Below are 57,671 nucleotides of genomic sequence, written 5' to 3'. Positions count from 1 at the left end.
CAGAGCGTACCGAGCACAGCCCAGCTGGCCGCTGCAACCCCAAGACTGACGGTCGCAAAATGCGCAGCCAGTTCGGGTGCGGACACCCCCCAGTAGGTATCGAGATGCGGCGCACCAATCAGATGTGGCAGCAACAGCAAGGCTGCTCCGCCGAGAATCATCGGCAGACCGCGCCCAAAGGCGATCAGGGCAAGCCCGGCGGCAGAAGCGATGATGGTGCCCGACCACCAGATCTGACGTGGCATAACTTCGGGCGCGATGGTGCCCGGAAGCTCTGGCGGCAGCCCCATGGCCGGAGCCAGTTGCACAGCCGTAAAGCCAGCCAGTCCCCACAAGAGTCCTGACTTGGGCGTCACCGCCACACCGCGCAGCGCGGCATAAGCCATCAACGCCACAAGGATCAGACCATAGGCGGTGAAGCTTACAAAGTTGAATGCCACTGTCATCAGGTGACGGCCCCATTCACCACCCAGTCCCGGTGCGCCCGCTTCAGATTGTGGCGACCCGTCTACCGGGAAATGGATCCGTGCGCCCGTCTCGTAAAGCTCTCCTTCAAGCACAAGCGGGATGACAAAATAGAATTGGAGTGCCGACGCGATAATCCCCGTCAGCACCCCAGCCAGCATTGCGCTGGACGCCAAATTTTTAATCATCTGTCAGACTGGCGAACGCTCAGTGGCAGGGGAATGCCATGGCGTGGCGCGAGTCGTGAGCAGCATCATGCAGCACGGTGGCCTGCGCGAAACCGGCAGCGAAAAGAAGGCCGGCGCCTGCCAGGAATACAACCGCGATGGCTGCAAATGGGCTGGTTTCGCGGGCGATTGCTTTGGTTTGGGTCGTCATGTTTTATTACTCCTTTCCCGTCATCCCCGACGGGTTGTTCAAAGTTGGCACATGGCAGGTCTCCTGGCTTGCGGGTCAAAGCATCTCGTCACCTTCCCGACCATCCGGTCAGTGGCATATCAACGAACGCTCTCCGCTCACAGTCGCGGGGGCGGCTGTCGGTTTGGGCCCCGGTTTGGGTCTCCCGCACGACATTCCCTATTCTCCCCAAGCGCTTTGCGCCCTTCACGGGGAACCATATTCACCCGTTTTGCCGCGATGATGCGGGTTTCGTCAAGAAAGAAAGCGACAGGCAAGGCTCTTCAAACGTCATAAAATTCTATTCCCTACGCGCATAAATCCAATATCTTGTGGATAACTCGCCCTGACCGCCCACATTTCGGGTGGATGTGTTGACAGACCCAATTTGGAATCGAACACTCATTTCACAGGAGAATCAATTAAGAGGCAGGCCGCTTGCGGTTTTCGAAACTTCGTCTGAATGGCTTTAAAAGCTTTGTCGACCCAACCGATCTGGTGATTTCGGATGGGCTGACAGGTGTTGTCGGGCCAAACGGATGCGGGAAATCGAACCTCTTGGAAGCGCTTCGCTGGGTGATGGGTGAAAATCGCCCGACCGCCATGCGCGGTGGCGGGATGGAAGATGTGATCTTTGCGGGTGCAGCCACACGCCCCACCCGCAACTTTGCCGAAGTTTCCCTGCTTTTGGACAACTCCGAACGGCTCGCCCCATCCGGGTTCAACGACAGCGACAATCTCGAGATTGTGCGCCGGATCACCCGCGATGCTGGGTCGGCCTATAAGGTCAATACCAAAGATGTGCGCGCCCGCGATGTACAGATGCTGTTTGCGGATGCGTCTACCGGTGCGCATTCCCCGGCCCTTGTGCGGCAGGGGCAGATCTCCGAGCTGATCAACGCCAAACCGAAAGCGCGCCGTCGCATTCTGGAAGAGGCCGCCGGGATTTCCGGTCTGTATCAGCGTCGGCACGAAGCCGAGTTGAAGCTTAGAGGCACAGAAACCAACCTTTCCCGAGTCGATGATGTCATTGAACAGCTCGCCTCGCAGCTCGCCCAACTGGCACGGCAGGCGCGTCAAGCGCAGCGCTATCGCACCATCGGAGATGACCTGCGCCGCGCCGAAGGGTTGCTGTTGTATCGCCGCTGGAAAGAGGCGGATCTGGCCCGCGCCGAGGCGGAAGAGATTCTAACCCAGCGGGTAAAACAAGCTGGTCAGGCGGAACTGCTCGCCCGCAAGGCCACCAAGGACCGGGAAGAGGCAGAAGCCTCTCTCCCGGCCCTGCGCGAAGAAGAGGCCGTGGCGGCCGCAATCCTGCAACGCCTGACGGTCAGCCGCGACCAGCTCTCTGATCAGGTGGCGCAGGCGTTGGAACGGATCCAGCTTTTGACCGGGCGGATTGAGCAGCTGGGCAAAGACATTGACCGCGAGGCGGGGCTGAACCGCGATGCGGGCGAAACGATCGAACGACTGGAATGGGAACAGGAGCAACTGCTCAAGGCATCAGGCGGTCATGACGACATGCTGAATGAGGCGAGTGATCAGGCCCGTGAAAGCGCCGCAATTCTTCAAGAACGTGAAGGGGATCTTTCGCAACTGACCGAAGACGTGGCCCGGCTTGCTGCCCGCCACCATTCGGCGCATCGCCTGCTGGAAGACAACCAGAAAACACTCGAGAAAAGCGAAGGGGAAGCTGCGCGCGCGCAAGAAGCTGTGACGCAGGCACAAGAAGCTGTGGAACGTGCCGCGGAAGATTTCGAACTGGCAGAAGCCGCCGCCGAAGCCGCTGCTGAGACCGCAGAAGAAGCGGACGCCGCTCTGGCCGCCGCTGATGAAGCCCGCAACGAAGCCCAGTCCCGCGAAGCGGACGCGCGCGCCGCTCGGTCCTCTGCCGATGGCGAGGTGAATGCACTCCATGCTGAGGTCACGGCCTTGTCCCGTCTGGTGGAACGGGATGCTGCCGAAGGCGAACAAGTGCTCGATCAGTTGCGGGTGCAATCAGGCTATGAAAAAGCATTGGGCGCGGCGCTGGCCGATGATTTGCGTGCCCCGGAAGTTGAGGCGGACATCCCGTCAGGCTGGGCCACCCTGCCCGCCTATGCCCAGGCACACCCCTTGCCAGATGGGGTTAACGCCCTGTCAAACTATGTGACGGTGCCGCCGGTTCTAGCGCGACGCATTGGGCAAATTGGTATTTGCGAACCAGATCAGGCACCGCGACTGCAAGAGGCGCTCAAGCCCGGCCAGCGGCTGGTCTCACTTGAGGGGGATCTGTGGCGTTGGGACGGGTTCCGAGCCGGGGCCGAAGATCAGCCCTCCACCGCAGCCCTGCGGCTGGAGCAACTCAATCGTCTGCAGCAGCTCAAACAGGATTTGGAAGAGGCCAATGCCCGCGCAGAGGGCGCACGCGCCGCCCATGACACCCTGAAAACCATGTTGGCGGACGCAGCTGAGGCCGACAAACGCGCTCGCGATGCCCGCCGGGATGCAGATCGCGCCATGTCTGACGCGGGGCGCGCTCTGTCTCGTGCAGAAGCGGATCGCAATATCGCCGAAGGCAAGCTGGAAAATATGGGGCTTGCCGTGCGCCGCCATGAGGAAGAAGCGCTGGGCGCGCGCACCCGGCTGAAAGAGGCCGAGGCTGCTGTGGCTGAACTGGGTGATCTCGACGCCGCCCGCGCCGGGGTGGAAGAGGTCAAGATGGCCATGGAAGCCGCCCGCATGACGATGATGGCCAAGCGCTCTGCCCATGATGAGCTGCGCCGCGAAGGCGAGGCGCGGCTCAAGCGCGGTCAGGAAATCACTAAGGAAATTTCGGGCTGGCGCCACCGTCTGGACACCGCAGAGCGTCGGATCGCCGAACTGGAAGAGCGCAAAGTGATGAGCGAGGAAGAGCTGGAGGAGGCACAGGCCGCCCCGGAAGAGCTTGCCATTCAGCGCGAAGAGCTGACCGAGCAGATCGAAGGCGCTGAAGAACGTCGCAAAGGTGCTGCCGACAAGTTGGCCGAGGCTGAAACCGCCGAACGCACGGCCACCCATACCGAACGCGATGCCGAAAGGTTGGCCGGTGAGGCGCGCGAACACCGCGCCGCCGCCGAAGCCCGCGCACAAGCTGCGCGCGAGTCTGTAAAACATGCCGCTGAACGCATTGAAGAAGAGATGGAGACCACACCTCAGGCGCTTTTGGAAAACCTCGATGCAGACCCCGAGAAAATGCCCTCATCCGAGCAGATCGAACATGACGTAAACCGACTGAAGCGCCAGCGGGATGCACTTGGGGCCGTGAACCTGCGCGCCGAAGAGGATGCTCGCGAGGTGCAGGAAGAGCATGATGCCTTGGTCAAGGAAAAGACCGATCTGGAAGAGGCCATCAAGAAGCTGCGCACAGGTATTGCCGGTTTGAACAAGGAAGGTCGGGAGCGGCTGCTCACCGCGTTTGAAGAGGTGAATGGAAGCTTTGCCACGCTCTTCACCCATCTCTTTGGCGGAGGAGAAGCCAAGCTTGTGCTGGTGGAAAGCGATGATCCGTTGGATGCGGGACTTGAGATCATGTGCCAGCCGCCGGGCAAGAAACTTTCGACCCTCAGCCTGTTGTCAGGCGGAGAACAGACCCTCACTGCAATTGCGCTGATCTTTGCCGTGTTCCTCGCCAACCCGGCCCCGATCTGTGTGCTCGACGAGGTGGACGCACCTTTGGATGACGCGAACGTAACACGGTTCTGCGACCTTCTGGATGAGATGACCCGCCGCACCGACACACGCTTCCTGACCATCACCCACCACGCAGTAACAATGAGTCGGATGGACCGCCTGTTTGGTGTGACCATGGCGGAGCAAGGCGTCAGCCAACTGGTCAGCGTTGACCTGAAGAAAGCCGAAGAACTCGTAGCCTGATCTTCTGAGCGGCTTTCCTATTTACCAAAGAACAACAAGTGGGGCACTGGCCATCGCTTTGGCCACCCGCAGTCGCGGATGGCCATTCAATTCGGATATCAACAGATTAGTTCGCAGGTTTGAACACCGCGAATTGTGGATCAACACAGGGGTCCCCCGGGAAGATCTCAGAGCAACCAGCGTTCATCGAGTTCAGCATTTCGCTTCTTATTTCCGGCTTCGGCTCCATATGGTCACGCAATACGGCATGCACTTCGGCCTTCATTGAATCAAGCAGACCCGGCCCAGCAACCGCTTCGATCGTATCTCCGACGGGCAGATGCCCTCGGAACTCGGCAGTGCCGTCCTCTCCGACAATCAGCCCATCGGCACGCAGCAGCGATAACTGGATCGATTTCCACGCCTCCATGTTCATCGGGGGCGTACCATCCTCGTTGAAGATAAAGCTGCCATCTGCATTAAGATTGAACACATCGTCTTCCCCGCACTCGTTGTCAGAGCACTTTTCGGGGTTGTTGAAAACCACCCACCACATCGTCACCACATGCCCGGGTTTAAGGTCACTGGTCTTCACTTTCATATAAACACCATGATCCATCCGGGTCAGCTCTGCGCTGGCTCCTTCCACTATCGAGAGGTCCGCAAATCTGTGCATTGTGGTTGATTGCATCATATTTTCCGCACTTAGCGGACCGGAAAGGCCAATCATCATGGCCGTGATTACGAGAGCATTCGGTAAAGATTTCATGTCAGTTCCTCCCTTTGAAAAACGGAGGTGCCTCGGGAATCCGTCAACAGCCCGACTCGACGACTTTAGCATAATTTTGGGATTATGTTAAATCACAACCCGACATTGATTCATGAAAACAGCTTTCTTGCGCCACTCCGAAGCCTTCCGACATCCGAACTTCAGCCCTGCAAATATCAGAGTTTCGAAAGCAACGCAGCCGTTGGCCAAGCATCCGCGGGAAAACCAAGACGGGCCTGCTCTTTTTGCACGGCGTCGCGGGTCTTCGCTCCAAGGATACCGTCAATTTTACCCACGTCATGCCCACGCGCAGACAGCTTTTTCTGCAAGGATTTCATCTGCGACCCGGACAAAGCCGGATCGGGCTTGCCTGCGTTATAGACAGGTGCCCCCTCGAGGCGCGTCGCAAAATAAGCGGCGGTCATCACGTAGGTGAAGCTCTTGTTCCACTCGAAATAGACGCGGAAGTTGGGATAAGCGATAAAGGCCGGCCCCTTGCGCCCCTGCGGCAAAAGGATTGATGCAGGCAGATTTGATGCAAGTTTTCCATTGCGCGGTTTCACCCCCATCTTGGACCACTTACCTGCCTTCAATTGCATCCCCAACCCGGTTTTTGACCAGTCAAAATTATTGGGCAATACCACTTCCTGGATCCATGGCTCACCCGCCCGCCAGCCCAGCTGACGCAGCATATTGGCCCCGGACAAAAGCGCGTCGGTGGGCGACCTGCGCAAATCGACCGTGCCATTTCCATCCCCATCAACACCTGCTTCGATGATATCGCCGGGCAACATCTGCACCATGCCGATCTCGCCCGCCCAAGCGCCTGTCGATGTTTTCGGATTGAAGCTTCCACGCTCAAATAGCTCAAGAGCGGCAAAGACCTGCGGCTGGAAAAGCTCTGGGCGGCGGCAATCATGGGACAGGGTGACGAGGGAATTCAGCGTATTGAAATTGCCCTGAAACGCGCCGTAATCGGTTTCAAACGCCCAGAACGCGGTCAGAACCCCACGGCTCACACCATAATCCCTCTCCATCCGGGCAAAGGTTTTGGCGTGCTTCTTCAGCTTTGACTGCCCCACCTGCATCCGGTTCTGGCTGATCAGCGCACGGGAGAAATCAAGGAATGATTTCTGGAATATCCCCTGCGCGCGGTCGGCCTTCAGCGTCGCACCATCTTGCCGGACGCTCGCAAAAAACGCATCCACAGTGGATTTGGCATGCCCCTTCGCCACAGCCTCTTTCTTCATCGCTTTCACAAAAGACGGAAAAGAACCACCACATTTGACCATCGCCTCAGCGGGCGCAGTCAGGACAAATGGAAGTGTCAGGGAAAAGGCGGCAGCGGTCAAAATACGTCGCATGAATACTCCATCGATAACTTGAACGCAGCCTAACGGTTTCGCGCTATCACACAAGCGCTAGCAGAACCGCCAAGCCAAACAGGACCAACCATGCCGACCAGAGCATGTCCACCGCCTGATCAACCTCTTTCGGGCCGATCTCCTGCGCGCCCTCTTCGTTCACCCAAGGAAACTCCCGCAACTCACCTTCATAGGAGCGTGGACCAGACAGGGCCACATCAAGACCGGCTGCCATTGCCGCCTCGGGCCAACCAGCATTGGGGGATCGATGCAGGGGTGCGTCCCGTCGGATCACATCCCATGCCGACCATTTGCGACGGGCAATCAGGAAAACCAAAGCAGATATCCGCGCCGGGATCCAATTCAGCACATCATCCAGTCGGGCGGCGAACTTGCCGAACTCTTCATGCTTGTCCGTGCGATATCCGATCATGCTGTCGGCGGTATTGACCAGTTTGTAGATCAGCAAACCAGGAAGACCCGCGACCACAAACCAGAAGATAGGCGCCACGACCCCATCCGAAAAGTTCTCTGCCGCGCTTTCGATCGCGCCGCGTGCGACGGCTGGGGGCTGCATCTCACTTGTGTCGCGCCCTACAATCATCGAAACCGCCTGACGGCCGTGGAACAGGGACTTACGCAAACCATCGCTAACGGCCTGTACGTGATCCGCCAGAGATTTTTGTGCAATCAGGATGGCCGCCAACAGCACTTCCCACAGCCCGCCCAACGGCAAGCGTGGGACAAGCACACCGATCATGCCGAAACCAAAGGCCAGAATGATTGTCACCAGGGCCCCCTTCAAAATCCTCGCTTCACCGTGATTGAAACTCTGATCCGCCCAACCGATCATACGCCCCATCAGAACCGCCGGGTGAGGTACACGCTTCCACACCCAGCCCGGCTCGCCAAGTAAAGCGTCAATCAGCATGGCCCAGACGAGTGTCACAATGCGGCCTCCAGCTGTGCCCAGCCGCCGGACGGTGGCAGACCCAACCGCAGCCAGGTTTTGGAATAGGGAAAGATCCGGCTCCAGACATGGCCACGCGCAAGCTTGTCCTGCCAAGCGGCTGCATCATCGACCTCGTAGAGGCGGAAAAGCGTGGTGCCGCCAATCAGCTTTGCCCCGTGATACATCATCGTCCCGTCCATCCGCGCGGTATCCACCGCAAGTCGTTGACGGGTGGCAGACGCCCAATTGAAATCCTCGAGTGCGCGTGCGCCGATTTCAAGCGCAGGGCCAGACACCTGCCAGGGACCAACCGCATCTCGCAGTTTCGCGATCAGATCGGGATCCCCGATGGCGAAGCCAAGTCGCAGCCCCGCCAATCCCCAGAACTTGCCAAAGCTTTTCAGGATCAACGTACCGGGTTCAACAGACCGCGTGATATGGCTCATATCGGGGATTACATCACAAAAGCTTTCATCCACCACGGTCAAAGGGCGGGTCCAGTCAGGGCCCAGCCAGAACCGCCCATCAGGGTTGTTGGGATGCACCAACACCTGTGCTTCCCCCCCTTCACCAAGCGCCCAGCCGTTTGCTTCAAACGCAGCCGCGTGTTCATTGTAGGTCGGTGTCGGGATCTCGGCCTGTCCAGTTGGCAGCATTGTCGGGATCCGCGCAATCAACGCGGATGCACCAGGCGCGGCCAGCACATCAGCGCCATCCGGCACATTCCAGAATTTCCGGGCAGCGGTTTCCAACCGGGTGAAGGCAGCTTTGTCCGGCAAAGCGGTCCAGGCTTCGGCGTCAATCTCGCCAAGCGGATAGGGGCGTGGGTTGATGCCGGTCGACAGGTCAATCCAATCCCCACGCTTGCCACCGTATTTGGCAATCGCAGCATCCAGCCCTCCGCCGTGATCTCGTTTCCCGATCATCACTCTTCCGGGATTGGATGGTGGCGCGTTACAAAGTGACCTTTCACGGCCTGCGGCCATTCGCGGTAAGGCACGGTGCCGTTGGCACTGTCCGCATGGCCCTTGGCATAGGCTACAATCCCCTCTGCCGCTTCTTCGGTTGGGTCAAATCGCCCGATTGTATAGGCCAACTTGCCATGCGCCTGGATCGACACGTTGCAACTGTTGTCGCATCCCATCAGGCAAGATACCCTGCGCACCCTGAGCTCAGTCCCCTCAGCAGCTTCTTCAACAAGGTCTGCAAGCACTTCTCCATCGGTCCGGCCACCTGATCTGGCCTCGCTCCAATCTTCAGTTTTGCAGGTGTCACACACTGTGATCCAACTTGTCATGCGCCTCTCCCTCAGATCGCCATTCATCGCGTTCGAAGCCTTGAAGCGGAATTTCCCCGGAAAAACAATCCCGCATTCTCTAAACCACCCAATTGTCGCCGGTTCGGAAGTAATATGCGACACTGTTTTCAGGGAATTGTTAGCGAAGCTGAATATATTGTGAAAAAAGGCGGCAGGGAGCTTCCATGCAAGTATTGATTGTAGAATCGAACCGGGAACTCGCCAGGGTCTGGACCCGTTCGCTGGAACGGCAAGGTGTAGATGTGTTGTCTGCGGATAGTGAAGACAGCGCAATTACATCGCTCGATTCAATGCCGGTAGATGTCATCGTCATGAATGTGCATCTGGTTGACGGAAATGCTCTGGCCGTCGCTGACTATGCCGCATACCGCGCCCCGAATGCTCGGGTGATCTTTGTCACCAATTCGAGCTTTTTCTCGGACGGATCCATTTTCAGCCATGTCGCTAATGCCCATGCCTGCGTCCCCGGGGAAACACCACCCGAGGATCTGGCCGCCTTGGTCGAATACCATGGCGCGCAAGCCGGCAATCCTGCGGAATAAACCCGTTTGCAAATGTAATTTGCCAAGATAGGGTCACGTCATGAGCAACAATGACCTGCGCCCAAAAGCGGTAGTTTTCGATATTGGAAACGTGCTGATCCGCTGGCATCCGGAAGATCACTTCGATCGTTGGTTCGGACGATCACGCCGGCGTGCGATGTTCGCTGCGGTGGACCCACACGAGATCAACCATCGCATGGATGCAGGAGAGGATTTTCACACTCTTGTCCAAGAGAAAGCAGCCAAACATCCTGAATACAAACATGAAATCGAGATGTGGCTTGACCGCTGGAAAGAGCTGGCAGGCCCCGCAATTGACCTTTCGGTTGCGACCCTCTTTGCCCTGAAACGCCGAGGTATGCCCGTATTCGCCTTATCAAATTTCGGCGTGACCTCCTTTGCTCTTTCTGAGCAGGAACATGCGTTTTTATCTGCCTTCGACAAGCGCTACATCTCGGGGCATCTAAAGACAGTAAAACCGGACCATCGGATCTACGAGATTTTGGAAGGGGACTGTGGCATTGCACCCGATCGCCTGCTGTTCACCGATGACCTTCCCGCAAATATCGCCACTGCAGACAAGCGCGGGTGGCAAACCCATCTGTTTGAAACTCCACGCCGCTGGGCTGATCACCTCATCGCGGCTGGACTGATCGAGGAACATGACCTGTGACCCCTCCCAAATCGCCCGACATCATCCCGTTTGAAGCCGATGACCTTCTGGATTGGCGCATGTTGACAGATGCTTTTCTGGAAGATCACAAGCGCCCGAAAGCCGAGATCGGAGATACGTTTCTGTACCGTCGCGACGACACCATGCTGACTCGTTCAGCCTGGATTGACGGTCTGGGAATTGCGGTCAAAACCGCCAATATCATGCCCGGAAATCCCGGGCGCGGAGAACCTCTGATCCATGGAGCGGTTAACCTTTATGACGATACAACCGGACTTCTGGACGCGATTGTTGATTTCCATCTGGTGACCAAATGGAAGACCGCAGGCGACTCGGTTCTGGGTGCTCGGTTGCTTGCCCGACCAGACAGTGAAGTGATCCTGATCTGTGGCGCAGGGACCGTCGGGCATTCGCTGCGCGAGGCCTATGGCGCAGTGTTTCCCAACGCCCGGTTCCTGATTTGGAACCGATCACCGGAAGGGGCCAAAACCTTTGCCGATCAACATGAAAAGACCGAGGCTGTTGCCACTCTGGAAGAGGGATATGCGCAAGCCGATATTGTCACCTCTGCGACCATGACCACCGACCCAATCCACATGGGGAAATGGGCGCGCCCCGGCCAGCACATTGATGTAATCGGCGCCTATCGCCCAGATATGCGTGAGGTGGATGACGAGATGCTGACCCGCGCGCACCTGTACATGGACAGCCGCGACACGGTGCTGGATCACATTGGCGAGTTCAAGGATCCGCTCGCGCGCGGCGTGATCTCTCGCGATGACGTGCAGGGTGATCTTTATGACGCGGACAAGGGCTTTTTCACCCGAGAACCTGACGACATTACGCTCTACAAAAACGGTGGCGGCGCGCATCTCGACCTGATGACCAGCCGCTATATCCTGAAGGCCTGGCAGGAAAGGTAGCAGCAGATGATCACGATCACGCAGGAACAAATTGATGCCTATCAGCGAGACGGGGTGGTGATGATCCCGGGCGCCTTGACCAATTGGGTTCAGGTGATGCGCGACGGGGTCGAGCGCAATATGTCCGAGCCGGGGGAATATGCCTCTGAAAATTCTGTGACCGAGGGGCGCTTTTTTGATGACTACGTGAACTGGACCCGCATTCCCGAATTTGAACGTATTATGCGTGACAGTCCGGTTGCTCAGATTGCCGCCAAACTCATGCAGTCTGCCACTGCGCAGTTTTTCCACGACCACGTACTGGTCAAGGAGCCGGGCACGCCAAAGCCCACCCCCTGGCATCAGGATGGGCCTTATTATTTCGTCGAAGGAGAGCAGACGGCGAGCTTCTGGCTGCCGCTTGATCCGGTGCGAGAAAATAGCCTGCGCTTCATTGCTGGAAGCCACAAATGGGACCGGATGGTTCGCCCGGTCAGCTGGGCGGATGACAGCGACTTTTACGACAACAAACAGGACTGGATCCCGGTGCCCGACCCCGATACCGACCCCGGCGACATGACGGTTTTGGAATGGGAGATGGAACCGGGAGATGCGGTGGTGTTTAACTTCCGCACAGCCCATGGCGCGCGGGGCAACCATGCGGGATCTCGGCGCCGCGCGCTTTCACTTCGCTGGATGGGGGATGATGCGCGCTATATCGAACGCCCGGGCCGCACTTCGCCACCGTTCCCCGCCCACAATATGACACAAGGCCAAAAGCTGCGCGAAGACTGGTTTCCGGTTGTTTGGAAAGACGGTGGCGCTTAATGAGCTGGCTGGCGCTCTTTCTTCTCTGGATGCTGGCCAACCTCATGCTGGCACCCTGGGTTTTTGAACGTGCGCGCAAAGAGATGGATCGAACCACCCGCCGGAAAGCTCCCGGTGGTTTTGTCAAACTCAGCCAAGGTATGACCCATTATCAATGGCACGGCCGGGGTCGGGGCCCGATCATCGTGATGGTGCATGGGCTGACAACACCCAGCTGGGTGTTTCAGGCCCTTATTCCCGGCCTGACCCTGATGGGATTTCGGGTGCTCACATATGATCTGTGTGGGCGCGGGTTTTCCGACCGCCCAACAGGGCAACAGGATGAAGCGTTTTTCCTTACCCAATTGGAAGAGCTTCTGGACGTGCTGGAAATCGATGATGAAATCTCGCTGTTTGGCTATTCCATGGGCGGGGCCATTGCCACGGCCTATTGCGCCAAACATCTACACCGCGTTGATCGCCTGATGCTGCTGGCCCCAGCTGGGATCATCTACCGCACTGGCCCCTTGCTGAAGATTTGCGCGCGTCTGGGCGTGCCGGGGGGCTGGCTGTGGGATATTCTGGGAGGGTGGGACATTCGCCGCGCAGCCCTTGCCGATCAGGATGCCTCGCAGATCCCGGACCTGCATGACCGGGTGACAGAAGAAACCCGCACCCGAGGCTATCTGCGATCAATTCTTTCATCCGAACGCCATATGCTGGCCCATACACAGGAAACCGAACATCGCGCCATTGCGGAAAGTTCAGTTGCCGTGATCTCGATCTGGGCAGAACGGGATACGCCAATCCCGCTGTCTGCAATGGGCAAGCTGACCGAATGGAACAGGACCTGCTACAAATACGAAATCAAGGGGGCAGGACATGGGTTGGGATATACCCACCCCGATGACGTCATCACCCCGTTGCAGGAGCACTTGCGCGAGGTCTGATCCACGAGAAAAGTACATGCTTGGTATCCTGAGAAATCGCACCTATCGCCACCTGTTCGGAGCACAGGTTGTTGCCCTTACCGGCACCGGTCTGGCCACGGTCGCGCTTGCTCTTTTGGCGTTTGAGCTGGCGGGGGATCAGGCGGCATTGGTGCTGGGCACCGCGCTCACGATCAAGATGATAGCCTATGTGCTGATCGCCCCGATGGCCGCAGCGCTTGCGGAACGGATCCCTCGCCGCCGGGTGCTGGTTGCACTGGATGTTATACGCGCAGCGGTTGCGGTTTTTTTGCCATTTGTGACCGAGGTCTGGCAGGTCTATCTGCTGATCTTCCTGCTGCAATCGGCCTCGGCCGGATTTACCCCGATGTTTCAGGCCACGATTCCCGATGTTCTTCCGAAAGACGAAGATTATACCAAGGCGCTGTCGCTTTCCCGCTTGGCGATGGATCTGGAAAGCCTGCTTTCCCCGCTGTTGGCGGCGCTGATTTTAGGCGTCACAGGGTTTGCCACGCTGTTCTGGGGCACATCCTTGGGTTTTCTCGCCTCTGCGGTTCTGGTGGTATCAGTGGTCTTGCCGACGCCGAAACCCACCACATCGTGCCCGATCTGGAAAAGAACTACTCGGGGTCTCACCCTTTACCTGAAAACACCACGCCTGCGCGGTCTTCTTGCGCTGTGCTGGGCCAGTTCTTCCACCGGGGCCATGGTCTTTGTGAATACCGTGCTTTTGGTGAAGTCAGAGTTGGGACTGGGGGATGCTGCAGTTGCACTGGCGCTCGGAAGCTTTGGGTTAGGCTCGATGGCGGCGGCCCTTCTCCTTCCACAGCTGATCCGGAAATGGGAGGACCGAAGCGTCATGATCACCGGCGCGACCATCGGCACAATAAGCCTTCTGGGATTTGGGCTGGCGACCAGCCTATTGCCGCTAACCCTTGGCCTTCTGATGGTGTTCTGGGTGGGGGTTGGCATTGGATTTTCCGCAATACTTACCCCCTCGGGCCGGGTCTTGTCGCGGTCCGCCCATGCCTTCGACCGCCCGGCGATATTTGCCGCCCATTTCACCCTGTCCCATGCCTGTTGGTTAATCGCCTATCCCCTGTCCGGGTTCTTGATGACGGAATTGGGCGGGGGAGCCACCTCATTTATTCTGGCAATTCTGGCGGGTCTTGGGGGTCTCACCGCCATGTATCTCTGGCCCCGCAACAGCTCTGACGCCATTGTGCATCACCATGACGACCTGCCACCTGATCACCCGCATCTGTCAGGTGAGGGGCCACACGCCCATGCCATCATCATTGATGACCTGCACCCGCATTTCCCAACACGCGGCTAGCCCTAAAAGCAACAAACCCCCGAAGCCGAGCTGCGGGGGTCGTCGTGGCGAGCGGTTGACAACCCACCCACCTATATCGATCAGATCTTAGAGAAGACCCTCACGTTGCGCTTTTTTCCGAGCCAGCTTGCGCTGACGGCGAATAGCTTCCGCTTTCTCACGGGCTTTCTTCTCGGAGGGCTTCTCGAAATGCTGCCGAAGCTTCATCTCGCGGAAGACACCTTCACGCTGAAGTTTCTTCTTCAGCGCACGAAGCGCCTGGTCTACGTTGTTATCGCGAACCGAAACCTGCATGTGGTTGTCACCACCTTTCTAAGTTAGTGTTTGCAGAATTGCAGGAACGGCCCCTTTAGCAGGGATAGTGAGTCGTGTCCAGTTCTTACCCCGCCCAGCGCGGCAATCTGGGTGCTTACCCCTCTGACACAGAACATGTATAGAGAGGGGACCGAAATCGCTGACCGGACCTGCCTCATGCTGACCAAAGACCAATTCCTCGATGCTGCCCTTGGCCACGTCCCGTTTGACGGCTGGTCCGAGGCCACAATGCGGGCCACTTCAGAAGATCTGGGCATGACGGAAGCAGAGGCATTGGCGCTGTTTCCGCGCGGCGCGCTGGATCTGGCGCTGGCTTACCATCGGGCCGGAGACGCAGAAATGGTGGCGCGCCTCAAATCCGCCGACCTGAATGAAATGCGCTTTCGCGATCTCATTGCGGCGGGGGTAAAGTTCCGGCTGGAGGTGGCTGATAAGGAGCTTGTGCGCAAAGGCATAGCCTTTTTCGCTCTGCCCCAGAATGCAGCTGATGGCACTGCGGCATTGTGGGACACCTGTGATGCGATCTGGAACACGCTGGGCGATAGCTCGCGCGACATCAACTGGTACACCAAACGCGCCACCCTATCCGCGGTCTATTCCTCGACCGTGCTGTTCTGGCTGGGCGACCATAGCGAAGGCCATGCCGCCACCTGGGCTTTTCTTGATCGCCGTATCGACAACGTGATGCAGTTTGAAAAAGTGAAGGCGCAGGCGCGGGAAAACAAACTGGTCAAGGCCTTCATGTCCGGGCCCGGCAAGATCTTCGAGACAATCAAGGCACCGGGATCAAGCGATATGCACCCCAACTATCCGGGCCGTTGGGCCCCCAACCCCACGCAAGATGGAGAGGCAGAATGAGCAAGATGATGCGCGCGGTGGAGATCTCGACACCGGGTGGACCAGAGGTCTTGAAGCTGATCGAGGCTCCGATCCCCAGCCCCGGCTATGGCGAGTTCCTGATCAAAGTCGCTTATGCAGGTGTGAACCGCCCCGACGCCATTCAGCGCGCAGGCAATTACGCCCCGCCCGCCAGCGCCTCCCCCCTGCCCGGGCTGGAAGCGTCAGGCGAAGTGGTCGCGCTGGGTGAAGGCGTGAACCAATGGAAGGTTGGGGATAAAGTCTGCGCTCTGCTGCCCGGTGGCGGCTATGCAGAATATGTCACCACCCCGGCCGCACATGCCCTAACCGTGCCAGACGGGATGGGGATGCGCGAAGCGGCCTGCCTGCCCGAAACATACTTCACCGTATGGTCCAATGTGTTCATGCGCGGCGGCCTGCAAGCAGGCGAACGGTTCCTTGTACATGGCGGCTCGTCCGGCATTGGCACTACCGCAATCCAATTGGCCAGCCATTTTGGCGCCCGCGTCTTCTCCACCGCTGGCAGCGACGAGAAATGCGCGGTCTGCACGGATCTCGGCGCGGAACGGGCCATCAACTATAAGGATGAGGATTTCGTCGAGGTGCTGAAAGGCGAAGGCGGAGCGAACCTGATCCTCGACATGGTCGGCGGCAACTATATCGCCCGCAACATCCGCACACTCGCCGTGGAAGGCCGCATGGTCCATATCGCCTTCCTCTCCGGCCCCAAGGCCGAGATCAACTTTGCCCAGATCATGGCCAAACGCCTGACCGTGACCGGCTCCACCCTGCGCCCGCAATCCGACCTCGCCAAAGCCAAGATCGCTGAAGAACTGGCCGAAAAGGTCTGGCCTTTACTCGATAAGGGTACTGTGAAACCGGTGATGGATCAGGTATTTCCTTTGGAAGACGCCGACGCCGCCCATGCGCGCATGGAGACAAGCCAGCACATAGGAAAGATTTGTCTGCAAGTCAGCTGATTGCAATCGGAAAGGCGCCCTTCGAGGCGCCTTTTAAGTTCAATCAAACATGTCAGGTCACTGCACCGCCATCCGATACAGATGCCAGGTGGCATGTCCCAGGATCGGCAGCACCACCACCAGCCCTAAAAGCAGCGGTACCGCACCCAGAACCAGCGTCGCCAAAACAATCGCGCCCCAGCGCAGCATCACACCAGGATTATCTTTCACCAGTTGGATTGAACACCCCACGGCAACTGCGACCCCAACGTGCCGATCAAGCAGCATCGGCACACTGATCACTGTGGTCGCAAGAGCAATCAACGCAAAGACAAAGCCAATCGCCGCCCCGACGAGGATCATTATCCAACCTGCACCTGTGGTGAACGTATCAACCGCAAATCCCATCAGACTTTCCGGAACGGCAGGACCCAAAGTGGCCAGATAAATCCCCCAGGCCGTCATCATCCAGACCAGAAACAGACCAATCAGATATAACCCAATCACAAGGATTCCACCGAAACTTGGCGCTCCAAAAACGCCAAACGCCTTGGCAAATGTGACATCTTCCCCCGCTTCACGCCGTCGGCTGATTTCATAAAGCCCCACAGCGGCCACTGGACCCAACAGGGCAAATCCCATCACCAGCGGAAACAGCAAAGGCACAAGTGCCATATTGAAGGCCATGCCAATCAAGATCAGTCCCACCACCGGATAGAAGATCACCAGCATCATCACCTCTGTGCGCGCGGCGCAGAAATCTTCATAACCTTTGCGAAGAGCCGTGTTCAAATCAGCATGATGCAACCGCCGGAGCTTAGGTGGCCCCTCCGCCCCACTCAAATGCTCCACCGAATCTGTAACGTGATTGCTTGCACCTGCCAGTTGCTGCGCGGCCCAGGACAGCGGGTTCCCGATTGTCTTGACCATTGGACGTCCTCCCGAAGTGATCAACCCCGGCCAGGTTCACAGACGACCAAATCTCATGACCGGAACCCGGCCCTTCTTATGAGTATACCACACCAAGCCCAAGCGTCGCACACACAATGGGTTGAGGCGAAAGTGAACCCTCATTACCCCCTCTTTTTTTTGCCAGAAATACCTCGGGGTGAGCGGTAGAACCGCGAGGGGCAGCGCCCCTGCCGAGCGCCGCGAGACCACGCCCAAGCTTGTCGACCGAAGGGAGAAAAGCTGCGGGAGAACACCCGTTACCGAACCGGTTCCAAAAGCGCTCGTGTTTGCGTGCAATCACGGCGCACATCCCACCCGCATTCACGTGGCTCCAGGTCCTTGGTCAAACACAATCGCGCCTCTTGTATTCGGTCTCTTTTGCAGGTGATGGTCAGCATATTCGCTTGCCAATCAGGGTTGGCCTGCAAAAACGCCTCTTCGATCACCTTCGCGGGAAGGCGTACGGGGCTCTCCAACTTGCGCAACACTTCGGGACGCTCAACCGCCTCAAAGGCGCGACGCACTGTGTCATAGTAATCGGCCGGTTCCAGCCCCGCACAGGTCCCGTGCTTTTTCCACTGATACCAGGCCGCCCCGCCATCGCCGAAAATATCCGCCTGCGCACGGGTCATGCTGCGCGACGGGGTCCGGAGATTGTGACGGCAATAGCTGGGCCAACCATCTTCGTATTGTGGCCAAAGCCCATGCACCACCCAGCCCAGATCACGCGATGGGTCGCATTGTTCGGATCCCCGTGCATCCCCCTCTATCGCACACCAGTTGGGTGACCAGCTCAGCGCCAGCACATAATAGTCGAAATCCCCGCTGCGCTCGCCTTCGGCGAACGCTCCAATCGCGCCTGCAATCCAGATCATCACCGCCACAAGTGCCTTTTGCATTTGCTCTTCCCTCTTTACACATTCTCACTTATATAGTGCGCAAGTTCCCCGACAACGAGAACCGGTCTGGAAAGTTCCCCGTAACGCCAGACAGCCCATCCAGGGCGCGGGTAAGCTGTATCTGGGACACAGAGTTTTTTAAGGAGAGTTCCAATGTCGAACAAACCGATCATGGCAAAAGCCACTGCCGTTTGGCTGGTGGACAACACGACAATCACCTTCAAACAGGTGGCTGATTTCTGCGGTCTGCACGAACTTGAAGTACAGGGTATCGCCGATGGCGACGTGGCCACTGGCGTCAAGGGGTTCGACCCGGTTGCCAACAACCAGCTCGACCAGTCGGAAATCGACAAGGCCGAAGCCAATCCGCTGCACAAGCTGAAGCTGAAGTTCTACGCCGCTGCCGTAGGTGAAGAGAAACGTCGCGGTCCGCGTTACACCCCGCTGTCGAAGCGTCAGGACCGTCCGAATTCGATCCTGTGGCTGGTGAAATTCCACCCGGAACTGTCGGATGGCCAGATCGCCAAACTGGTGGGCACCACCAAACCGACCATCCAGTCGATCCGCGAACGCACCCACTGGAATATCCAGAACATGGAACCGATCGACCCGGTTGCTCTCGGCCTGTGTAAACAGTCGGAACTGGACCTTGCCGTTCAAAAAGCCGCGAAATCGAAAGACGCCATGTCGGATGACGAGCGCCGCAAGCTGGTGTCGACCGAACAGAGCCTTGTCATGGATACTGAACCCAAGATGCCGACCGCCATCGAAGGGTTGGAAACCTTCTCGCTTTCAGAAGAGCCGAAGGAAGAGAAAGAAGAAGAGCTGCTTGACGCCGACAGCTTCTTCAACCTGCCATCCGGCGATGATGCGGATGATGACGACGACAAGTGATCCCAACTTGGATCCTGTGAAAACCCCGGTCTTGCACCGGGGTTTTTCTTTTCTGGGATGAGAGCAGGCAGCTTTGCCCACATCCGCGCATTTTTAAGACGATTTTCTCAAATCTGTTAAACCCCTGTTCACTCTCTACACGCCATTCTGCCCCCAAGACAGGGACGCAGAACGCGGAGAGCGAGAATGAAGATTGACGATATCCTGGCACAGGAACGGCGCGCCAGAATGGCGGCTGAACGGTTGTTGGCGCAGAAGCAGGCCGAATTGTCCGATGCCAATCGACAGCTATCCCTTCATGCCCGCAACCTGTCTGAAGAGATTGTCGAGACACGCGAAGAGGTCGAAGAGGCTCGGTCTGAAAACAGTTTGGTCAAAGCGGATCTGGAACGCGCGACCAAAGAGGTTGTGATCGCCAAAAGGCGCCTTTGGGACAGTCTGGAAACCATAGAAGACGGATTTGCGGTTTTTGACAGAAATGAATGCATGATCGCCGCCAATTCCGCCTATCTCAAACCCTTTGACGGGTTGGAATGCATCGCCCCCGGCATTACCTATATCGAGATCCTGCAAGCCGCGCTTGACGAAGGTGTGGTGGATACAGAAGGGCTGCGTCCGCTCGTCTGGCGTGATATGATGCTCGCCCGGTGGCGCGCGCCGATGATTGAACCACATACGCTGCGCCTATGGGATGGCACCTATGTCAAAATGGTGGATCGGCGATCCGAGGACGGGGATACGGTCAGCCTTGGTCTGGATATTACTGATACCATCAAATACGAAGCCAAGCTGAAGGATGCACGGTTCAAGGCCGAAGCCGCCAATCGCGCGAAATCCGCTTTTCTCGCCAATATGAGCCACGAGATCCGTACGCCGATGAACGGAGTTGTGGCCATTGCTGAACTGATGGCCGAGGGCGATCTGGATGAAGAGCAGAGGTTGTATGTCGATACGATCAAAAAGTCGGGCGAAGCATTGTTGACCATCATCAACGACGTTCTTGACTATTCCAAGGGCGAAGCCGCCAAACTGTCCCTGCATCCAGAGGAATTCGATCTTGAAAGCAAGATACATAACGTGGTCGCTTTGTTGCAGCCATCAGTGCAGGAAAAAGGTCTGGAGATGTCGATCGATTTCGACATTTTCATGCCAACCAAGATCAAAGGGGATCCGGTTCGAATAGGCCAGATCCTCACCAACCTCATCGGCAATGCGGTAAAATTTACCTCTCAGGGCTATGTGCTGATAAGGGTGCTTGGACTGCCGATGGGAGATGGCGGGCAACAGAAGATTCACATCACAGTGGAAGACAGCGGGATTGGCATCCCCGTCAACATGCAGGATCATATCTTTGGTGAATTCAACCAGGTCGAAGACGAACGCAACCGGAAATTCGACGGCACCGGCTTGGGGCTGGCGATTACCAAGCAATTGGTCGATCTCATGGGGGGTGAAATCTGGGTGGACAGCGAAGAGGGCAAAGGGGCCTGTTTCGGTCTGCATGTGACATTGCCAGTCGTGGAAGACGTGAACATCCCCAATCTGCCACTCGGGTTGGAAAAAGCTCTTTTGATCATGGAAGAGGGGTTGCATCAGTCGATCCTCGACAAAAGCCTGCGTGCGCTGGGGCTTGAGGTGACACATGTCACCGAACTACGTGATCTTCCGGGACCATTGGATCGTCAGCAGGTTGTGTTCATGCAAGAGAACCTGCCCAATCAAAAGGGCCGGGAAATTCTTGAAGCAATACGCCAGACCCAATGCCTTGCCCGAGTGGTTCTTTTAACCGTGCCCAATGCCGCGAGCATCATGAAAAGCGAATTCCAGGATGTGATTGATGAAACCTTGAACATGCCAATCCTGCGCCATGAATTGTTCCGCACCTTAGAAAGCGTGGATCTACGCCCCCACCAAGCACCATCTCAGAACATCATGAATGTTCTGCCACGGGACCAAAACGACGAAACAGCTCAGGCAATTGCAACCTTGGTTGCCGATCCAAGCACGCAGCCAACGCCGGATCCCAGCCCCACACTTGGCCCTGTTGAACCCGCTCAGGCATCGCTCACACAACGCGCCATGCGGGTGCTCGCGGCAGAGGACAATCGCACCAATCAGTTGGTGTTCTCCAAATTGGTCAAATCTCTGGATATTGATTTGAAATTTGCCAACAATGGCCGCGAAGCGGTGGAGTTGTTCGAGGAATTCGAGCCTGACCTCATATTCATGGATATTTCCATGCCGGATATGGATGGCAAGGAAGCAACCCGCCACATTCGCGCACTGGAAGACAGGCAGGGTTTGGAGCGCACAAAGATCGTTGCGCTGACAGCCCATGCGATGACCGGTGACGCCGAAGAAATCCTGTCACATGGGCTAGACAAACACCTCACCAAACCCTTGAAGAAACATGCGATTTTTGAGGAAATTTCTGCGTCTTGCCCAGAATGGCTGCGTCATCCAATTCCCGCTGAATGATCTTGGATTATGCTTCACTATCGCGAAGGAACACCAAGGTATCGCCCTCACTCATATCAGGTTGATGGCGATACCCCCCCAGGTCGAAACCGGTCAAATCTGCTGGGTCGGTCAACCGTTGCTCCATCACGTAGCGCGCCATGGATCCACGCGCCTTTTTGGCAAAGAATGATACGATTTTAGGGGTGCCGTTCTTCATTTCATAGAACATCGGCGTAATCACCCGCAGCCCCAACGCATCGCGGTTTGCTGCCGAGAAATACTCGACCGAGGCACAATTCACCAACGCCTGCACCCCGGTTTCATTGGCCCGTGCCACAAGCGCGCCAGCAATTCGGTCCCCCCAAAAGTGATAAAGGTTCTTACCCCGCGCATTGGCAAGGCGCGATCCCATCTCAAGCCGATGCGGCGCGATAATGTCTTGCGGACGCAACAGCCCGTAAAGTCCCGACAGAATGCAAAGGTGATCCTGCGCGTACCGCCGCGCGTCCTCATCCAATGTTGCGGCATCCAACCCGGCATAGGTATCACCGGCAAACATCTCAAGCGCCTGTTTCTCCCCTTTACCGGTTCCAAACTCGGCAAACCGATCGGCGTTCAACGCCCCGAGCTTGGGAGAGATGTGCATGAGTTTTTCAAGCTCCTGCCCCGACAGCTTGCCCGCCGTGCGGGCCAGCTCTGCCGCCTGGTCCAGAAAAACAGGCTGACTGCCGCCTTCCGCCTTAGGCGGGGTTTCATCCAGACGTTTCGCAGGTGAGACCACAACCAACATCACACTTCCTCCATCAATATCTCGATAAACCGCGGTCCAAACCGTTCGGCTTTGGCATCGGTCATGCCCTGAAGACGCGACATGTCGCCAACCGACATGGGTTTTCGTTCTGCGATCTGACGCAAAATGCCGGGCGTAACGGTCAGGTATTTCCCGGTTCCATCTTCACCGCGCAAAAGCTCGGTCGCAGCATCTTGCAACCGATCATAAAGGCCACCCGCGACCCGACCGGCCAATTTGCGTCGAACAGGGTGCAGGTCTGGTGAATCCCCGGCAATAACCGTGAGAAACGCATCCCCATAGGTGTCGAGTTTCTTTGCCCCGACCCCACCAATCCGCGCCATGTCATCTAATGTGGCAGGACGCTTTTCCGCCATTTCGATCAGGGTCCGATCGGTAAAAACCACATAGGCGGGCACCCGGGCGGCTTCGGCCAGTGCCCTTCTTTTGGCTTTAAGCGCCGAGAGCAGCGGCGCATCCTCTTCCGAAACCATCATCTTGGCCGCCGGTCGTCGGGTGGCCTTCAATGTATCCCGTCTGAGTTCCACCTGCTCTTCCCCACGCAGCACCGGATGGGCTTTCGGCGTGATCCTCAATGCGCCATGACGCTCGGGATCGGGGCGGACAAGATCCAAACCTAGGATTTGCCTGAAGATCGCCTGCCACATGCGCTTGTCATGCTCGCGTCCCACGCCAAAAGTGGGCAACGCGTCATGACCGCGTTCCCGCACACGCTCGGTCAAATTGCCCCGAAGGATGTCAATGAGGTGGCCCGAACCAAAGCTCTCATCCGTACGCAGCACAGCAGAGAGCGCTTTCATCACATCAACCGTTCCATCGAACAGCTCTGGTGGTCGGTCGCACAGGTCGCAATTGCCGCAGGGGTCGGAGGCTTCTCCGAAATACCCAAGAAGCTGCTGGCGACGGCACCCATGAGCTTCTGCCAATCCCAAAAGCGTGTTGAGCCGGCCGTGGTCGGCGCCCCGCCGTTCGGCAGGCGCAAGCCCCTCATCAATCTGTGAGCGGCGCAGGCGGATGTCGTCAGGGCCAAACAGGGTGAGCGTTTCGGCTGGCGCCCCATCGCGCCCGGCCCGCCCGATCTCCTGATAATAGGCCTCAATGGATTTTGGCAGATCCGCATGGGCCACCCAACGGATATCCGGTTTATCGATCCCCATGCCAAAGGCGATGGTGGCGACGACAATCAACCCGTCTTCCTGCTGAAAGCGCCGCTCGACCTCACGCCGGTCTTCGGCCTCCATCCCACCGTGATAGTGAACGGCCTCATGCCCTTCGTCGCGCAGAGCCTTGGCCAGCGTTTCGGTTCGGGCGCGGGTCGCGGCGTAGATGATGCCCGACCGACCGCGTCGTGCATCGGCAAAGCCCAAGATCTGTTTGCGCGGGCTGTCCTTCACCGCAAAAGCGAGGTGAATATTCGGTCGGTCAAAGCCGCGCAGGAAGGCACGTGGCGCCTGACCATCAAACAGCTTCGCCACAATCTCATCGCGGGTTTCTTCATCGGCCGTGGCGGTAAAGGCGGCAAGTGGCACGCCCAGCGCGCGCTTCAGATCGCCGATCCGCAGATAGTCCGGGCGGAAATCGTGACCCCATTGGCTGACACAATGCGCCTCGTCCACCGCGATGAGCGTGGTGTTTGCGCGTTTGAGGAGGTTCAATGTGCCACCGGACGCCAGCCGTTCCGGCGCCATGTAGAGGAGTTTCAGCCGCCCGTCAGAGAGCGCCGAAAACACCGCGTCGTTTTCCTCGTCGGTATTTGCGGAGGTGAGCGCGCCCGCCTCTACCCCTGCAGCCTGCAACCCACGCACCTGATCTCGCATCAGGGCAATGAGGGGTGAAATCACCACGGTCACACCGTCACGCACCAAGGCGGGCAGCTGAAAGCAAAGGGATTTCCCGCCGCCTGTGGGCATGATGGCAAGGGTGTTTTCCCCGGCCACCACAGCATCCACGATCTCGGCCTGACCGGGCCGAAAGCCATCAAATCCGAAAACGGATTTCAAAAGGTCCAAATCACGGGGCATATGGGCAGCTGCTCGTTTCTTATGGCGAACAAACTCTCATACCCCGGTCGTCAGGACAAGGTGGGAAAACGTGGAGGCTGCTTTACGTCAGTAAAAATTGGACACGTTGTTGATCAGGATGATCCTGACCGCCATCAATCCAATCAGCAGGACCAGCGGCGCAAGATCCAGCCCACCCATCGGTGGCAGGAAGCGGCGGATCTTGGAATAGATCGGGTCAAGCAAACGGTTAAGCCCGTACCAGATCTGGGCCACAAGCTGTTGGCGCAGATTGAGCACTTGGAAATTGATCAACCATGACATCACGATATGGGCGATGACAATGTACCAGACGATCGAAACGATCATCAACAGGATCTGGATCAGCGACAGCATGGGCGCTCCTTTCTTGGCCTTCATTCCATCTAGGGGGCCGGGGACAAAAGGGCAAGGGTGACGCTCGGTCTTGGTTGACGCATAGGGAAAGTCACGAAAGAACGACAAAAAAGGAGCGCGCGATGTATCCCTTTATCCGCATGGTGAAAGAGCTGGTTAAAAATGTCCGGGCAGAGCCCCTGCCAGTGACCGGTGTGCATGTCAGCCATCACCGCTGCTGGCCCTGGGATCTGGACCTCTGGCGCGAGTTAAACAACGGTCGCACCCTTACGCTTTACGATCTCGGGCGCATTCCACTGGCGGGGCGCACAGGGCTCAGCCGGGTTTTGCTCAGGAACCGATGGGGTCTGACCATGGCTGGCGCCAGCGTGCGCTACCGCAGGCGGATCAAGATGTTCGAACGGGTTGAGATGCAGTCGCGCCTGGTGGGTTGGGATGACCGGTTTTTCTATGTGGAGCAAAGCATGTGGAAGGGTGACGACTGTGCCAACCAGATCGTCTATCGCTCAGCCGTGACCGACCGCAATGGTATCGTGTCGACCAGCCGAGTGTGCGGGGCCCTTGGTCATGATGGTAATACCCCAGATTTACCGGATTGGGTGGCGGCATGGATCACAGCGGACAATCAACGTCCGTGGCCTCCGGAAAAACCTGTGCAAAAAGTTGCTCCGACACTGGTTCCTTCAGTTGAGGAAATGAATAAGCAATCTTGCCCCGGTGACACAAACCCTGTTTGATCGTCCCAACAAACAAGCGAACAGGGGCACGAGTATGGCAGAGATTACAGCGCGCAAGCGCATTTGGGGATGGTTCTGGTTCGATTGGGCCAGCCAGCCCTATAACACACTGATCCTGACATTTATCTTTGGCCCCTATGTCAAGTCGCTGATTGGTGACGGTGCAGAAGCGCAAGCCACCTGGGGGTTCACCGTTGGGTTTGCCGGGCTGTGTATCGCCCTTCTCGCCCCGATCCTTGGGGCCATCGCCGATACCAGTGGCAATCGTCTGCGCTGGATCTGGATATTCTCGCTGATGTATGTGGTCGGGTCCTTCGGCATCTGGTTTGCGGTTCCGGGTCTGGAAGACCTGCGATTTATCTTGTTGATGTTTGCCATCGGCCTGATCGGTATGGAATTTGCGACGATCTTCACAAACTCCATGCTGCCTGACCTTGGCACACGAGAAGAGATCGGTCGGATTTCCGGTAATGGCTGGGCCTTTGGCTATATCGGAGGGCTGCTGGCGCTGGTGATCATGCTGACGCTGTTTGCAGATCACCCCGAAGGGCGCACGCTGCTAGGCATCGAACCAATACTGGGGCTGGATCCGGCGACACACGAAGGCACACGCTTTGTCGGGCCGCTGACCGCACTGTGGTACATGGTATTCATGATCCCGTTTTTCCTGTGGGTGCGGGATCCGAAACACTCGGCTCCCGATCCGCAAGTGATCAAACATGCAATTGCTGACCTGGGGCGCACATTGCGCCACCTGCCAAAATCAAAAAGCCTGTTTGCCTATCTCGGCAGCTCAATGTTCTACCGCGATGCACTAAACGGGATGTATACCTTCGGCGGGATTTACGCTGCGGGTGTTTTGGGCTGGAGCGTGGTGAATGTGGGGATCTTTGGTATCGTCGCCATTATCACCGGTGCGCTCTTTGCTTGGCTGGGCGGCAAGGCGGATCACACTTTTGGCCCCAAACCGGTCATCACCTTCTGCATTATCGCTCTGACCTTGGTCGCGATCAGCGTTGTATTTGTGTCGCGCGAAAGCGTCTTCGGCATCAGCGTCAGCACTGAAAGCTCCTTGCCCGACATCTCATTTTACATCCTTGGAGCCGTAATCGGTGCAGCTGGCGGTGCGCTTCAATCAGCCAGCCGCACAATGATGGTGCGTCAGGCCAACCCCGATCGGATGACCGAAGCTTTTGGCCTCTACGCCCTTGCAGGTAAAGCCACCAGCTTCCTTGCTCCGTTCCTGATTGGGATCGTGACAGCAGTGACCGGAAGCCAGCAACTCGGCGTAACCCCGCTGATAGGCCTTTTCATAGTAGGGCTGGTCATGCTCTTCTGGGTTAAACCTGAAGGGGAGCATTGAGGAGGTACGAGAAATGAGCAGAAATTTTCGAGCCCTACCCGCCCTGATCCTTGGAGCAGCCTTGGCAGTTGGCACGCCTGCAACAGCGGAACGTCCCGCAAAAGAATTCTTCGGAGCCGCCAAGAAAGGTTCAGCCCAGCGGGCCGCCGCTTTCGGATCTTATGCAAAGGGATGTGTGGCAGGGGCTGTGCAATTGCCGCAGACTGGCAAAACCTGGCAAGCCATGCGCCTGTCGCGCAACCGCAATTGGGGCCACCCCGAGCTGATCGATTTCATTCAAGATCTGTCGCGCAAGGCCGCTCGGCAGAAAGGTTGGGAAGGGCTTTATGTGGGGGATCTTTCGCAACCTCGCGGAGGCCCAATGCTATCGGGGCACCGTTCGCACCAGATCGGATTGGACGCTGATATCTGGATGTTGCCACCTCAGCGTTTGAACCTGAGCGGTTCAGAGCGTGAAAGCCTGTCATCCATTTCAACCCGCCGCGCCGAAGGCGCCTATGTAAACGAAAACTGGACGCGCGCGCATCACAATATCCTCAAGGCTGCGGCCAAAGATTCCCGCGTGGCGCGGATTTTCGTCTTTCCCGGCGCAAAGGTTCAGATGTGTAACGATGAAAAAGGCAATCGGGCTTGGTTGCGAAAAATTCGTCCATGGTGGGGGCACCACTATCATTTCCATGTGCGCCTGAATTGCCCCAAGGGCGTGAAAGGTTGTGTTAATCAGGATCCGCCTCCCCCCGGAGACGGCTGTGCTGATGCGGTGAAGTGGGTGAATGACATTCTGGACCCGCCGCCGCCCCCGCCCAAACCCTCAAAACCGCGCAAACCTCGCGCTCCGATCACTCTTGCGGATCTTCCAAATCAATGCGGCTCCGTTCTATCTTCGCACTAGCATTTGCGCTTGTCCTGTTGACTGCCTTTGGCGAGGCTCAGACAGGGAACAATGCCACATATCAGCAGTCGTTCCGCTGGCGCGGGGACGGCCCGCAGTTTGGTGGGTTTTCGGGTCTTGAGGTCACACAGAATGGTCGCAATTTTACTGCGATCACGGACCGTGGTTTTTTCGTCAAAGGGCATATTATCCGCAATGAAGCGGGTCAGATCGAGCGGGTCATCGACACCGTACCCGCCGCATTGCTCACCGATCAGGGCAATCCGTTACCCCGGTTCTTTACCGACAGCGAAGGGCTGGCGATTGATGACCAAGGCAGGTATTTTATTAGTTTTGAAGCCCGGCATCGTGTGCAATCTTATGACACACTTGGTGAAGCCTCGCGCAATATGCCCAAACACGCGGACTTCAAGCGGATGCAGAACAACTCCTCTCTGGAGGCCATGGCTGTAGATGCAAAGGGAACGCTATATCTGATCCCCGAACGCAGCCGCAGCAAATCGCGATTTCCGATCTATCGGCTGAAACGCGGTTCCGAAAAATGGGATCGCAGCCAGAACATACCGCGCCGCGCCCCTTACCTTCCGGTCGGGGCGGATATTGGGCCAGATGGCAAATTGTATGTGCTTGAAAGGCACTTGGCAGGCATCCTTGGCTTCACCAGCCGGGTGCGCCGTTTTGATTTGGGTGAAAATGGACCAGAGAATGAAATAGAGCTGCTTCGCTCGGGCTTGGGCGTTCACGATAATCTGGAAGGCATCGCCGTATGGCAAGATGATCAGGGGCAGATTCGTCTGACCATGATTTCTGACGACAACTTCCAGTTTTTCCAGGTCACAGAGCTGGTGGAATATGTGGTGCCTGACGGGATCTGACCTCAGTACCCATCGGGAATTTTCAGAATAACTCTTGAATTGTTAACAAACTGCCGCTATTTCCGGTGCGCTTCTGTTCCAATGCGATCAGAAGGCCAAGTCGCCGCTACCTTGATAAAACGGATCAGAGACATGAAACGTATCCTTCCTGGCGTAATCGCCATGGCCGCCGTTGTGGTGGCCTCAAACATCCTCGTGCAATTCCTGTTGGGCAACTGGCTCACTTGGGGTGCCTTCACCTATCCTATTGCTTTCCTCGTCACCGATGTGATGAACCGCGTCTATGGCGCAGGACCCGCCCGCAAAGTTGTCTTTGTCGGCTTTGTTGTCGGTGTAATCTGCTCGTTCATCGGCACGCAGATCATGGGCGAGTACGGTCCGCTCGTGACCCTGCGCATCGCCATCGGCTCCGGCACGGCCTTCCTTGTGGCCCAACTGTTGGACGTGGCCATTTTCGACCGCCTTCGTGCCGGCCGCTGGTGGCGCGCACCGGTTGTGTCCACCCTTGTGGGCAGCTCGGTCGACACTGCGCTCTTTTTCACCATCGCCTTTTCGGGTGCCCTGACCTTCATCGAACCAGCCAATGATGTCAGCTGGGCCGGAGAGGTTTTGCCCTTGCTTGGTATGGGCTTTTTGGCACCCCTTTGGGTGTCTTTGGCCGTGGCTGATTGGATGGTCAAACTTGCGCTTGCGCTTGTTGCCTTGATCCCGTTCCGGGTGATGGTCACAAAACTTTCACCAAGTGTTGCGTAAAAAGTTTTGACAAATACAAAATATGTGGCACCATCCTAATATCGCTAACATTGAGAAAGGAGGTGTCCATGTCGAGAGATGCAATGGAGCGAGGTGCCGGGACATTTTAGGTCATGCACCTTCTGGGCAGCCTCAGAAGGTATCGTTGGCCAGGTTGACGGGCAGTTCCGACTAACCGGCCTCACCTCCGAAATCTCGAAGGGTCGTCCCACAGGCGGGCGACCCTTTTCTTTTGCTCTCACTCTTGTGGCCCTTGCAGTGAACGAGGGACAATAGTCCACGAACTAGAAAACTAGTTTTCTAGTTTTCTAGTTTTCTAGTTTTCTAGTTTTCTAGTTTTCTAGTTTTCTAGTTTTCTAGTTTTCTAGTTTTCTAGTTTTCTAGTTTTCTAGTTTTCTTCGAAATCCAATTTTCTGGTACACGTCAAGATACATCCCCTTCCATTTTGGATCCAATCCGCTAGGGTGCGCCCATGATCCGCGTAACCGATGATATCACTTTGCAAGACTGGGAATATACCGAGAGCTTTTCGCGCTCGTCAGGTCCGGGCGGGCAGAATGTAAACAAAGTGTCCACCGCTGTTGAACTGCGCTTTGAAGCCGCCCGCTGTCCTGCGCTCACCCAACCAGTGAAAAACCGCCTGAAACGAATCGCGGGGCGTAAATGGACGCAAGATGGCGCGCTGATCATTCGCGTTGAAGACACGCGCAGCCAGGCCCGCAACCGCGAGATTGCGGCCGAGCGACTGGCAGAAATGATCCGAAAAGCGCTTGTCGCGCCTAAGCGCCGCATCGCCACACGCCCCACCATGGGATCAAAGAAACGTCGACTCGATGCGAAAACACGGCGTGGGCAGGTCAAGGCCCTGCGCGGCCGCATTCAGGAGGATTAGATGCCAGATTCTGCCCAATCCACTGCCACAATCCTCGCCCGTCGCGAGCGACTGCTTGGCCCGAATATGACCACCTTTTATGATACTCCCGTACATCTTGTGAGGGGTGAAGGGGCCTGGGTTTGGGATGCTGACGGCAATCGCCTTCTGGATTGTTATAACAACGTACCGCATGTTGGGCATGCCCATCCGAAAGTGGTCGAGGCGATCACCAAACAGGCGCTCACGCTGAACACCCATACCCGGTATCTGCATGAAGGCATTCTGGATTACGCTGATCGCCTGACCGCCACAATGCGTCATGATCTGTCAGCCATGATCATGGTCTGTACGGGATCCGAGGCCAACGACATTGCCCTGCGCATGGCCCGTGCGCTCACTGGCAAAACCGGCATTATCGGCACCGACAACACCTATCATGGCAACACTGATCTTGTGTCACACCTGTCTGCGAAAAAGACCCCAATCGGTGGCCATGTCGACTGGGTCAAGAAAGTACCCGCACCTGACAATCTGCGCCCCTTGGGGGGATCAGATGACACTCACGCCCAAGCCTTTGCCGACGGCATCCAGTCCGCAATTGACGAGCTTGAAGCGTCAGGCCACGGCTTCTCGGCTCTGATCCTTGATCCGTTTTTCGCCAATGAAGGCTGCCCCACCCTGCCCAAAGGTTTTCTCGAACCAGCGGTCGAAGTGGTTCGCCGTGCAGGCGGCGTGATTATCGCCGACGAGGTGCAGCCGGGCTTTGGCCGCACCGGGTATGATTTCTGGGGCCACGAACGGATCGGGCTGGTGCCCGACATCGTGACCATGGGCAAGCCGATGGGCAACGGACATCCGGTGGCTGGCGTTGTCGCGCGACCCGAGATCCTCGCCCAGTTCCGCAACGCCTTTGGTTACTTCAACACTTTCGGCGGCAACCCGGTGTCCGCCGCCGCCGCAAATGCGGTGCTGGATGTGCTGGAAGAGGAAGACCTTGTTGAGAACGCCAGAGATACCGGGGACTACACACTAAACCTGTTGCGCCAGATCGACCACCCGATGATTGCTGATGTACGAGGATCGGGCATGTTCCTCGGTATGGAATTCGTGGCCGACCCTGCCCTCACGCCCACCGCCGACTTCACCGCCCAGCTGGTCGAAGAGATGCGCAATCGTGGCGTATTACTGCATTCCATGGGCCGCGAATACCACGCGATAAAGATCCGCCCACCAATGTGTTTCAACCGTACACAGGCTGATTTCCTGATCGACACCTTGGCCAGCGCCCTGAAGGAAATTCCCGCATGAGCGAACTCAAGGATGCCCTGAAAGCTTGGGGTGCGCAGCATGTGCGCATGATCAAGGACCGCGAAAATCAGGTGCATGAGGTGCGGATTGGGAAAGATCGCGCAGCACTGCGCCTGCATCGCCCCGGATACATGTCCCAGGCTGCGATCCGGTCAGAGATCGACTGGATGGGGGCACTGTCGCAGGCAGGTATGGACGTGCCTGCCCCAATCCCGACACCCGAAGGCAAGACAGTTTTCTCTCTGTCCAGCGGGCGCCTGGCCACGGTTGTTTCATGGGTCGATGGGCAGCCAATTGGCGAAGGCGGTGTTCCCTTTGACATGCCGGTCAGCGAACAGATCGCGCTTTATCAAAAACTGGGCCGCGAACTGGCCCGGCTGCACAACATCACCGATACGCTCACCCTGCCCGACGGTTTCACCCGCCACCGCTGGGATCTCGATGGGCTGTTGGGCGAGACCCCGTTCTGGGGTCGGTTCTGGGAGAGCCCCGAACTGACCGAGGGTGAACGTCACCTGATCAACCGTGCCCGCGCCGTGGCCCGCGATCGGGCGCAGGCCTATCTGGAAAACGGCGCCGACTTCGGCCTGATCCACGCAGATGCCCTGCGCGAGAACGTCTTTATCAAGGATGGTGAACTCACACTGATCGATTTTGACGATGCGGGCTTTGGTTTCCGCCTTTATGAACTTGCCGTGATGATGACCCAGAACGAAGACGAACCGGCCGCAGACCAAATCCGAGACGCAGCCATCGCAGGCTATCGTGAATTGCGCGCGTTTTCGACCGAATCCGAAGATCTTTTGCCGATGTTCATCATGCTGCGCCGTTTTGCCTCAATGGGCTGGGCGGTGCCTCGTTACGATGCCGGGGGCGTGGAAGTGCGGGGGTATACCGAGAGGGCGATCGGGGCGGCGCGGGCCTTTTTAAAGTAACGGTCAAGTAGGATATGAGCCTTTTACCCTCTTCCCACAACCCAAACCGTGAACGCAGATTTCTTGCCCGATCTAACTATTAAGCATTTCGTTGCTTCGCGACCAAAGCATCAAGAGACCAAACAAACCCAGCGCAGCAGACAATCCAAAAACGAAAGTCAGCGAAATATAAGAGGGGCTATAGGTAACATAAATTCCCTCTCTGGCTTGCCCCACCACATGTACGAGCGGATTAAACCAAAGAAACACTTGGATGTCCTCTGGAACATCTTCGAAGTTGAAAAAAATGGCCGATGCAATGAATAGGGGCCGCGTTACGATCCCCCAAATGCGTTCCCATGCTGGCATTCGCCAAAACAGATAGCAGTTAAAAATTCCCACTCCCGCCGCGAGAGAAAATGCCATGAGATATGACAAAACGATCAGTGGGATGTTTAGATGAACATGCGATTGACTGAGTGGAATTACGCAAGCCAGCACAAGTGCGCCGATTGTTGCTTGTGTAAGCGCATTTAGCAATAACCGAGCAATAATCGCATCAGCAAAAGTCACACGCGGATATCGCAACAGAGCTTTCGAAAAGGTGAACGCAAACGCAACTTTGCGCGAGACATCCATATAGGCAGTGAAAGGCAAGAATCCGGAAGCATAATACAGCGCAAAACTTTCACCCAACGAGGGTTTGCGAAGGGCAACTGAAAATACAATGGTCAAGAGCGCAATCCCGCCGACAGGTTCCGCCAGAGCCCACAGATAACCTGCGACCGATTTACCATAGGTTGTGGACATCTCTCGAAGCATCAAGGCTGATATTGCTCTGAACGATCGATGCGATTGAGCTGGTGCTGGCTGTATTTGTGTCATCTGTATATATACAAGTTGAAACTGATGCCTCTGTGGCGGATAAGCGGGTAAACTTCGCACACACTCAACGAATGTATGAGTTGAAGTAATGATGTAAACTAAAGAGATGTTCAATGAAAGATGGTCAACCTTCGAGAGAGAAAATGAAGCCAACTGCGGCATCAAAATTGCCTTCTGACGAGCATTCGATTTCGGATACAGAAAAAAGGGGAGCTAACGGACGAGGTAAAAACCGCTCAGCTCAACAACAGGGTGGTGCTGGTTCCGCTCGTAAGAAAGCGCAACAGAAACAGAAACAAGCAGGTCCGATGCGACAACCTGCTTCCCCTGCTACAGTAGAGCGCCGTCATCGTGGGATAATGGTAGCCCTATTTTTGGTGGTGTTTCTACCAAGTCTACTTTCTGCAGCTTATTTGTACCTTGTGGCCCGAGACCAGTATTCTTCGACCATGGGATTTTCTGTGCAATCGCAAGATGCAAGCTCGGCGGTCGACATTCTTGGTGGGATCACCCAACTTTCGGGAAGTTCAGGGTCAGACACCGACATCCTTTTTGAGTTCATGAGTAGCCAAACGCTGGTAAGAGCTGTGGATGACAAACTGAACCTGCGTCAGATCTATCACATGCCCTCAGATCCGGTTTTTGGCCTTCCTGAGGACAGCACCATTGAAGATCTCGTTCAGTTTTGGTCGCGTGTTGTAAAAGTTTATTACAGCGCATCCACCGGATTGATTGAGGTCCAAGTTCTGGCTTTCAAACCCGAGGACGCGCAAAGGATTGGGCGGGCAATCTATAACGAAAGCGTGCAAATGATTAACGAGCTTTCGATTTCAGCCCGAAATGACGCCACGCAATACGCTCGTGAAGAGCTCCTGCAAACCAAGGAACGGCTGAAAGACGCGCGCGAAGCGGTGCAACAGTTCCGGCTGCGCACGCAAATTGTCGACCCGGAAGCGGACATATTGGGTCGCATGGGCGTTCTAAACTCTCTGCAAAATCAGCTTGCCAGTGCCGAAGTTGAGCTCGACCTTTTGCTTCAGACCGCGGGCGGGAATGATCCGCGAATTGGCCAAATGGAAAGACGAGTTGACGTCATTAAAGACCGTTTGAGTGTAGAACGCGAACGATTCAGTTCAGATGAGGGAAGCGATACTGGCGCCTATGCCAAACTTGTTGGAGAATATGAACGGCTGGCGGTGGATCTACAATTCGCCGAGACAGCGTATCTGGCCGCATTGGCCGCAGTGGATGCTGCCGTCGCAGAAGCGTCGCGAAAATCTCGCTACCTCGCCGCCTATATCGAACCCACGTTGGCGGAAAGCCCGGAGTATCCACAACGTGAGATAATATCGCTTACCATCTTTGGTTTTCTGTTCGCGATGTGGGCGATCGGCACAATGGTCTTTTATTCACTTCGGGATCGTCGATAAATCCATGATCGAAATCGTGAATCTCTGCAAGCACTACGATATGCGAGGCGGCCGGACGATTGTCGCGGACAATATCAACGCGACCTTTCCATCAGGAAAGGCCGTTGCATTACTGGGGAGAAACGGCGCTGGTAAATCAAGCCTGCTGAACATGATTGCCGGCTCGATGTCGCCCTCAAGCGGTGAAATCAGGATTACAGGTACAATGTCTTGGCCGGTGGGTTTTTCTGGATCATTCCACCCAGATCTGACAGGAGCACAAAACACAAGCTTTATCGCTCGTGTCTATGGAGTGGACACGCGAGAATTGCGTGAATACGTATTGGATTTCTCCGAACTTGGGCAGCATTTCAACAATCCGGTTCGCAGCTATTCATCAGGCATGCGATCCCGACTTGCATTTGGAATATCAATGGGCATTCAATTTGACACCTATCTCGTTGACGAAGTTACGTCGGTAGGCGATGCAGCGTTTCGTCGAAAGAGCAGGGAAGTGTTCCTTGATCGCATGAAAACCAGCGGTGCGATCATGGTGTCTCACAACCTCAATATGATTTCCACCATGTGCGATCAGGCTGCAATTCTGGAGAATGGAAAACTGACCTATTACGAAGATGTTGAAGAAGCAATTGCCGTTCATCAAGAGCAGATGGCCTGATCATCTGTCACTCATTTATCTCACCCTCTTCATAAGCGGCGCTGGCAGTTGAGTTGATGAGAAGTTACAATTACTCTCGCGCCATGGGTACTAAGGGGAAGCAACATATGTTACGACGTGGTCTGGCTGTGTGCATCGTTATGTTTCTAACAGCCTGCAACATTCCTCGCGGAGCGGCGGTGCAGTCAGAGATTGTATCAGCTGCAAATTCTGAAAACCCGGAAATTGCTCTCTATCAAGTAAGCCGCGACTCGCTTTCCGATATCAGAAGCTGGCCAAAAACAGGTCACATTGATGAGTTTGGCTGGCTACGGCATCAGCACCGAGGTCTTTCCAACGTAATTACCACTGGGGATCGGTTGAACATCGTCATTTGGGACAGCGAAGAGGCTTCGCTTCTCTCGAACGGCGCTGAGAGCGCCACGCAAATGAGTGAAGTTAAGGTCACTCCGCGCGGGGCGACATACCTGCCATTTGCAGGCGAAGTACAAATATCTGGTCTGACAGAGAGCGAAGCACGCGAGCGAATTCAGCAAAAAATGTCTGAAGTTATTCCCTCTGCGCAGGTCCAACTTACCGTAATCAAAGGCAACGAAGGCTCGGTTTCTATCCTGTCTGGGGTTACCAAGCCCGGCAACTACCCGATCGAAAATGACCATTTCACTATCCTGAATGCCGTTGCGATTGCGGGCGGTCCCCAGCACGCCATCGACAACCCGCAACTTCGCCTTATTCGTGCTGGAAAGGTGTATACAGAAAGCTACGTAAATTTGCTGGAGAATCCCGATTTGGATACGATCCTGCGAGGAAACGACAAGCTCTCTGTAGAGGCAGATCAAAGATATTTCCGCTCTCTTGGCGCGGCATCGCGTGAAGCGATCATTCCCTTCTCCAAAGACACTATTTCTGCACTGGATGCGATGTCGATGATTGGCGGCCTATCCGAGAGCCGAGCTGATCCGAAAGGGATCATGGTGTTGCGGCAATACCAACCGGAGCAGGTGCGACTGGATGGTTCTGGACCGTCCAACGCTCGCACAGTCTTTGTCTTCGACCTGACCTCCGCCGATGGCCTTTTCAGCGCCGGTCAATTTGACATCTACTCGCAAGACACTGTTCTGGTTACTGAAACTGAGATCACAACTGCCTCTCTTGCTCTTCGTCTACTTGCCCAGCTCACCGGCGCTGCAGCTGATGTCAGGACATTCACCAAGTAATCGGTCGGCAATATCGTATTTCAGGAGCTCCAGATGCATGGAATGCCCAAAGCCCTTCTGGTCATCGACCTGCAAAACGATTTCTGTCCTGGTGGGGCTTTAGCGGTTCCAGGTGGAGATGAGATCGTCGCGGGAGTGAACGAATTGCTCGCAGAGCATGACGTCAAGGTGTTGACCCAGGACTGGCACCCTGCAGGACATGGATCATTTGCCTCATCCCACAATGGGAAATCCCCGTTCGAGACCACCGAAATGGCTTACGGCACACAGGTTCTATGGCCCGACCACTGTGTGCAAGGCAGCAACGGGGCCGCCTTTCATTCGGACCTCAATTCAGATGCTGGAGATCTGGTCATTCGAAAGGGCTTCCGACCCGAGATTGATAGTTACTCAGCGTTTTTTGAAAATGATCGCGAAACACCCACGGGGCTTGAAGGTTACCTGCGCACAAGAGGTGTGGACAAACTTCTTCTGGTCGGGTTGGCGACCGATTTCTGCGTGGCCTATTCCGCCATTGACGGAGCGCGTCTGGGTTTTGACGTGACCGTCGATACTAAGCTGTGTCGCGCGATTGATCTGGAAGGGTCATTGGACGCCATGACCAAGCAGATGACGGACGCGGGCGTCACTCTGATCTGACAAGCCCTATACCATTCCGCGACGTGCTGTTCTAACGTGATCAAAACTCTACGGATGGGCCCATGGTCGATATTGCAACCCGCGTCTATGATCACAATTGGAAAATCGATCCAATTGTCCGCTCTTTGATCGACACGGATTTCTACAAGCTTCTGATGTGCCAATCGGTGTTTCGCAACAAACGTGACACCCGGGTGGAATTCAGCCTGATCAACCGCTCGACACATGTTCCCTTGGCACATCTGATCGATGAGGGGGAACTGCGTGAACAGCTTGATCACATCCGATCCCTGTCCCTCAACCGTGGCGAAAGCACTTGGCTGCGCGGCAACACTTTCTACGGCAAGCGCCAAATGTTCCGATCCGATTTCATGGAATGGTTCGAAAACCTGCGTTTACCGCCCTATCACCTTGAACGGGTGGGCGATCAGTATGAGCTGACATTTGAGGGCAGCTGGCCTGAGGTGATGATGTGGGAAATTCCGGCCTTGGCCGTATTGATGGAACTGCGAGGGCGGGCCGTGTTACGCGGCATGGGCAAATTTGAACTGCAGGTGCTTTATGCCCGCGCCATGACACGGATCTGGGAAAAAATCGAGGAACTACGTCAGCTTGACGGCCTGCGCCTTGCCGATTTTGGCACGCGGCGACGCCACTCCTTCCTCTGGCAGGACTGGTGCGTGCAGGCGATGATAGAAGGGCTTGGAGGCAACTTCGTCGGCACATCGAACTGCAGGATCGCCATGAAACGCGACATCGAGGCCATTGGCACCAATGCCCATGAGCTGCCGATGGTCTATGCGGCTCTTGCTGAAGACGACGAGGCTCTGCGCAAAGCCCCATATGATGTTCTGGCGGATTGGCAGGTAGAGCATGATGGCAATCTGCGCATCATTCTGCCTGACACCTACGGGACGCAGGGTTTTCTCGATAGCGCACCTGACTGGTTGGCGGGCTGGACCGGCATTCGCATTGACAGTGGTGATCCAGCCAAAGGGGCTGAAATCGCAATCAATTGGTGGAGGTCACGCGGGGAAGATCCGCGCGAAAAGATGGTAATCTTTTCGGACGGGCTCGACACACCAAAAATCATCGAACTGCACCAGCAGTTCAAGGATCGGGTCAAACTGAGCTTTGGCTGGGGCACACTCCTGACCAACGACTTCCGCGGATTTGTTCCAGACGATGCGCTCGCCCCGTTTTCGCTGGTCTGTAAGGCGGTGTCGGCTGGGGGGCGACCAACAGTGAAACTGTCCGACAATCCCAACAAAGCGATGGGACCGGCAAAAGAAGTTGAACGTTACAAGCGCGTGTTCGAAGTTGGAGATCAAACAAGACAAGAAGTGGTGGTCTAAACCGTCTCTTCAATTTTTTAAAAGGCAAAATCATCGACTGTACCAACGACGAGCAAGTCATTCCCTGCACCTCCCACAATCAAATCGCCTCCCTGCCCGCCTCCATATATTACATCCCGACCATCGCCCCCATAAAGTTTGTCATTAAGTGTCGAGCCAATAATTTTGTCGTCGCCACCCCAACCAGAGATGACACTAATCCGCCCCGGGGAGATCAGATAATCCCGACCGGGTGTCCCGTTCAACGTGTATGGTGTTGGGTCTCCCGTTTCATTGGAAGGGATAGGTTGAAACGTCATGGGAACACGATCAAGGCCTATAAGCGCTGTCTCTGCCAGATCGTCAAAGGTCATTCCCTTCCAGTCGTTAGACCGAATTTCAAGTACCTCATCTCCAAAGCTGACATGATAATCATCAGAGATATTTTTGACCGTCAACTGACTGCTTGCCCGTAATCCATGCCACTGAGAAAGATCAATTCGGTCTTCAGACGGATCGAAATCTGTAATCACATCGCGCTCACCATCTGCGGCAAAGACAAATGTGTCTCCTGACAACCCGCCAGTCAGAACATCCACACCAAACCCATCGTACAAGACGTCATGCCCAGCCTGCCCAACCAGTGTATCATTACCAGCCCCCCCCTCGATCTGATCTGGGCTGCTGCTCCCCGTCAGGGCATTGTTGCTATCGTTTCCAGCAATCAGCTTCACCGGTGCTCCAAGATTGTACTTCAGCTTTGTGATCCCGATCTCTGAAGAACTGGTCACAAATATATTGAACCCATTTGTCGTTGGCTGCGCAGAGATTGCGCTGACATTCTGCATGCTGGCGCCGTTGCTATCGGCCAGGGTCCCCTGCTCGACCAACTTCCCGTTCGATAAAAGCTGAAATACCGTGACACCATCATCCGACCCACCAGCGATCACATAGCTGGCGTCTCCGCTCTGAACCACAGCCATGGCCGAAACATCGGAAAAGCGTGTATTGCGATTGTCTAAAACGTGATCAACCACCGTCACCGATCCCGAGGCGGACAGGTGCATTACCGTCAGTGAGTTGCTTCCTGCTGACGCCAGAACCAGAAAAGAAACCCCATCCACAGTCGCCACTTCGATCTTTGTCGGCGCTGACACCCACAGATTATCGTCTGCACCAATCGTCTGCACGGAGGTCAGCGCGCCATCGCCTCCGATGGCCCATGAGGTAATCCCCACATTCGAAGCGCTTACCGAATAGACAAACCCCTTACCGCCAATCGTCGCTGCGGCCAACGCATTGGCACCGCTTGCTACAGTCGCATCGTTGTCGCCTGTCAACCGGGTTTCGCTGAGAGTACCAGTTGAATCAAATAAAAGCTGCCCAATACCTGGCGACCCCTGCAAGGCGCCATATAACGCAACTTTCCCATTTGAGAGATTATAGGACACCACCTGCCCCAAATCACCACCCCACTCCGCAACCGTTCCCAGAGAAGAGTAGCTTGCCAGATTTCCTTCTTCGGTCAGGTTAATACGCATCAAGTTGCCAGTACTGCCCCCTCCGGTCAGCAGAAATGGTTGGGCACCGGTGTCCAACACAGCCAAAGAGGGCGAAACTCCAGCATAATCTGAACGAGTGTGTTGTTGGGTATCAAACCGAGCGAGCTTCCCCCCGGCCAAATCCCATGCTTCAACTTGTCCATCATAATCCGTGGTGGCGTAGAGGACTTCACCTATAAGCAACAGCTCGGAGTAATTCGAACGGTTGGCATCTCCGGTATATGAAACCGTCTTTACGAGTGTAGGAGCCAGTGCTGACATCGTCATGATCCCAATGCATTGCAGAACAAGATTGCATTGGTATCTGGTGCCTTTCAGATGCCTCCTTGGTGATGACAAAACGGCGTTTCTGGGTCTTTAACAGCGGATTAATCGCTAATGTTATTATACTTCGACAAACTAATATTTTATCCAATTAGGCGATGTCGCGAAGCCAACCGAAAGCGTGTGCCAATGTTGAAGCTTTCGCTAAATCCAATAGTGTGTGATAGTGACCGAGCAGGATCTACATTAGCGCATTATGACATGACCTCCCCCAAACGGCCCGATTTGACTGTTGGGATATCCACCACATACACGCGCGTGTCGCGGGCTCTCACGAGCATCCTCGCCCCCAGTCCGGGCGTTGAATACCTGATGGTAATCCAAGCTCCTGGTGACTGGGAATTCCCACAGGAATTGAGCGATATTGCCAATCGCCCAGACGTTCGTGTTTCAATACAATCCGCCACCGGGGTCGCAAACAGTCGAAATGCGGTTATTGCCGAGGCCAGAGGGCACATTATATGGTTTGCAGATGATGATCTGCATTACGACACCAGCCTGTTTCAGCGCATCATCACTGCTATGAACAAGCACCCTGATTGTCAGGCAATTACGTTTCCCTCGCATAACGCGGACGGACGACCCCGGAAACGCTTCCCATCCAAGTTCGAATATCTAACACTTTTTTCTGCGGGCAAATACGCCACGTTTGAAATTGCCGTGCGAACTGACAGCCTGCGACAAAGCGAAGTACGCTTTGATGCAAGGTTTGGTGCGGGTGCCGAATACCCATTTGGCGATGAGTACATTTTCCTTGCTGATCTACTGCATCTGGGTGGACAGATCGGCCACGTTCCGATGACCGGAGCTTGTCACCCAGATGTTAGTTCGGCTTTTCGCGACTTTTCCAATCGAAGTGAAACGGAACGGCGAGTCTTCACACGAGTATTTGGCCGCTGGATTGGCTTATTGGTATATCCCGCCTTCAAACTGAGAAAACTGATTAGGAAGACGCAATCGGCCCTTAGGGCTCCACACAAATAGTCCCACACTGCTTTATTCAGGCAACTTCACCAAGACCTTACGACCTCAGCTCGGAACGAATGCGGCAGTCGGCTTGCCTTCTGTCACACAACCTAAGAAGTATCGGGCCGCATCAAGCGCTTCGCGTATGGTGACATCCATATCAAGATAGCGATAGGTTCCCAATCGGCCTACGAAAGTGACGCCGGAGATCCCTTCCGCCTTCTCGATATACATGTTCAACATCGCCTGTTCATCAACCAGACGGATGGGATAGTACGGGATGTCATCCGGGCCAGCAGCGCGGCTGTATTCCTCGTAGCACACACTACCTTCATGTTCTTCCCAAGGGCTGAAATGCTTATGTTCGGTTACCCGTGTATAAGGAACGTCCCGGTCGCCATAGTTCATGACGGCGCACCCCTGATAATCGCCCTCATAATTGAAGCGCTTAAAATCAAGCGTACGATATCCCAAACGGCCGTGTTCATACTCGAAATAGCCATCCAATGGGCCTGACCAGAATACGTGGTCGAACTTATCGGCCATGTCGGAATTGTATGGCGTACCCAATTCAACCGTAATGCCAGGATGATCCAATATCGCCTCAATCATCGCCGTATACCCATCACGGGGCATCCCCTGGTATTTATGGAAAAAATAATTGTCATCGTAGTTGAAGCGCACCGGAAGCCTTTTCAGGATCGACGCCGGAAGCTCAGTTGGGGAACATCCCCACTGCTTTTCAGTGTATCCCCTGAAAAATGCTTCGTAGAGATCCGGACCCACAAACCGTAAAGCCTGCTCTTCGAAGGATTTCGGATCTTCAATGCCGGCATCCCCCTGCTCTTCGATGAATGCTTTCGCCTCATCTGGGCGAAAGGTTTTGTCGAAGAATTGGTTGATCGTATGGAGGTTGATCGGCAGAGAAAAAACCTTTCCCTGTGCCGTCGTCTTCACACGGTTCCGATAGGGCATGAACTCGGCAAAACTGTTGACGTAGTCCCAAACCTCTTGGTCGTCGGTGTGGAAAATATGCGGCCCATAAACATGCAGCATGACATTTGTCTCTGGATCACGCTCGGTATGGCAGTTGCCCCCAACATGATCCCGGCTATCAATAATCCGGCACTTATGCCCAGCTTCGGCAAGTTTGCGACCAATAACGGCGCCGGAAAGCCCAGCACCAACCAAAAGAATATTCATTCGACAACTCCCGACTGCTAATGCCCCACACCTATACACCAATCAAAACCCGGACAACCCGGCAAACCCTACTGATGAAACGATTGCTTTGCTCAGCAGTTTTTTGCCACCTTGGGAGAAGACCTACTACGCTGTTTCTCGTCAGGTGAAATCACGGCTCAAACCACAAATTTTGCTTTGGCCTTTTTGGCTATTCAGCGTGCCATGCGTGAAACAACTCTGCTCGATTTGACTATCTTCGCCGCAGAATGGGCAAGCTTTCAATTTTTTTTCCAAAATACCGCAGCGCCAGTCTTCCAGTTTGGGTGAAACCTGTATGCCGCAGGTAAAACTGTCCACATTTTAAGAGCTTACCTATAGAAATCTTTGTTCCGAACATTCTGCCGTTAAACGTCGCAAACATCTCATAGATATCGAAATTGTCTTCGCGTATCGCCTGAATCATCTGATATGATCGTCCCATTCCATATGACTTCCCAAACCGTACGATAGTATCCACATCATATTTAGTAACGATTGGCTGTAGAATATCGAACACTTGGCGACGAATATCTCCACCCGCTTTCAGACTGACCCAGGAAAGTTGCTTTGCGGTCCAATGGAGTAAGTCAACTTCATACGCTTTCTCTACGCCGTACCACTTCAGCCACCCCAAAATATTGTCATGGTGATCGAAGATTTTCAGCATGCGTGCGTCCAAAACGGTCATGGTCTGTCCCGATCTGCAAACGCGATATTGACACAATAATTCAGGAACCATCACGACACGCCCGCAACCCAAGATCGCAGCCCAATGGAAAGGGTTGTCTTCATAAAAGTGATCCCCCACAGGGAAACGCAGATTCACCCTTTCGATCAGATCTCTCTTGTAGATCTTGCGCCAGGGTACCGCATTAAACCGCAACAATTCTTTGCGCTTGGATTCATTCAAGTTGAAAGACGTGATTTTGGAATACTTACGCCAATTACGATCATCTGATGGCAACTCGGTTGCACCGGTTCCGTCATCAATATGTTCATATCGGCACATAGCCAAATCCGAAGAGGTTGCAACCGCCGCTTCATAGAGGACCTCGAACATCGTGGGGCCGTATAGATCGTCCCCATCGGCGAAACCAACATACTCTCCGCGCGCGATTTCAAGACCCGCATTCGCCGCGGACCCCACACCCCCGATCGTGTTTTTGTCAAACAGAATGGGTCGGATTCTCGAGTCTCGTTGAGCGTATTCCTCAATAATACGTGGGGTCGCATCGCTCGAACCATCATCTACGACTATGATCTCGATATCCCGCAAGGTTTGCGACAACACGCAATCAAGACTTTGCCTGATATACTTTTCAATGTTGTAAGCGGTAACGATGATCGAAATCTTGGTCATTGAGGGCTTGTTCACTTATTGGCAAAGCAGGAAATGGGGTCTTTCAGAGGTGTTCGCATTTTTCGTGCGAATACAGAAGCTCATTTCAAGTTCAAGCGCAAAAAACTGGATCGGCACCAAAAGAAACCAACATTTTGTGCATATAAAAAAATCAGGGTGAACAGACAAAACTCATTACAAGATGCAAGCCCTACGCATCAACAACGACTAAACTGCATGGTCCAATTCCCACCGGGCACCCAATACCAAAGCAGTCTCATCGGCTAAATTTGGCCGATCCCGTTATTAACAAGGCTTCACCAACGCTCCCCTCTTGCCAAATGGCGTTGGAAGAACGGGCGCGCACCGCATCGACAGCAGACAGCGCGCAGCGCGCAATGAGCGCGATGAACGTTTTGTTGGCTTCAAATATATGATCGGTCACAACACTCAGATATTGTACAGGCTTTCAGAATTTCCTGACATAAAAATAGTCTACGTATTGCGCGAAAACAAACTTGCGCAATCGGTTTCTCTATTGAAAGCGTTGCAAAGCAAGCGCTGGGCACATACCCAAAAGGACGACTACGTTGAAAAAAATCAGGCCGGCCCGTTGAATGTCAGTCACCGCTTGCATGAATATGCAACCTATGACGAACTATTCCCATTATGGCTTGAAACGCAGCCCCACGAACACATGACAGTAGAATACCGCCAAATTCTTGAATCGGGATTTGAAGAAAAAATCTGCGCCTTTTTAGGGTGTAATTTCGACCCTTCCATGAAGAGCACTCTAGTCAAACAGAGAAGCAACGAGATATTGGATCGTTTTGAGAAGCCTGGGCGCATCCCAAGATATTTCAACCTGACGGAGCTTGAAAGATGGTTGGGACAAGAAATTGGTTAGATGACGTCATAAGCATTTCTCTGATCGGAATCCTCCTTTCTGCACGATCACTCAGCGTTTCGAATATGCCACTTCAATCCTGAGCGGCATATTCACCCTACACAAACATAAAATCGTCTGCGTTAATCAACCCGATAGCCACATCACTCAAAATTAGCGTGCCATTATCCCAACTCACTCGGACATCGTCACCGGCTGCCGTCAAATTGAGTTCAGAAAACGTGGTATTGGAGAATTTCAATACATCAATGGTATCTTCAAAGTCCGAAATCGTATCGTTTCCACTCAGGGCATTTGCGTTCCAAATAAACGTGTCGCTTCCAGCCTCTCCGTAAAACACGTCATTGCCGCCACCAGCGATGAATTTGTCATTCCCTGCGCCACCATGAATCACATCATGACCATGTGTGTCGTTCTGTGTACTGTCATTGAAGACGTCATTTCCGTCCCCCATCCAGACCAAATCTCTTCCGTTGCCTCCATAAATGGCATCATTCCCGTTGCCGCCGCGAATGGTGTCATAACCCGCACCGCCATAAAGGAGGTCACTTCCAATGCCACCAAGGATCAGGTCTTCGCCAAGCTCACCATAAAACTGGTCATTCCCACCGCCGCCGTTGAAGATGTCATCCCCGTCGCCCCCATAGGCGACATCATGGCCATGTTTATCGTTCTGTGCGTTGTCATGGAATACGTCGTTCCCGCTACCCATCCAGATGGTATCTCGGCCGCTGTCACCGTAGATTGTGTCATTGCCATTGCCACCGCGTAGCGTATCATAACCCGCACCGCCATAGAGCTTATCAAATCCGGCACCACCAAAGATTATGTCATCACCAAGTTCCCCGTGGAACTGATCACCGCTACCCCCTCCATTAATCGTGTCATCACCGGTACCACCACGGACAACATCGCGACCATGGGTATCGCTTTGGGTGTTGTCATGGAATACGTCGTTTCCGTACCCCATCCAGACCACATCTCTTCCATTGCCTCCATAAATGACGTCATTTCCGTTGCCACCTCGAATGGTGTCATAACCCACACCGCCATAAAGACGGTCACCGCCATTACCGCCTAGGATCAGGTCGTTTCCAACCTCACCATAAAACCGGTCATTTCCACCACCGCCATTGAAGGTGTCGTTCCCGTCGCCCCCATAAGCAACATCTTGGCCATGAGTGTCGCTTTGGGTATTGTCATTGAAGACGTCGTTTCCGGCTCCCATCCAGATTCTGTCCCGGCCGTCGCCGCCGTAGATAATGTCTTTGCCGTTGCCGCCGCGAATGGTGTCATAGCCCGCGCCGCCATGGAGCCTATCATTCCCCGCATTCCCGTGGATAAGGTCGTTACCGGCATCCCCTCTAAGGGTATCATCTCCAGAATTACCAATAATGGTGTCATTGCCAGCTCCGCCATTTACTTCGGATCCAGCCGCATGCGCATAAATGCTATCACTCCCGGAACCGCTGGAAACTTTTTCGATCTGCGATCCGATAGCTAAAACCATATTCCCTGAGTAACCTCCTACGTCGCTTATGCGTCCTTCTCGTAGGTCAATTTTCTGTGCCGCCGAGATCGTTGAGAGGTTCAGGGAGTCATATCCACCATTGTCAACGAGCGTAAAAGCCCTGAAAAGACTCGCCGCGTACTCTCCCGCGGGTAGAGGTTTACCATCGAACCAATTGGCAAAGCTGTCGCCCAAGATACCACCTAAATTCGAACCGCTCCCCCAAACTGTGTTGCCAGAATTGACACTAGTAGTCGTGCCGTAGAGTTGGCCGATCGCAGCGATGTCCGCCACCATGGGAGTAAGCGGAATATAGTTATCACCCCTTACGAAAGTATTATCTTCAAGGCTGAAATAGGACATGATCGACATTTGCCAGCTATCGTTAAGGTAGTGGTTGTCCTGTCCATAGGTGGCTGAACCATCATATGTGCCAGCATGCATCAAACCAAGGGCATGCCCGATTTCATGCAGATAGGCGAAATAGGAATAGGAGCCGATACTCGCTCCGTAGGTGATCAGCCAATCCTGCGATACATTGACCGAAGATGAAAAAATTTCCCCCGTATTGATATTAACGGAGGATGGCCCTCCAAACGCCCCGGGTTGGCTGTCATCGAAAGTAATTCCAGCTGCCCCGCTCACTTCGGTAAACGCCAATTTGGTGACGCTGGACCACATATCCAATGCCCAACGGGCCAACTGACGCCCTTCAACGGTAAGTCCTGTCAAATTTACAGAAATGTTGGCACTGGAAAACGCAAGCTCTGTAGCAAGCCCGAAGCCGTGCTCTGCCAACTGATTGACAACTTGATCCACAGTGAAGACATTTGTTGCAACTTCAAGGATGTAGTTTCCGGTTTCAGAAGAATAGCCACTTACATCAAGGTAGTATGTCCCGCTGTATTGAGCTGTATATGTGATGGTGGAAAAGTAGTTTCCGAAGTCTTCGTCAACATTATCATTTGACACAAGAGCGGAACCACTTTCATTCCTCAAAGTCAAAAAACTGTCTGACAATCCGTTGAGTTCACCACCAGTCCCCCAGACGCTAAACACGTAGGACTGTCCTGCGACCAAGTTTACCTCGACCCAGTCATGGTCACCTGCGAATGATATGGTTCCGTGGAATTCATCTCCAACCTGAACGAGTTCAGTTGTCAAAGCGCTACTCAAAGCATCGCCAGTTTCAGTTACAACATTAGGAGTTCGAATTGGATCAACACTCATTCCAATTACCTTGTCAGCTTGGATGCAATGCTAATGTAGTGGTAAAATCCGGCACAATGAAAAATTTAATTGGGAATTTCCCGATCAATTTAATTGCCGTCAGCCCATTTGCGATCACAACACCAAATTAAAAACCGAACATGAAGCACTTCAATATATGAGCCAATTCACAGCATAGAAAACTCGCAAAACTCATTTACTTGGGCGTTTGCCTTTCTTCAGAGCACTTCCTCGCATACGCTGATATATTCTCCGAGCCCGCCGTCCTGGGAGCGGAAGAAACATCGCTGCGGTCAGGTAAAACACGTATAGGTCGAGTCGTAAAGATTTGTGTTTCTGATAGATCAAATCAATGCGCGCTTTTCGGGGAACGGAGCGACGGACATAAGCCTCTTCAGTATCCGCAGGGCTGTGGCATTGAGCCAGTATCCACTCTTCGTGACGGTGGAATACAACCGAAGCAAGCCCGGTAATACCTGGGCGATCACGCAGAACCTTACGATAGACATCCGGGCATTTACGAACATAGCGTGGCTCGGGCGGGCGCGGACCCACGAAACTGATGTCACCTTTCAGCACATTGATGATCTGGGGCATTTCATCCAATCTGGTTTTGCGCAGGAAGCGCCCCAATTTGGTGATGCGCGATGATTTGTGACCGCCGGTCACGCCCTTATTGTTGCGCTCGTGCACAACAGACATCGTTCGAACCTTGTAAAGGCGAAACTTGCGCCGCGCCGATTTCATCCGGATAGATCGGTACAGAAATGGGTGACCGTCACGTGCAATGACAATCACATAGAGCACCACAATCATCGGTACCACGGGCACCGCCAAAATAAAGGCAAGCCCAAGATCAAATATGCGTTTGGCGGTCAGCTGTCCGCTCCCAGTCTCATTATTCAATGGGCTTATGCCCCTTCAAACCCAAACCCCGTGCGTCCAATAGAAGCATAAGCCTCGAATCCAGCGCGCTTGGCATCTTTAGCAGCATATATATTGCGCAAATCCGCTAGTCGAGGGGCAGCCATGCGTCTGGCCAGCCGTTTTAGATCCAATGCCCTGAATTCATTCCATTCGGTCAAAATGACCGCAGCATCGGCATTCTGCACGGCTTTGTAAGGATCATCGATCCAATGCACTCCAGGAAGCAAAGCTTCACCTTCATGTCGGCCCTGCGGATCCACGACCCTGACCTTTGCCCCCCCACCGACAAGAGCAGGCACAATGGTCAGGCTGGGCGCGTCTCGCATATCATCGGTGTTGGGCTTGAACGTCACACCCAAGATCGCGATGGTCTTGCCATTCACCGAGCCGTCGCACATGTCCATGACCTTGTCGATCATCCGGCGCTTCATTTCCTCATTGACTGAAATCACCGTTTCGGTGATTTGCATCGGCAGCCCATGCTCTTGTCCGATCCGAGCCAATGCCTTGGTATCTTTGGGAAAACAGCTCCCGCCATATCCGGGGCCAGCGTGCAGGAACTTGTTGCCAATGCGCCCGTCCAGCCCAATGCCTTTTGACACCTGCTTTACATCCGCCCCAACACGTTCACACAGTGCGGCAATCTCGTTGATGAAGGTGATCTTGGTCGCGAGAAACGCATTTGCGGCATATTTTATCATCTCGGCACTTTCCAAATCGGTGGTCACGATTGGAAAGTCGCGTAGGAAAAGTGGCCGGTATATTTCTTCCATGACTTCAGCGGACGCGTCGCTCTGCACGCCAACGACCACACGATCAGGCCGCATGAAATCATCAATTGCCGCACCTTCCCGCAGAAATTCCGGGTTCGAAGCGACACCAAATTCAAGATCGGGGCGCGCCTTGTGAATAATCTGCTTGATCTTGCGGTTGGTTCCCAATGGAACCGTGGATTTGGTAACGACCACTGTATACCCATCAATCGCGTGAGCAATTTCTTCGGCCGCGGCGTAGACATATGTCAGATCAGCATGACCATCCCCGCGGCGAGTTGGCGTTCCAACCGCAATGAACACAGCGTCGGATGAACGCACCGCTTCTATCAAATCCCCGGAAAAGCTCAGGCGACCGGCTTCCACGTTCTTGGCCATCAATTCCTCAAGGCCCGGCTCGTAGATCGGAACCTCACCCCGGTTCAGCATTTCGATCTTGGCTGGATCCTTGTCGATACAAATGACTTCATGCCCGAAATCCGAAAAACAAACTCCCGAGACCAAGCCAACATAGCCCGTCCCGACCATCGCAATTCTCATAATTACTGCCCTCTTTGTTGAGGTTTTTATTCACCGATTTGGATGCTTCATTCACTGCAAACTGTCAACGAAAAGCGGGTAAAGGGCAAGTTTCTGCCACAGCATTGCCAGATTTTAATGATCCCTTGTTTTGCACGAAAAACCAAGGGAAGGATGTGTCATGCTGAAATCCACCATCATCGCTGCGACACTGACATTGGCGAGCTTGGGCGCCGCCGAAGCCGGTTGCAAACTGCAATCAGTATCTGGTGCGAATGCATCGCTCCCGACCAAAAGGGTCAATGTTTCGCTGCTGAATGCCGCGATTTTGTCAGAGGTGAACTACGTGCGTTGCAAACATGGGCGGGCACCTTTGAAAGCGGCGAAAGGTATGACGAAACAGGCAGATGCCCACAGCAAATGGATGGCCCGGGCGCAGAGACTCACCCATAAGGGACGCAGCACTCTGACAGGGCGCCTGAAAGGATCGGGGGTCCGATTCCGCACAGGCGCCGAGAATATCGGCGTCTTCCATGTCTATCGAATCGATGGGGTAATGACCCGCGACATTGATATCAGAAGCTGCCGAATCGCATATATGGATGGTTCTACAGTGCCGCGTCACAGCTATGCGTCCTTGGCAAAGATGGCCGTGAACTATTTCATGGATTCGCCCAAACACAGAAAAAACCTTTTACATCGGGGTGTTGGGCTTGTTGGCAATGGATCCGGAATCGACCTGAAAGCCAAACGCTGCGGAAAAATCTACATGACACAGATATTTGCGGGCTGAGACACCATGCTGGCGAAGAATAATATGGCATTGCTGCCACAGGGGGTAAATCTTCCGGCAAGTCATTGCACATTATCCAAAACTCCCTTTTCAACACGGGTAAATTGTGCAAAAAACAATCCGAAGGCTCGTCTTGCAGGCGCGGCCCTTTAATTAACTTATGGAGTAAGAGACATGAAAAAAGTGATCGCTCTGGCCGCTGCTGGCCTGATCGCCGCCACCCCGCTGGCTGCTGGCACCCTGGAAACCCCGGTTGTTGAGCCGGAACTGGTTGTTGTAGAAGAAGCTGGTACCTCGCTGAACGGCACCACCGGCGCTCTGCTGGGCCTGGCACTGGTAGGCGGCATCATCGCCGTTGCTTCGGGCACCTAATAGATAGCTCCTTATTATTGGAGCTTCTGAAACGACGGGCCTTTGGGCCCGTCGTTTTTTTTATGCCTAGTGGATTTCATGCCGGGCGTCAGACAAAAAAAATGCCCCCTCATAGGGGACACTTTCCACATTCATCACTTTCAGCGCCAAGCGCGCTTCAGGCTTAATAAAATACGCTTTATCGAAGGGGCTGTACGATCAGATAGCCTACACCCTGACTGATCCATTGCCGGGACTTCAGAATACGGCCCGAGCTCGCCACCCAGTACAAATTCTCGAACTTGATCCCATTGGGATGCGCGCAATCTTCTTTCATCACAACTGCGGCCGAGTTTATCTCACCAATGACCAACCGCTCTGACTTATTCGTCGACAACGTGCATTTCGTGGTGAGTTTCGACGTATGGCCGACACCAGTCAAATGATCATAAACACGATCATAAGAAGCGGGCCTACGCGCAACAATTGCGTTACGGGCTGAGCCCGCGTCAGCGGCCATCAGATCGTCGCCAACACCGCGGGTCGCCACGATCACACCGCTTTTCAGGGTGGTACTTTGCCCTCCGGCCCCCATCCAAGTTACACCTCCCGCATTGGTCTCAATCGGCGTCATGGCCAAGACTGCAGCGTTTGATTCTCGTATCACAAGGTTGATTGGCCCGGGAGTTGCCGCCAACGCCGCCTTCACTGCTGCATTGGGGTCAGCCTTCGCCGTGGATGGCTGAGAAGCATCATCGGAGGACTTGGCTGTCACTCGGGAACTGACATTACTTGCCACACCCTTGATGAATTCCCCCGCAACTTTTGGCAGTTGAGTGGTTTGTTTATCCGAACCACATGCCGCCAACGACAAGACCACACCAGCAATCAACATCCGCATTGGACGCGCCATGACGGAAAACTTCATATCGTTGCTCATCTCCAGAATTTCCCCCAGCGCGACGCCAGAGCATCGCCATGGCCATCGCTTACCCAATCATACAACCGTCCATCAACATCAAGCCGCGCACCGCCATCACGTGAAAGGGAATGGATCTTGGTGACAGATTTTCCGCGTGAAGGTTGGCCAAGCGCCCATTCCAGCGGAATGGTTACATGAATGCCTTTGTCGAATGAGCCTTCCCCGAATTGTTCGGCGGAAACATCGGTGAAGGTTGCAAAGGCCCCGACTTCCCAACCATTGTCAAACTTGCGATCCAGCGCAAAGGTCGCCCCCCAATCACCAACCAGATAACGGCCTGCATGTACTGTTGCACCGAACCCGCTCCCCAGGTCGTAATATGCACTCAGATGCCCGGTCGCCACGCTATAGTCCTGGAAACCAAACAGCTGATTATAGTCGCGCTGTTTGACCCAATTCACCTCAGCACCAAGAGCCAAGCGGCTATCTACCGGTTTCCACAACACTTCCGCGGAAACACCGCCGAACATCGGTTCCAGATACCCTGCGGTGACGCGCCCATACATGTTTTTGCCCAGGCGCGTGTACCAAGAGGCCGTAAGGTGTTCGATTGCAGGGTCTCCATCACGCGCATAGATCAACCGGTGCGAGCGCACCGGTTGCAATAGGGAAGGAGAGGCCTCTCCAACCCCGACATCCCCCCAAATGGATTGCGCGACGGCACCAGACAGCACGAAACCAGGTGTGATTTCATACTTGGCCGACGCCCGGATTCCAAACTCACTTCGAATCGGATTGTCGGGGTCAAACAGGCTGAGTTCCGCGTAAGGTGTGATGGCCCAGCTGAATTTTGGATATTCTCCAGGCGTCAACACCATCTCATCATTACTGGCATTGGCTTCAACGATCTGCGCACGTTCAAAAATTTCGTTGGCGGAAGAATGCTCCAGCGCTTCGATGTCGGAACGCCGCGCAACGACGGTAGACATTGGCACCCCGTTATCCACCAACGTGATGCGGAACACTCCCACCGACGGAGGCATGACACGGGTCAAAAGACGTGCAGCCCGCCCCACCGCCTGTGCAGGCGAGTTATATTTTTTGTTCTGAATTTGAATCTCAACATCCGTAGATGTTAGCGCCATTCCCTGAAGCCGCTGTCCATCTTTGGCAAACGCATCCGCCAGAATCTTTTGCAAGTCACTTTTGTTGCTGGCGTCGTTGATCCATTCCTTGTCCCACCCGGTTGCAGCACGCGGCTTTACCGGAAGTGGGGCAGCCTCAAATCCGGTACGCGAGGCGGGACGTTTAGGGTTAAATGAGAAGGTGAGCTGCCCCCCAATCATGTCGCCATACAGGTAGAACAGGCTCAGGTTCGTTGTCTGTGACCACTTGTAGTCAACCATGAAGTTCAACGGGCTATTCAGCTCAACAATCCCAACTTCAGATTCGCGAAGATACGCGTCGGAAGAGTATTCCGCCTTGAAGGTCAGCTTGTCATTGACTTGGTAGGAAAGCCCGCCAAAAGGCGCGAAATCACCCTTGAACCACTGACTGGCACTGAGCGTGCCGCCTTCACCATAATCCCATGGCGGTCGTACACCAGATAGGGACCCGATTGGATCACGGCTGCCCAAACGCCCCCAACCCAGGCCACCGGTCACACGCAGGCGATTGTCCAGAAAGGACTTGGTCGCAACGACGTATTCCGAGGAATAGACACCAGTGCCAATAAAGTCGTTCAAGCCAACCGAAACGGCAGGCAGGTATTTGCTTTCATTCAGCAGTCGGAACCGGACATCAAAACTGCGGTCAAAATAGTCATATGCCCCGCCACCGCCAAAGTCGCGCATCTTGGTATAGCGGAAACTGGCAGTGATCCGCGGTGTCGCCTGAAAGGTCATCGCCCCACGCGCATGTGGTCCAAAGCTCCCGAAGCTCAACACAAACTCACCGTCTGGCGCCACCTCGGCGGTTGGAAGATCGACCAGACCTGGCAAGCCGGAAATATTATATGAAGTCGTGACAGTGCCCACCTCGGCGACGCCACCAATTGGCATGAGGCTGGCCAAAACACCTATGGCCAAGGAAGTTGAAATGCGCGCCCGCATGTACCCAATCCATTCTTATTAACGTTTCACCCTCCATACTTGAACAAAAGGCACCACGCACCCCCTAACCGAGGCATTTGTCATTTCCATGCAAATTGTCGCCAAATTGCACGCTCATTCCCTTACGTCGGAAGAAGAATTGTAACGTCACGTTACCAAAGCGATCCCAGTCGGGATTACGTTAAGGTCAACGCACACCGCCTAGCAACCCGGAGCGAACAATGTCCCTTCTCACCCCCTCGACCCATTGGGCCAGCGACGAACACCGCATGTATGCCGATATGGCAAACCGCTTTTTCACCGACGAACTTGCCCCCAATATCGAGCGTTGGGTGGATCAGGGCATTGTGGATCGCACCTTCTGGAATACCGCTGGCGAGAACGGCATCATGGGCGGGGCCATTCCCGAAGAATATGGCGGGGCCGGTGGCGATATGGGATTTGAAAGCATCACCATCTATGAGCAGACCCGCACCGGCGATTGCGGCTGGGGGTATGGGATCCAGTCCATCGTGGTGCATTACATCACCGCCTATGGCACCGAAGAACAAAAGGCGCGCTGGCTGCCCGGGCTGGCCTCAGGTGAGATTGTCGGCGCCATTGCGATGACCGAACCAAGTACCGGATCTGATCTTCAGGCCGTGCGCACACGGGCAGAAAAAGATGGCAACCAATATAAAATCAATGGATCCAAAATCTTTATCACCAACGGTCAGGCGGCGGACCTGATCATAACCGTCTGCAAGACCGACACGGATGCCGGATCAAAAGGCATTTCGCTGATCGTGGTGGAACCGGACAAATGCGAGGGCTTCTCGCGCGGAAAGAACCTCAAGAAACTGGGTATGAAAGGCAATGATACGTCTGAGCTTTTTTACCAAGACGTGAAAGTGCCACTGACCAACCTGCTTGGATCAGAAGAAGGCCAGGGGTTTTATCAATTGATGAAACAGCTGCCGTGGGAACGGTTGCTGATCGCGATCCAAGCCCTAGGCGCCATCGATTTCGCACTTGAGCAAACTGTGACATATACGCAAGAGCGCAAGGCCTTTGGGCAACGGGTCATGGATTTCCAGAACACTCGCTTCAAACTGGCCGAATGCAAAACCAAGGCCGAAGTTCTGAGATCTTTCGTCACCGACTGTATCGGCAAACTGATCGACGGCACATTGGACGCCCCAACCGCATCCATGGCCAAGTATTATGGGTCGGAAGTGCAGAACGAGATCATGCATGAATGCCTGCAATTGTTCGGTGGCTATGGCTATATGACCGAATATCCGATTGCCCGCCTTTATGCCGATGCGCGGGTGCAGATGATTTATGGCGGCACCAATGAGATCATGAAGGAATTGATCGCTAGGTCTATTGATGTGTGATGAGGGGTGATGGAGCGCCTGCCGCTTCGCTTCAGGCGCGCTGTCGGCGGCTCACGTCGTGAGCCTGATCTGGGGCTCTGCCCCTCGCCTCTTCGAGGCTCACCCCGGGATATTTTTGACCAGAAAATATCGGGACAGATTGCCAGAATTAACCTAAATCTGGACCCGATGCGACTTTGGTCACATTGAGTATGTGTCAACAGGATTGAGGAACACGACATGGCAGAACACGGCCCTCTTTCTGGAGTGAAAGTGGTTGAAATTCAGGGGCTAGGCCCCACACCATTCGCCGCCATGTGGCTTGCTGATATGGGCGCAGATGTGGTTCGGATTGAGCGCCCCAACCTCAAACCACTTATCCCTCAGAAGGTTGATGTGCTCAATCGCGGGCGCGGCTTTGTGGCGCTGGATCTCAAGGTCGAGGCAGACCGTGAACAGGCACGCGCGTTGATCCGTGAGGCAGACATGCTGATCGAAGGAATGCGCCCCGGTGTGATGGAACGGCTGGGGTTGGGGCCAGATGATTTCCCTGAAAATCCGAAACTCGTGTTTGGTCGCATGACCGGTTGGGGGCAGACCGGGCCGCTGGCGCATACGGCGGGTCATGACATTAACTACATTTCAATCACAGGCGCGCTGCACGCTATTGGCGGCACTCATCCGGTGCCCCCGCTGAATTTGCTTGGCGATTTCGGGGGTGGGGCGATGTATCTGGTGGCAGGAATGCTCGCAGCGCTTCATGCCGCCAAAGAAACCGGAAAGGGACAAGTTGTGGATTGCGCCATCACCGATGGGACTACCCATCTGATGGCCATGACCTACTCGCTTTATGGGTCCGGCCTATGGGTTGATGAGCGTGAAAAGAACCTTCTGGATGGTGGCGCGCCTTATTACACGATTTATCAATGTGCCTGTGGTGGTCATATGTCGGTCGGCGCGCTGGAAGCTAAATTCTACGCCGAGCTTCTGGATCGGATCGGATTGGCTGATGCCGACCTCCCCCGTCAGATGGATGTAAGCGGATGGCCAGAACTTCGCACTGCTCTTGCTAAGAAGTTCGGTGAAAAATCGCGTGACGAATGGGCCTCTATTCTGGAAGGCTCGGATGCCTGCGCTGCCCCCGTCCTGTCCATGGAGGAGGCATCTCAACACCCGCACAATCAGGCGCGCGCTGCATTCATAAAGCTTTCAGAAGTAACCCAACCCGCCGCCGCCCCCCAGCTTGCGGATACGCCGGGAGAGGCAAAGGTCGGTGAAGAAAACACACCACAACCGGTCGGAGATGTTCTTGCGCGGTGGCGGCGCTGATTGCCATGAGACTGTTCAAATTCTTTAAAGTTTTGCGACAACGCCCTTTGAAGAGTTTAAAGTTGAGCTGCCTCAGCCTCATCAAAGTTTAAAGTTTTTGACGGAACAGTGTTGCTGCGACATTTGCGGGCGCTATTGGGAACCCTCAAAGCACGACACCGAAATTTGCAAATCTGTTTAATGGCCGCACGTAGATCCTCACGTTAAAAAATATCTCTACGTATAAGAATTTCTGGAAAATTCGATAATTTTACGTTTTCGCCCTTGCGCCCCACGACGAGACTCAGTAAATCCCCCTCACCGCGCTCTGGTAGCTCAGCTGGATAGAGTACTTGACTACGAATCAAGGGGTCGGGGGTTCGAATCCTCCCCAGAGCGCCATTTTTTCAAAGGCTTAGCCAAAAATGGCTGGGCCTTTTGTCGTTTTGGTACGACTCTGGGTACCACATTGAATGGATTGCCGTGCGAATTGCCGGCTCTCCCGGATTCGCGAATAACAATTTACTAATTAGCCATAAGGTGAGATCCGACTCGACCCCCATTTCACTCATCAAATGCACCCTTCTAAGGACACGCGGTAAATATTGTGGAACTTCAGACGCTCAATCATTAATTGAAATTGGTGAGTAACCCTATAAACTCCCCATTGCGTCATTGTATCAAAAACTGAAAGTCGCATGCGCATAGTCTGTTTCTATGAAGGAGCCGGGTGCGATACGGATATCGCCGATTGCATATCTTAATCGGATCATTGCTT

Annotated in this window: 52 protein-coding genes, 1 tRNA gene and 1 riboswitch (1 of these 54 running past the window's edge); of the genes, 31 read left to right on the top strand and 22 right to left on the bottom strand. The window is 54.8% G+C overall.

Features of this window, described 5'->3' with window-relative positions; genetic code table 11:
• On the bottom strand, positions 1 to 653 hold the 5' portion of the coding sequence (locus tag O2N63_RS15160) for a CbtA family protein (RefSeq protein ID WP_271055132.1). The gene continues 28 nt to the left of window position 1, outside the view; 653 of the gene's 681 nt are visible here — the first part of the coding sequence; the start codon lies at positions 651 to 653; its stop codon lies off the left edge, out of view.
• Between the two features lie 19 nt (positions 654 to 672).
• Positions 673 to 843, bottom strand: a complete 171-nt coding sequence (locus tag O2N63_RS15155; protein WP_271055131.1) for a CbtB domain-containing protein — start codon at positions 841 to 843, stop codon at positions 673 to 675.
• A 36-nt stretch (positions 844 to 879) separates the two neighbouring features.
• Positions 880 to 1,098, bottom strand: a riboswitch (cobalamin riboswitch).
• A gap of 201 nt (positions 1,099 to 1,299) precedes the next feature.
• Between O2N63_RS15155 and smc the strand changes: the two genes are divergently transcribed.
• Entirely contained in the window at positions 1,300 to 4,755 is a 3,456-nt protein-coding gene (smc, locus tag O2N63_RS15150; protein ID WP_271055130.1) for a chromosome segregation protein SMC, read from the top strand.
• Positions 4,756 to 4,861: 106 nt separating this feature from the next.
• On the opposite strand, the gene O2N63_RS15145 is transcribed toward smc, so the two are convergent.
• The 5 genes from O2N63_RS15145 to O2N63_RS15125 form a co-directional block, all read right to left on the bottom strand.
• Entirely contained in the window at positions 4,862 to 5,503 is a 642-nt protein-coding gene (locus O2N63_RS15145; protein WP_271055129.1) for a hypothetical protein, read from the bottom strand.
• A gap of 176 nt (positions 5,504 to 5,679) precedes the next feature.
• A complete protein-coding gene (locus tag O2N63_RS15140; RefSeq protein WP_271055128.1) occupies positions 5,680 to 6,867 on the bottom strand; it encodes a lytic murein transglycosylase in 1,188 nt (395 codons plus the stop codon).
• Positions 6,868 to 6,913: 46 nt separating this feature from the next.
• The gene (gene cbiB / locus O2N63_RS15135; protein WP_271055127.1) at positions 6,914 to 7,816 is read right to left on the bottom strand and encodes an adenosylcobinamide-phosphate synthase CbiB; all 903 of its coding nucleotides are present in this window, start codon (positions 7,814 to 7,816) and stop codon (positions 6,914 to 6,916) included.
• The gene (locus tag O2N63_RS15130; RefSeq protein ID WP_271055126.1) at positions 7,813 to 8,745 is read right to left on the bottom strand and encodes a threonine-phosphate decarboxylase; all 933 of its coding nucleotides are present in this window, start codon (positions 8,743 to 8,745) and stop codon (positions 7,813 to 7,815) included. The genes cbiB and O2N63_RS15130 overlap by 4 nt, the downstream gene beginning before the upstream one ends.
• Positions 8,745 to 9,116: a DUF1636 domain-containing protein gene (locus tag O2N63_RS15125; protein ID WP_271055125.1), complete on the bottom strand. Its 372-nt coding sequence runs from the start codon at positions 9,114 to 9,116 to the stop codon at positions 8,745 to 8,747. The genes O2N63_RS15130 and O2N63_RS15125 overlap by 1 nt, the downstream gene beginning before the upstream one ends.
• Positions 9,117 to 9,301: 185 nt before the next feature.
• On the opposite strand from O2N63_RS15125, the gene O2N63_RS15120 reads away from it, so the two are divergent.
• Genes O2N63_RS15120 through O2N63_RS15095 form a run of 6 tightly spaced genes read left to right on the top strand, consistent with a single transcriptional unit; the run spans position 9,302 to position 14,347 of the window.
• Positions 9,302 to 9,679: a response regulator gene (locus O2N63_RS15120; RefSeq protein WP_271055124.1), complete on the top strand. Its 378-nt coding sequence runs from the start codon at positions 9,302 to 9,304 to the stop codon at positions 9,677 to 9,679.
• A 40-nt stretch (positions 9,680 to 9,719) separates the two neighbouring features.
• Positions 9,720 to 10,352 carry an HAD family hydrolase gene (locus tag O2N63_RS15115; RefSeq protein ID WP_271055123.1) on the top strand — a complete coding sequence of 211 codons (633 nt, stop codon included), beginning with the start codon at positions 9,720 to 9,722 and terminating at the stop codon, positions 10,350 to 10,352.
• 59 nt (positions 10,353 to 10,411) lie between these two features.
• Positions 10,412 to 11,275, top strand: a complete 864-nt coding sequence (locus O2N63_RS15110; RefSeq protein ID WP_271055176.1) for an ornithine cyclodeaminase family protein — start codon at positions 10,412 to 10,414, stop codon at positions 11,273 to 11,275.
• A 6-nt stretch (positions 11,276 to 11,281) separates the two neighbouring features.
• A complete protein-coding gene (locus tag O2N63_RS15105; protein WP_271055122.1) occupies positions 11,282 to 12,082 on the top strand; it encodes a phytanoyl-CoA dioxygenase family protein in 801 nt (266 codons plus the stop codon).
• Positions 12,082 to 13,011, top strand: a complete 930-nt coding sequence (locus O2N63_RS15100; RefSeq protein ID WP_271055121.1) for an alpha/beta fold hydrolase — start codon at positions 12,082 to 12,084, stop codon at positions 13,009 to 13,011. The genes O2N63_RS15105 and O2N63_RS15100 overlap by 1 nt, the downstream gene beginning before the upstream one ends.
• 16 nt (positions 13,012 to 13,027) lie before the next feature.
• On the top strand, positions 13,028 to 14,347 hold the full coding sequence (locus O2N63_RS15095) for an MFS transporter (RefSeq protein ID WP_271055120.1): 1,320 nt from the start codon (positions 13,028 to 13,030) through the stop codon (positions 14,345 to 14,347).
• Positions 14,348 to 14,434: 87 nt separating this feature from the next.
• On the opposite strand, the gene rpsU is transcribed toward O2N63_RS15095, so the two are convergent.
• Positions 14,435 to 14,641 (bottom strand): 30S ribosomal protein S21, encoded by a 207-nt coding sequence (gene rpsU / locus O2N63_RS15090; protein WP_018302784.1) that lies wholly within the window; start codon positions 14,639 to 14,641, stop codon positions 14,435 to 14,437.
• A gap of 135 nt (positions 14,642 to 14,776) precedes the next feature.
• Between rpsU and O2N63_RS15085 the strand changes: the two genes are divergently transcribed.
• Complete coding sequence (locus tag O2N63_RS15085; protein ID WP_271055119.1) at positions 14,777 to 15,520, top strand: COQ9 family protein; 744 nt, start codon at positions 14,777 to 14,779, stop codon at positions 15,518 to 15,520.
• On the top strand, positions 15,517 to 16,500 hold the full coding sequence (locus O2N63_RS15080) for an NAD(P)H-quinone oxidoreductase (RefSeq protein WP_271055118.1): 984 nt from the start codon (positions 15,517 to 15,519) through the stop codon (positions 16,498 to 16,500). The genes O2N63_RS15085 and O2N63_RS15080 overlap by 4 nt, the downstream gene beginning before the upstream one ends.
• Positions 16,501 to 16,557: 57 nt before the next feature.
• Here the strand turns inward: O2N63_RS15080 and O2N63_RS15075 are convergent, their stop codons facing one another.
• Together O2N63_RS15075 and O2N63_RS15070 are read right to left on the bottom strand one after the other, a co-directional pair.
• The gene (locus O2N63_RS15075; protein ID WP_271055117.1) at positions 16,558 to 17,409 is read right to left on the bottom strand and encodes a DUF2189 domain-containing protein; all 852 of its coding nucleotides are present in this window, start codon (positions 17,407 to 17,409) and stop codon (positions 16,558 to 16,560) included.
• Between the two features lie 278 nt (positions 17,410 to 17,687).
• Positions 17,688 to 18,329, bottom strand: a complete 642-nt coding sequence (locus tag O2N63_RS15070) for a ribonuclease T2 (RefSeq protein WP_271055116.1) — start codon at positions 18,327 to 18,329, stop codon at positions 17,688 to 17,690.
• Positions 18,330 to 18,482: 153 nt separating this feature from the next.
• On the opposite strand from O2N63_RS15070, the gene O2N63_RS15065 reads away from it, so the two are divergent.
• Positions 18,483 to 19,223 (top strand): DUF1013 domain-containing protein, encoded by a 741-nt coding sequence (locus O2N63_RS15065; protein WP_271055115.1) that lies wholly within the window; start codon positions 18,483 to 18,485, stop codon positions 19,221 to 19,223.
• Between the two features lie 186 nt (positions 19,224 to 19,409).
• On the top strand, positions 19,410 to 21,701 hold the full coding sequence (locus O2N63_RS15060; protein ID WP_271055114.1) for an ATP-binding protein: 2,292 nt from the start codon (positions 19,410 to 19,412) through the stop codon (positions 21,699 to 21,701).
• 7 nt (positions 21,702 to 21,708) lie between these two features.
• On the opposite strand, the gene yaaA is transcribed toward O2N63_RS15060, so the two are convergent.
• From yaaA to O2N63_RS15045, 3 genes are all read right to left on the bottom strand, one after another.
• Positions 21,709 to 22,473: a peroxide stress protein YaaA gene (gene yaaA, locus O2N63_RS15055; RefSeq protein WP_271055113.1), complete on the bottom strand. Its 765-nt coding sequence runs from the start codon at positions 22,471 to 22,473 to the stop codon at positions 21,709 to 21,711.
• On the bottom strand, positions 22,473 to 24,515 hold the full coding sequence (gene recQ, locus O2N63_RS15050; protein WP_271055112.1) for a DNA helicase RecQ: 2,043 nt from the start codon (positions 24,513 to 24,515) through the stop codon (positions 22,473 to 22,475). The genes yaaA and recQ overlap by 1 nt, the downstream gene beginning before the upstream one ends.
• An 87-nt stretch (positions 24,516 to 24,602) precedes the next feature.
• A complete protein-coding gene (locus O2N63_RS15045) occupies positions 24,603 to 24,890 on the bottom strand; it encodes a YggT family protein (RefSeq protein WP_271055111.1) in 288 nt (95 codons plus the stop codon).
• Positions 24,891 to 25,012: 122 nt separating this feature from the next.
• Here O2N63_RS15045 and O2N63_RS15040 point away from each other — a divergent pair, with 122 nt between their 5' ends.
• The 8 genes from O2N63_RS15040 to O2N63_RS15005 all read left to right on the top strand — a co-directional run bounded on the left by O2N63_RS15040 (position 25,013) and on the right by O2N63_RS15005 (position 32,627).
• Positions 25,013 to 25,627 carry an acyl-CoA thioesterase gene (locus O2N63_RS15040; protein WP_271055110.1) on the top strand — a complete coding sequence of 205 codons (615 nt, stop codon included), beginning with the start codon at positions 25,013 to 25,015 and terminating at the stop codon, positions 25,625 to 25,627.
• A gap of 34 nt (positions 25,628 to 25,661) precedes the next feature.
• On the top strand, positions 25,662 to 26,990 hold the full coding sequence (locus tag O2N63_RS15035; protein WP_271055109.1) for an MFS transporter: 1,329 nt from the start codon (positions 25,662 to 25,664) through the stop codon (positions 26,988 to 26,990).
• A 13-nt stretch (positions 26,991 to 27,003) separates the two neighbouring features.
• Positions 27,004 to 27,882, top strand: coding sequence for a penicillin-insensitive murein endopeptidase (gene mepA, locus O2N63_RS15030; protein WP_271055108.1), 879 nt, complete (start codon positions 27,004 to 27,006; stop codon positions 27,880 to 27,882).
• Positions 27,855 to 28,757, top strand: a complete 903-nt coding sequence (locus O2N63_RS15025) for an esterase-like activity of phytase family protein (protein ID WP_271055107.1) — start codon at positions 27,855 to 27,857, stop codon at positions 28,755 to 28,757. The genes mepA and O2N63_RS15025 overlap by 28 nt, the downstream gene beginning before the upstream one ends.
• 132 nt (positions 28,758 to 28,889) lie before the next feature.
• Positions 28,890 to 29,510, top strand: coding sequence for a queuosine precursor transporter (locus tag O2N63_RS15020; RefSeq protein ID WP_271055106.1), 621 nt, complete (start codon positions 28,890 to 28,892; stop codon positions 29,508 to 29,510).
• 472 nt (positions 29,511 to 29,982) lie between these two features.
• Positions 29,983 to 30,402 carry an alternative ribosome rescue aminoacyl-tRNA hydrolase ArfB gene (gene arfB, locus O2N63_RS15015; RefSeq protein WP_271055105.1) on the top strand — a complete coding sequence of 140 codons (420 nt, stop codon included), beginning with the start codon at positions 29,983 to 29,985 and terminating at the stop codon, positions 30,400 to 30,402.
• A complete protein-coding gene (locus tag O2N63_RS15010; protein WP_271055104.1) occupies positions 30,403 to 31,692 on the top strand; it encodes an aspartate aminotransferase family protein in 1,290 nt (429 codons plus the stop codon).
• Positions 31,689 to 32,627: a phosphotransferase enzyme family protein gene (locus tag O2N63_RS15005; RefSeq protein ID WP_271055103.1), complete on the top strand. Its 939-nt coding sequence runs from the start codon at positions 31,689 to 31,691 to the stop codon at positions 32,625 to 32,627. The genes O2N63_RS15010 and O2N63_RS15005 overlap by 4 nt, the downstream gene beginning before the upstream one ends.
• Before the next feature lie 72 nt (positions 32,628 to 32,699).
• Here the strand turns inward: O2N63_RS15005 and O2N63_RS15000 are convergent, their stop codons facing one another.
• Positions 32,700 to 33,491, bottom strand: coding sequence for an ABC transporter permease (locus O2N63_RS15000; protein ID WP_271055102.1), 792 nt, complete (start codon positions 33,489 to 33,491; stop codon positions 32,700 to 32,702).
• A gap of 113 nt (positions 33,492 to 33,604) precedes the next feature.
• On the opposite strand from O2N63_RS15000, the gene O2N63_RS14995 reads away from it, so the two are divergent.
• From O2N63_RS14995 to pncB, 5 genes are all read left to right on the top strand, one after another.
• Positions 33,605 to 34,921 carry a sugar transporter gene (locus tag O2N63_RS14995; RefSeq protein ID WP_271055101.1) on the top strand — a complete coding sequence of 439 codons (1,317 nt, stop codon included), beginning with the start codon at positions 33,605 to 33,607 and terminating at the stop codon, positions 34,919 to 34,921.
• Between the two features lie 4 nt (positions 34,922 to 34,925).
• Complete coding sequence (locus O2N63_RS14990) at positions 34,926 to 35,579, top strand: ABC transporter ATP-binding protein (RefSeq protein ID WP_271055100.1); 654 nt, start codon at positions 34,926 to 34,928, stop codon at positions 35,577 to 35,579.
• Between the two features lie 179 nt (positions 35,580 to 35,758).
• A complete protein-coding gene (locus O2N63_RS14985; protein WP_271055099.1) occupies positions 35,759 to 36,796 on the top strand; it encodes a polysaccharide biosynthesis/export family protein in 1,038 nt (345 codons plus the stop codon).
• Positions 36,797 to 36,838: 42 nt separating this feature from the next.
• Positions 36,839 to 37,435 carry a bifunctional nicotinamidase/pyrazinamidase gene (pncA, locus tag O2N63_RS14980; RefSeq protein ID WP_271055175.1) on the top strand — a complete coding sequence of 199 codons (597 nt, stop codon included), beginning with the start codon at positions 36,839 to 36,841 and terminating at the stop codon, positions 37,433 to 37,435.
• A gap of 62 nt (positions 37,436 to 37,497) precedes the next feature.
• A complete protein-coding gene (pncB, locus tag O2N63_RS14975) occupies positions 37,498 to 38,790 on the top strand; it encodes a nicotinate phosphoribosyltransferase (protein WP_271055098.1) in 1,293 nt (430 codons plus the stop codon).
• Positions 38,791 to 38,807: 17 nt separating this feature from the next.
• Here the strand turns inward: pncB and O2N63_RS14970 are convergent, their stop codons facing one another.
• Complete coding sequence (locus O2N63_RS14970; RefSeq protein ID WP_271055097.1) at positions 38,808 to 40,598, bottom strand: calcium-binding protein; 1,791 nt, start codon at positions 40,596 to 40,598, stop codon at positions 38,808 to 38,810.
• Between the two features lie 111 nt (positions 40,599 to 40,709).
• Between O2N63_RS14970 and O2N63_RS14965 the strand changes: the two genes are divergently transcribed.
• Positions 40,710 to 41,639, top strand: a complete 930-nt coding sequence (locus O2N63_RS14965; protein ID WP_333780739.1) for a glycosyltransferase family 2 protein — start codon at positions 40,710 to 40,712, stop codon at positions 41,637 to 41,639.
• Between the two features lie 45 nt (positions 41,640 to 41,684).
• On the opposite strand, the gene glf is transcribed toward O2N63_RS14965, so the two are convergent.
• A complete protein-coding gene (glf, locus tag O2N63_RS14960; RefSeq protein WP_271055096.1) occupies positions 41,685 to 42,824 on the bottom strand; it encodes a UDP-galactopyranose mutase in 1,140 nt (379 codons plus the stop codon).
• Positions 42,825 to 43,056: 232 nt separating this feature from the next.
• Complete coding sequence (locus O2N63_RS14955; RefSeq protein ID WP_271055095.1) at positions 43,057 to 44,205, bottom strand: glycosyltransferase family 2 protein; 1,149 nt, start codon at positions 44,203 to 44,205, stop codon at positions 43,057 to 43,059.
• A 313-nt stretch (positions 44,206 to 44,518) separates the two neighbouring features.
• Between O2N63_RS14955 and O2N63_RS14950 the strand changes: the two genes are divergently transcribed.
• Positions 44,519 to 45,091: a Stf0 family sulfotransferase gene (locus O2N63_RS14950; protein WP_271055094.1), complete on the top strand. Its 573-nt coding sequence runs from the start codon at positions 44,519 to 44,521 to the stop codon at positions 45,089 to 45,091.
• A gap of 97 nt (positions 45,092 to 45,188) precedes the next feature.
• Here O2N63_RS14950 and O2N63_RS14945 read toward each other — a convergent pair whose 3' ends face one another.
• The 3 genes from O2N63_RS14945 to O2N63_RS14935 all read right to left on the bottom strand — a co-directional run bounded on the left by O2N63_RS14945 (position 45,189) and on the right by O2N63_RS14935 (position 50,071).
• Entirely contained in the window at positions 45,189 to 47,831 is a 2,643-nt protein-coding gene (locus O2N63_RS14945; RefSeq protein ID WP_271055093.1) for a M10 family metallopeptidase, read from the bottom strand.
• A 192-nt stretch (positions 47,832 to 48,023) separates the two neighbouring features.
• Positions 48,024 to 48,737, bottom strand: coding sequence for a sugar transferase (locus tag O2N63_RS14940; RefSeq protein ID WP_271055092.1), 714 nt, complete (start codon positions 48,735 to 48,737; stop codon positions 48,024 to 48,026).
• Between the two features lie 5 nt (positions 48,738 to 48,742).
• On the bottom strand, positions 48,743 to 50,071 hold the full coding sequence (locus O2N63_RS14935; RefSeq protein WP_271055091.1) for a UDP-glucose dehydrogenase family protein: 1,329 nt from the start codon (positions 50,069 to 50,071) through the stop codon (positions 48,743 to 48,745).
• A gap of 160 nt (positions 50,072 to 50,231) precedes the next feature.
• Here O2N63_RS14935 and O2N63_RS14930 point away from each other — a divergent pair, with 160 nt between their 5' ends.
• Together O2N63_RS14930 and O2N63_RS14925 are read left to right on the top strand one after the other, a co-directional pair.
• Positions 50,232 to 50,843: a CAP domain-containing protein gene (locus tag O2N63_RS14930; RefSeq protein ID WP_271055090.1), complete on the top strand. Its 612-nt coding sequence runs from the start codon at positions 50,232 to 50,234 to the stop codon at positions 50,841 to 50,843.
• 174 nt (positions 50,844 to 51,017) lie between these two features.
• Complete coding sequence (locus O2N63_RS14925; protein ID WP_271055089.1) at positions 51,018 to 51,215, top strand: hypothetical protein; 198 nt, start codon at positions 51,018 to 51,020, stop codon at positions 51,213 to 51,215.
• Between the two features lie 178 nt (positions 51,216 to 51,393).
• Here the strand turns inward: O2N63_RS14925 and O2N63_RS14920 are convergent, their stop codons facing one another.
• Both O2N63_RS14920 and O2N63_RS14915 read right to left on the bottom strand, forming a co-directional pair.
• A complete protein-coding gene (locus O2N63_RS14920) occupies positions 51,394 to 52,134 on the bottom strand; it encodes a YjbF family lipoprotein (protein WP_271055088.1) in 741 nt (246 codons plus the stop codon).
• Complete coding sequence (locus O2N63_RS14915; RefSeq protein ID WP_271055087.1) at positions 52,131 to 54,176, bottom strand: YjbH domain-containing protein; 2,046 nt, start codon at positions 54,174 to 54,176, stop codon at positions 52,131 to 52,133. Before O2N63_RS14915 ends, O2N63_RS14920 begins: the two co-directional genes overlap by 4 nt.
• 272 nt (positions 54,177 to 54,448) lie before the next feature.
• Between O2N63_RS14915 and O2N63_RS14910 the strand changes: the two genes are divergently transcribed.
• The 3 genes from O2N63_RS14910 to O2N63_RS14900 all read left to right on the top strand — a co-directional run bounded on the left by O2N63_RS14910 (position 54,449) and on the right by O2N63_RS14900 (position 57,295).
• Entirely contained in the window at positions 54,449 to 55,606 is a 1,158-nt protein-coding gene (locus tag O2N63_RS14910; protein WP_271055086.1) for an acyl-CoA dehydrogenase family protein, read from the top strand.
• A 219-nt stretch (positions 55,607 to 55,825) separates the two neighbouring features.
• Complete coding sequence (locus tag O2N63_RS14905) at positions 55,826 to 56,914, top strand: CaiB/BaiF CoA transferase family protein (protein ID WP_271055085.1); 1,089 nt, start codon at positions 55,826 to 55,828, stop codon at positions 56,912 to 56,914.
• A gap of 304 nt (positions 56,915 to 57,218) precedes the next feature.
• Positions 57,219 to 57,295 (top strand) — tRNA-Arg (locus O2N63_RS14900).
• Positions 57,296 to 57,671: the final 376 nt, after the last annotated feature.

It is taken from the genome of Aliiroseovarius salicola (assembly GCF_027891095.1).
Taxonomy (GTDB): domain Bacteria; phylum Pseudomonadota; class Alphaproteobacteria; order Rhodobacterales; family Rhodobacteraceae; genus Aliiroseovarius; species Aliiroseovarius salicola.
Note: the sequence above shows the minus strand (reverse complement) of the source record. Positions and strands in the feature narration are given on the sequence as shown.

What these genes read in the sequence shown, in the direction of transcription:
- O2N63_RS14970 (WP_271055097.1), bottom strand. Translation starts at nt 40,598, where the DNA reads ATGACGATGTCAGCACTGGCTCCTACACTCGTAAAGACGGTTTCATAT.
- O2N63_RS15010 (WP_271055104.1), top strand. Translation starts at nt 30,403, where the DNA reads ATGCCAGATTCTGCCCAATCCACTGCCACAATCCTCGCCCGTCGCGAG.
- O2N63_RS15000 (WP_271055102.1), bottom strand. Translation starts at nt 33,491, where the DNA reads ATGACACAAATACAGCCAGCACCAGCTCAATCGCATCGATCGTTCAGA.
- O2N63_RS15025 (WP_271055107.1), top strand. Translation starts at nt 27,855, where the DNA reads ATGCGGCTCCGTTCTATCTTCGCACTAGCATTTGCGCTTGTCCTGTTG.
- mepA (WP_271055108.1), top strand. Translation starts at nt 27,004, where the DNA reads ATGAGCAGAAATTTTCGAGCCCTACCCGCCCTGATCCTTGGAGCAGCC.
- O2N63_RS15125 (WP_271055125.1), bottom strand. Translation starts at nt 9,116, where the DNA reads ATGACAAGTTGGATCACAGTGTGTGACACCTGCAAAACTGAAGATTGG.
- glf (WP_271055096.1), bottom strand. Translation starts at nt 42,824, where the DNA reads ATGAATATTCTTTTGGTTGGTGCTGGGCTTTCCGGCGCCGTTATTGGT.
- pncB (WP_271055098.1), top strand. Translation starts at nt 37,498, where the DNA reads ATGGTCGATATTGCAACCCGCGTCTATGATCACAATTGGAAAATCGAT.
- O2N63_RS15105 (WP_271055122.1), top strand. Translation starts at nt 11,282, where the DNA reads ATGATCACGATCACGCAGGAACAAATTGATGCCTATCAGCGAGACGGG.
- O2N63_RS14905 (WP_271055085.1), top strand. Translation starts at nt 55,826, where the DNA reads ATGGCAGAACACGGCCCTCTTTCTGGAGTGAAAGTGGTTGAAATTCAG.
- O2N63_RS14925 (WP_271055089.1), top strand. Translation starts at nt 51,018, where the DNA reads ATGAAAAAAGTGATCGCTCTGGCCGCTGCTGGCCTGATCGCCGCCACC.
- O2N63_RS15065 (WP_271055115.1), top strand. Translation starts at nt 18,483, where the DNA reads ATGTCGAACAAACCGATCATGGCAAAAGCCACTGCCGTTTGGCTGGTG.
- O2N63_RS15130 (WP_271055126.1), bottom strand. Translation starts at nt 8,745, where the DNA reads ATGATCGGGAAACGAGATCACGGCGGAGGGCTGGATGCTGCGATTGCC.
- O2N63_RS15020 (WP_271055106.1), top strand. Translation starts at nt 28,890, where the DNA reads ATGAAACGTATCCTTCCTGGCGTAATCGCCATGGCCGCCGTTGTGGTG.
- O2N63_RS15045 (WP_271055111.1), bottom strand. Translation starts at nt 24,890, where the DNA reads ATGCTGTCGCTGATCCAGATCCTGTTGATGATCGTTTCGATCGTCTGG.
- O2N63_RS14915 (WP_271055087.1), bottom strand. Translation starts at nt 54,176, where the DNA reads ATGCCAATTGGTGGCGTCGCCGAGGTGGGCACTGTCACGACTTCATAT.
- O2N63_RS15115 (WP_271055123.1), top strand. Translation starts at nt 9,720, where the DNA reads ATGAGCAACAATGACCTGCGCCCAAAAGCGGTAGTTTTCGATATTGGA.
- yaaA (WP_271055113.1), bottom strand. Translation starts at nt 22,473, where the DNA reads ATGTTGGTTGTGGTCTCACCTGCGAAACGTCTGGATGAAACCCCGCCT.
- O2N63_RS15110 (WP_271055176.1), top strand. Translation starts at nt 10,412, where the DNA reads ATGTTGACAGATGCTTTTCTGGAAGATCACAAGCGCCCGAAAGCCGAG.
- O2N63_RS14930 (WP_271055090.1), top strand. Translation starts at nt 50,232, where the DNA reads ATGCTGAAATCCACCATCATCGCTGCGACACTGACATTGGCGAGCTTG.
- O2N63_RS14920 (WP_271055088.1), bottom strand. Translation starts at nt 52,134, where the DNA reads ATGAGCAACGATATGAAGTTTTCCGTCATGGCGCGTCCAATGCGGATG.
- O2N63_RS15100 (WP_271055121.1), top strand. Translation starts at nt 12,082, where the DNA reads ATGAGCTGGCTGGCGCTCTTTCTTCTCTGGATGCTGGCCAACCTCATG.
- O2N63_RS15155 (WP_271055131.1), bottom strand. Translation starts at nt 843, where the DNA reads ATGACGACCCAAACCAAAGCAATCGCCCGCGAAACCAGCCCATTTGCA.
- O2N63_RS14965 (WP_333780739.1), top strand. Translation starts at nt 40,710, where the DNA reads ATGTTATTATACTTCGACAAACTAATATTTTATCCAATTAGGCGATGT.
- O2N63_RS15035 (WP_271055109.1), top strand. Translation starts at nt 25,662, where the DNA reads ATGGCAGAGATTACAGCGCGCAAGCGCATTTGGGGATGGTTCTGGTTC.
- pncA (WP_271055175.1), top strand. Translation starts at nt 36,839, where the DNA reads ATGCCCAAAGCCCTTCTGGTCATCGACCTGCAAAACGATTTCTGTCCT.
- O2N63_RS15080 (WP_271055118.1), top strand. Translation starts at nt 15,517, where the DNA reads ATGAGCAAGATGATGCGCGCGGTGGAGATCTCGACACCGGGTGGACCA.
- O2N63_RS15085 (WP_271055119.1), top strand. Translation starts at nt 14,777, where the DNA reads ATGTATAGAGAGGGGACCGAAATCGCTGACCGGACCTGCCTCATGCTG.
- O2N63_RS15120 (WP_271055124.1), top strand. Translation starts at nt 9,302, where the DNA reads ATGCAAGTATTGATTGTAGAATCGAACCGGGAACTCGCCAGGGTCTGG.
- O2N63_RS14990 (WP_271055100.1), top strand. Translation starts at nt 34,926, where the DNA reads ATGATCGAAATCGTGAATCTCTGCAAGCACTACGATATGCGAGGCGGC.
- O2N63_RS14995 (WP_271055101.1), top strand. Translation starts at nt 33,605, where the DNA reads ATGAAAGATGGTCAACCTTCGAGAGAGAAAATGAAGCCAACTGCGGCA.
- recQ (WP_271055112.1), bottom strand. Translation starts at nt 24,515, where the DNA reads ATGCCCCGTGATTTGGACCTTTTGAAATCCGTTTTCGGATTTGATGGC.
- rpsU (WP_018302784.1), bottom strand. Translation starts at nt 14,641, where the DNA reads ATGCAGGTTTCGGTTCGCGATAACAACGTAGACCAGGCGCTTCGTGCG.
- arfB (WP_271055105.1), top strand. Translation starts at nt 29,983, where the DNA reads ATGATCCGCGTAACCGATGATATCACTTTGCAAGACTGGGAATATACC.
- O2N63_RS15070 (WP_271055116.1), bottom strand. Translation starts at nt 18,329, where the DNA reads ATGCAAAAGGCACTTGTGGCGGTGATGATCTGGATTGCAGGCGCGATT.
- O2N63_RS15075 (WP_271055117.1), bottom strand. Translation starts at nt 17,409, where the DNA reads ATGGTCAAGACAATCGGGAACCCGCTGTCCTGGGCCGCGCAGCAACTG.
- O2N63_RS14955 (WP_271055095.1), bottom strand. Translation starts at nt 44,205, where the DNA reads ATGACCAAGATTTCGATCATCGTTACCGCTTACAACATTGAAAAGTAT.
- O2N63_RS15060 (WP_271055114.1), top strand. Translation starts at nt 19,410, where the DNA reads ATGAAGATTGACGATATCCTGGCACAGGAACGGCGCGCCAGAATGGCG.
- O2N63_RS15040 (WP_271055110.1), top strand. Translation starts at nt 25,013, where the DNA reads ATGTATCCCTTTATCCGCATGGTGAAAGAGCTGGTTAAAAATGTCCGG.
- O2N63_RS15140 (WP_271055128.1), bottom strand. Translation starts at nt 6,867, where the DNA reads ATGCGACGTATTTTGACCGCTGCCGCCTTTTCCCTGACACTTCCATTT.
- O2N63_RS15005 (WP_271055103.1), top strand. Translation starts at nt 31,689, where the DNA reads ATGAGCGAACTCAAGGATGCCCTGAAAGCTTGGGGTGCGCAGCATGTG.
- O2N63_RS15095 (WP_271055120.1), top strand. Translation starts at nt 13,028, where the DNA reads ATGCTTGGTATCCTGAGAAATCGCACCTATCGCCACCTGTTCGGAGCA.
- O2N63_RS14945 (WP_271055093.1), bottom strand. Translation starts at nt 47,831, where the DNA reads ATGAGTGTTGATCCAATTCGAACTCCTAATGTTGTAACTGAAACTGGC.
- O2N63_RS14910 (WP_271055086.1), top strand. Translation starts at nt 54,449, where the DNA reads ATGTCCCTTCTCACCCCCTCGACCCATTGGGCCAGCGACGAACACCGC.
- O2N63_RS14935 (WP_271055091.1), bottom strand. Translation starts at nt 50,071, where the DNA reads ATGAGAATTGCGATGGTCGGGACGGGCTATGTTGGCTTGGTCTCGGGA.
- O2N63_RS15145 (WP_271055129.1), bottom strand. Translation starts at nt 5,503, where the DNA reads ATGAAATCTTTACCGAATGCTCTCGTAATCACGGCCATGATGATTGGC.